Here is a 57,339-nt window from a genome sequence, read left to right on the forward strand (position 1 = left end):
GCCCGCAGCCAGTGGCTGCGGCCCGCCCACATCCGGGTCAGGCGAAGCGGGGGAGGACGTCCTTCTCCCAGGCGGCGAAGAACGCCTCCTGGCCCGGGCCGATCTGCTGGACGTAGACCTCGTCGAAGCCCGCGTCGACGTACTCCTGCACCGACTTCGCGTGCTCGTCGAGATCCGGGCCGAGCGGCAGCGGGGACGAGTCGATCGTCTCCTCGGTGATCAGCTCGGAGGCCTGCTCGAACAAGAGCGGCGTCGCCAGTTCCTGCGCGAGCTGGCCGGGCAGCTGCTCGTTGGGCCACAGCCGGTGCACGGTCTTCACGGCCGAGGCCCGGTCCGGGGCGTAACAGACCTTCATCCCGCCCTGGGCCGGGCCCTTCCCGCCGGCGTCGCGGTACGTCTTCACCAGCGACGCGTCCGGCTGGGTGGTGCAGAACCCGTCGCCGATCGCGGCGGCCAACTCGGCCGCCTGGGGGCCGAACGCCGACACGTAGATCGGCACCGGCTCCGACGGCAGTGTGTAGATCCGCGCGTTCTCCACCACGTAGTGCTCGCCGTGATGCGTGACGATCTTCCCGGTGTGCAGCTCACGGATGAGCGCGACGGCCTCCTCGAGCATGTCCTGGCGGACACCGGCCGGCGGCCACGCGTCGCCCAGGATGTGTTCGTTGAGGGCCTCGCCGGAGCCGACGCCGAGCACGAACCGGCCCTCCAGCTGCACCGCGGCCGTGGCGGCGGCCTGCGCGATGATCGCCGGGTGGATCCGGACCGTGGGGCAGGTGACCGCCGTGGTCACCGGCAGCGACACGGCCTCGGACAGCGCCCCGATGACCGACCAGACGAACGGGCTGTTGCCCTGCTCGCCGTTCCACGGGTGGAAGTGGTCGGAGATCCAGAGCCGGGTGAACCCGGCCTGCTCGGCGCGCCGGGCCTGGTCGACCAGCTCACGCGGGCCGAACTCTTCGCAGGACAGGAAGTATCCGATGCTCACCATGCCGCCCGGATGCCCAGGAATGACGGCTTGACACGTTCAAATTTAGCCGTTTGAAGGGGACTAATCGGGGCATCCGGCCGCCGTCAGTCACCAGTGAGGGCGAGGAGAAGCTACGGATGCCTGCCGAACGCCACCCCGACCAAGGCGCACCAAAGACGGTCAGCCCCACCGGACGCACCGAGCGTGAAGGGCTGCTCGGCGGGGATCCCCGCGCGCAAGCCGGGGACCACCTCACGACCGCGCAGGGACTGCGGCTGTCGGACACCGACCACTCGCTGAAGGCCGGTCGGCGCGGTCCGTCGCTGCTCGAGGACCACCACCTGCGCGAGAAGATCACGCACTTCGACCACGAGCGCATCCCGGAGCGGGTCGTGCACGCCCGGGGCGCGGCCGCGCACGGCACGTTCGTGTCGTACGGCAACGCCGCGTCGGCCACGAAGGCGAAGTTCCTCGCCGAGAAGGGCCAGGAGACCGACGTCTTCGTGCGGTTCTCGACCGTGCTGGGCTCCCGCGGCTCCGCGGACACGGTGCGCGACACCCGCGGGTTCGCGGTGAAGTTCTACACCGACGAGGGGAACTTCGACCTCGTCGGCAACAACATCCCGGTGTTCTTCATCCAGGACGCGATCAAGTTCCCGGACATCATCCACGCCGGGAAGCCGCACCCGGACCGCGAGATCCCGCAGGCCCAGTCGGCCCACGACACGTTCTGGGACTTCGTGTCGCTGCACACCGAGGCCACGCACCACGTCTTCTGGAACATGTCCGACCGGGGCATCCCGCGCTCCTACCGGACGATGGAGGGCTTCGGCGTCCACACGTTCCGCCTCCAGAACGCCGACGGCGACACGGTGCTCGCGAAGTTCCACTGGAAGCCCGTCGCCGGCGTGCACTCGCTGGTGTGGGAGGAGGCGCAGATCGCGGCCGGCGTCGACCCCGACTTCCACCGCCGGGACCTGGCCGACTCCATCGAGAACGGCGCGTTCCTCGAGTACGAGCTGGGCCTGCAGCTGTTCCCCGACACCGAGGACGAGACGTTCGAGGGCATCGACCTGCTCGACCCGACGAAGATCGTCCCCGAGGAGCTCGCGCCGGTGCAGCTCGTCGGCAAGCTGACGCTCGACCGGAACCCGACGAACTACTTCGCCGAGACCGAGCAGGTGGCGTTCCACCTCGGCAACCTCGTGCCGGGCATCCACGTCACCAACGACCCGCTGCTGCAGGGCCGGCTGTTCTCCTACGTGGACACGCAGCTCACCCGCCTGGGCGGGCCGAACTTCCCGCAGCTGCCGATCAACCGCCCGCACGTGCCGGTGAACGACAACCTGCGCGACGGCTTCCACCAGACCGCGGTGCACCGTGGGATCGCGCCGTACCTGCCGAACTCGATCGACGGGGGCGGCCCGTTCACCAGTGAGGACGGGTACGTCGAGATCCCCACCCGGGTCGACGGGCCGAAGGTCCGGGAGAACCCGGCCTCGTTCGACGACCACTTCAGCCAGGCGGCGCTGTTCTACCACTCGCTGACGCCGATCGAGCAGGTGCACATCACCGAGGCGTTCACGTTCGAGCTGGGCAAGTGCTACGAGCAGGCGATCAAGGAGCGCGAGCTCGAGGTGCTCGCGAAGATCGACACCGGGCTGTGCGAGGCGGTCGCGGCCGGGCTCGGGCTGCCCGCTCCGAAGGGTGAGCCCGTCGCGCACGGCGCGATCTCGCCGGCGCTGTCGCAGATCCCGGCCGAGCCGGGCCCGATCACCGGCCGGATCGTCGGCGTGGTGGCCGGTCCGGGCGCCGACGTCGACGGCATCGGGAAGCTGCGCAAGGCGCTCGAGGGCGCCGGCGCGGTGGTGCGGGTGATCGCGCCGCACGGCGGCAACCTCGGCCGGGAGATCGTCGAGCGGACGTTCCTCACCGCCCGTTCGATCGAGTTCGACGCGGTCGTCGTCGCCTCCGGGGTGGCCGAGACGCCGGACGCCGGGGACATCAAGGCCCGGATCCTGCTGCTCGAGGCGTACCGCCACGCCAAGGCGATCGGCGCCTGGGGCGACGGGGCGACGGTGCTCGCCGGTGCGGGCATCGCGCCGGGGCCGGGCGTGCTGCTCGGCGACGCCCCCGACAAGGAGTTCGTCGCGGGCCTGGTGACCGCGCTCGGGATGCACCGCGCCTGGGAGCGCGCCGACGCCGTGATGGCGTCGGAGGTTCCCCCGGCGTGAGTTCGTGGGGCGCTGCCCGCTCTAGGAGCGGGCAGCGCTCACCTCGAGCGCGATCTGGCGCTCTTCGTCGGTCTCGACGACCAGCACGGGGACGCCCTCGCGGGAGATCACGCCGTCCTCGGTCACCGGATCGGCCGTCACCGGCTGGATGCCGAGGATCGCGAGCTCCGCGCAGACCGCCGAACGGACCTCGGGCTGGTCCCAGCCGATCTCGCCGGTGAACACGAGCGCGTCCAGCCGGGGCAGCGACACCGCCATCGCTCCGATGGCCCGCCGCACCGCGTGGGCGTAGGCGTCCAGCGCCGCGGCCGCCACCGGGTCCGGGGACGCCACCAGCTCACGCGTGTCGGCCGACAACCCGCCCGACATGCCCAGCAGCCCGGACTCCTTCTCCAGCCCGTCGGCGAGCTCGTCGCGGGTCAGGCGCCCGTCGAGCAACCACAGCAGCAACCCGGGGTCCACCGCTCCCGACCGTTTGGTCATCGGGATCCCGTCCAGCGGTGTCATCCCCATCGTCGTGTCGACGCTGCGCCCACCGGCGACCGCGCACACCGACCCGCCGCCACCGAGGTGCGCGATCACCAGGTTCGGCGACGGCCGGTCCAGGATCGCCGCGGCCCGCCGGGACGCCCACGCGTACGACAGCCCGTGGAACCCGTACCGGTGCAACCCCCACCGCTCCCGCCACCGCGCCGGCAGCGGCAGCAGCGCCGCGGCCGGCGGCAACCCGGCGTGGAACCGGGTGTCGGGGCAGACGTAGTGCGGTACGTCGGGCAACTCGCGCCGGGCCGCGGCGAGCAGGGCCAGCGCGGGCGGGTCGTGCTGCGGCGCGAGATCCGCCACCCCGCTCAACGCGTCGGCGAGCGCGTCGTCGACGAGCGTGGGCACCGCGACCAGGCCGCCGCCGTGCACCAGCCGGTGCCCGACCGCGTCCGGCGGCGCGGGCAGCGTCTCGAGGAACGCGCGCAGCGCGTCCCCGGCCGTACCGGGGTCCACGTCGAGCGTCTCCGCCGCGAGTTCCTCCTCGCCGTCGACCAGCGCGATGCCGACGCTGTGCGAGCCTGCGGTGATCGCGAGCACCCGTGTCATGCCCGGGGTGCTACCCCCGGCAGCACCTCCACCAACCTCTTCACCAGCGTGTTCGGCGGGTTGACCCAGGTGCGCGCGGCGGGGGAGAGGCACCAGCGCCACCACTCGTCCAGGCGGCTCAGGTCGTCGGCGGGCAGGATCGCCGGCCAGCCGAGCGCCCGGGCCTGCGCGGTCACTTTCGCGCCGCCGTCGACCGGGTCCACGGCCAGCACCGGGACGCCCGCCTGCAGGCCGAGCACCAGGCCGTGCAGGCGGGTCGTGACGATCACGTCCAGGCGGTTCAGCACCGAACGCAACTGGCCGGGCGTGGCCGCCAGCCGCCAGTCGCGGGTGTCCAGCCGGGTGTCGAGCGGGAGACGGGCCACGTCGAGGCCGTGCAGCCAGCCGGTGAGCGCCTCGCTGACCTCCCGGTGCCGCCGCCGGACGCCGTACTCGTGCTGACCGTCGGTGAGGATCACACCGACTACGGGTACGGCGTCCGGCTCGGGCGCGGCCAACGCGAGGTCGGCCGCCGGCTCGCACCCGGTGGCGTCCCGGGGGAGCACGACGGAGAAGCCGGTCACGGCCGGGTCGGACGGGTCGAGCACCGAGACCCCGACCGCGATCCGGCGGCAGTGGGCGAAGCGTTCGTGCAGCTCGAGGAGCGGGGCCGGTGGGTCGCTGTGCAGCGGCCCGCAGGCGAACACGACCGTGTCGTAGTCGGCCGGCTCGACGTCGTCGAGGTGGAGCGCGCCCGGCCGGAACCCCGGCGACCAGACCACGTCGTACTCGCGGCCGAGCGTGTCCAGCGCGGCGGTGACGGCGTCGCCGGCGAGCACGTCCCCGGCCGTCGCCTCGCCGTGCAGGAAGCTGTACCAGCCGGCGACCAGCACCTTAGCCGACATAGGAGCGCGCTCCCGACGCACGCTGCGGCGCCTCCAGCGCACGCAACCCCCGCTCCACCCACTCCGGCGCCGGGCGCCGTTCGGCCAGCACCCAGGGCAGCCCCGCGGCGGCCTCCGCGAACGCCAGCAGCGACGTCCGGTCGCGCGGCACGGTCGTCGCGAGGAACGCGGTGCGCCGCGCGGCCGGGCCCAGCGGCCGCCGCAGCCAGGTGAACCAGAGCGTGTTGCGGATGCCGTGGCGCCGCCGCAGCGTCGCGTCGCGGGCCGGGGACGGCCGGTGGTGGATCGTCAGGTCCTCCGCGTACACCAGCCACCATCCGGCCGCGGCCAGGTCGACGGCGAGCAGCTCCTCCTCGCCGCCGAGCCACAGCCGCGACGAGAACCCGTCGGCGGCCCGGAACGGGTCGAGCCGCACGACGGTCGCGCCGGCCAGGAACGACCCGAGCGCCGGCCCCGGGAGCCAGTCCGGCCGCGGCACCGGCGAATCGCGCAGCTCGGCCACGATCGGGTCCTCGAACGGCTCCCGCCCGTCCGCGTGGACGAGGATCCGGGCGGTCACCGCCGCGACCAGCGGGTTGGCGTCGAGCAGGTCCGCGGCCCCGGCCAGCGACTTCGGCTCCCACCACGTGTCGTCGTCGCAGAACGCCAGGTAGGGCGTGGTGACCTCGCGCGCGGCCAGGTTCCGCCCGGTCGCGCCGAGGTTGCGCCCGGGCGCCAGCAGCCGGACGTCCGGGTGGCGTTCCCGTACCGCCGCGGCGGTGCCGTCGGTGGACGCGTTGTCCACCACGATCACCCGCGGCCGCTCCGGCAACGCCTCGAGCCGGGCGAGCGTGTGCAGCAGCTCGTCGCGTCGGTTGTGCGTGATCACCGCGACGGTGACCCGATCGTCGAACATGGATCTCTCTCCTCAGAGCAGCGTCAGATCGTTCTCGACGCGACCCGGAAGGCGTCGGCGGTTCCCCACGGCGGTCAGCAGCTTCGGCGCCGCGGCGGCGAGCACCCGCCGGGCCCCCGGATCGGTGCGTGCCGCCCGGGCCAGCGCCGCGGTGTCCGCGGCCACCACCGGCCAGGGCCGGCGCAGCCACGTGGTGAGCAGCGCGTTGCGGCGCAGCCGAATCGCGCGTCCGGGCCGCCCGCCGTCGTCGGGGTGGTGGTGCGCGACGACGTCGGCGCAGTACGCGACGCCCCACCCGGCGGCGGCGAGGTCGATCGCGAGCAGCGTCTCCTCGGCGCCGAAGTGCAGGATCTCGGAGAAGCCGCCGGTCTGCAGGAACGCGTTCCGGCGCACGACGCTCGCGCACGCCAGGAACCCCAGCACGGACGGCCCCGGCAGGTCCGCCGCGGTGCCGAGCGGCGAGGTGGCGAGCACCCGGTTGAGCGGGTCCTCGGTGTGCTCCGGCCCCACCAGCGTGCGTGCCGCGATCAACCCGAGCCGCGGGTTCCGCGCGAAGTGCCCCTCGGCGATCGGGAGCGCGTCCGGCGCCCACCAGGAGTCGTCGTCGCTGAACGCGACGTACGGCGTGGCGAGCATCCGGGCGCCCAGCGTGCGTGCGGGTGCGCCGTGGTTGCGGTGACCGCGCACCAGGCGCACGTCCGGGTGGTGGCGCCGCACGGCGTCCGCGGTGCCGTCGGCCGACGCGTTGTCGACCACGACGATCGGGGGCCGCTGCGGCAGCGCGGTCAGCACGCCGAGCGTGCGCAGCGTGCGTTCCCGCCGGTTGCGCGTGATCAGGACGATGCCGGTCGCGGTCACCGCGCGGCCCCGCTCAGCGCGGCTTCCGTCGGGATCCCGAGTGCCGCGAGCTCGGTGCGCACGTCGTCCACGCCGACGCGGAGCAGGCGGGCGTCCGGGGTGGTGCCGTGGGCGTCGCCGGGACGGAGCACGGCCGGGTCGTCGGGGCGCCAGAGCACCCGGTGCCGGAAGTCGGCCGGCGGACCCCAGAGCGCCGGGCTGACCGGCCCGAACAGCACGACCGACGGGGTGGCGACCGCACTGGCCAGGTGGGCGATCCCGGTGTCGCCCACCACCACCGCGCGGGCACCGGCGACGCGGGCGGCGAGTGCCGCGAACGGGACGTCCGCGTCGCCGCCGACCACTGTGGCCGGTGGGAGGCCGGCCCGGTCGGCGACGGCCGCGGCGAGGGCGCCTTCACCCCGGCCGGCGGTGATGACCACCGGGACGCCGGCCGCGGTGAGGGCCCTGGCCACGGCGGCGAACCGGTCGGCGGGCCAGCGGCGGGCGGCGGCGTCGGCGCCGGGGTGGATCAGCACCGCGCCCGGCCCCGGTGGGCGCACCACGTCGAGGCGGACGTCGTCGGGGTCGGCGCCGATGCCGTAAAACCGCAGCAGCCGGCACCAGCGGACCCGCTCGTGCTCGTCGTCGCGCCAGGTCGGCCCGTCGACCCAGCTGAGGATCCGGGCCGGGCCGAGCGCAGCCAGCAGGTCGTGGCTCAGCGGACCGTTGCCGTGCAGGTCCACCGCCACGTCCGGCGGGGGACCGTCCCAGTCGAGGTGGGACGGCACCTCCCGGCCCGGCGCCGTGGTCGGCAGCAGCCGGTCCACCGCGCCGGTGGCCGCCACGACGTCCGCGAACCGCGCGGGCGCCGCGAGCACGATCTCGTGCTCCGGACAGGCCCGCCGCAACCCGCGCAGCGCGGGCACCGCCGCCAGCAGGTCGCCGAGCCCCAGCGCGCGCAACACCAGCACCGTGCTCATCGGCCGGCTCCCGCGGTGGCCCGGTGGACCAGGTCGGTGGTGGAGTGCCCGTCGAGGTACGGCAGCACGACGGCCTCGCCGCCCCAGGAGCGCACGACCGCGGCCTCGGGCAGCGCGTCGACCGTGTAGTCGCCGCCCTTCACCCAGCGGTCCGGCCGCAGCGCCTCGAGCACCCGCTCCGGGGTGTCCTCGTCGAACACCACCACCGCGTCGACGCTGGCCAACCCGCCCAGCACCCGGGCGCGGTCGGCGGCGGTGTTGAGCGGGCGGCCCGGTCCTTTCAGGCGGGTCACCGAGGCGTCGGAGTTGAGGCAGACGATCAGGCAGTCCCCGGTGCGTCGGGCCGCTTCGAGCAGCCCCACGTGCCCGGCGTGCAGCAGGTCGAAGCATCCGCCGGTGGCCACGACCGTGCCGCCCCCGGCACGCACCGTCGCGGCGAGCGCCAGCGCCCCGTCCAGCCCGGCGGCGGAGCGGACCTCGGCGCCGGACGGTCCGGGCCACGCCGCCGCGCCGCCCGACTCCACGAACGCCGAGGCGGCCGCGACCGCCCGGGTGACGGCCTCCTCGGGCAGCGCCCCGTCGGCGAGCGCGACCACGACGGTCGCGGAGAAGCAGTCACCGGCGCCGCAGGGGTCGCCGGAGGCGGTGAACGGGGCCGGCACCAGCATCGGCGACGCCGACCCGCGGCTGAGCACCGCGCCCCGCGCCCCCATCGTGACGGCCACGTCGGAGGCCCCCCAGCGGGCCGCGAGCTCGGCGGCGTCCGCGCCGGCGGCCTCGGCGAGGTTGGGGGTGACCAGGCGGGTGCCCGGCGTCGGCTCCGGCCCGCGGGGGTGCGGGTCCCAGACGACCGGCGCGGTCCGCGGCGAGCGGGTGATCGCGTCGAGGGCCGGGCGGGCCACGTCGGCCACGCCCCGGCCGTAGTCGGCCACGAGGACGGCGGCGGCGCTGCGCAGCACCGCGTCGAGGTCGGTGTCGGGTGACGGCAGCGGGACCCCGTCGCCCCGGTCCACCCGCAGCAGCGGACGGCCGCCCGCCCGGACCCGGGTCTTGACCGGCAGGGCACCACGCAGCGGGAACTCCACCAGCCGCACCCGCCCGGCCAGCAACCCGCGCAGGGTGTCCGCGTCCGGTCCGGATCCGATCGCGGTGACCAGCACGACCTCCCGCTCGGTGCGCTCGGCCGCCAGGCACGCGGCGAGCGCGGCCCCGCCGGGCCGGGCGCGCTCGCCGGTGAGGTCCACCACGGGTACGGGCGCGTCCGGAGCGAGCCGGGTCGCGTCCCCGTCGAGATCCCGGTCGAGGAGCGCGTCCCCGACCACCACGATCGGCCCCGTCGCGCCGCTCATGCCGACAACCGGCGGGGCGTCAGGGACGCGTCGAAGGCCGCGCAGATCAAGTGCAGCGCGACCAGGTGCGCCTCCTGCACCGTCGCCGTGCGGTCGGCCTCCACGCACAGGGCCGCGTCCGCCGCGGCCGCCAGCGGGTTGGGGCGCGGCCCGGTCATCGCCCACACCGTGACCCCGAGGTCACGCGCGACCTCGGCGGCGCGGAGCAGGTTCCGGCTGGTGCCCGACGTCGACATCGTCACCAGGACGTCCCCGGGCCGGCCGTGCGCCGCCACCTGCCGCGCGAACAGCTCGTCGAACCCGTAGTCGTTGCCGATCGCGGTGAGGCTCGACGTCTCGGCGTGCAGCGAGATCGCCGAGTACGCCGGACGTTCCTCCTGGTAGCGGCCGACCAGCTCGGCGGTGAGGTGCTGGGCCTGGGCCGCGCTCCCGCCGTTGCCCGCGGCGAGCAGGCGCGACCCGGTCGGGAGTCGGTCGGCCAGCGTCGCGCCCCACGCGGTCAGCAGCGGCAGCTGGGTGGTGCGCAGCCGGACGAGCGTCTCCTCCAGCGCGACGCAGTGCGCGGCCGCGCCGTCGAGGCCCGGGTGACCGAAGCGGGCCGGCCGGTCGAGTTGAGAGGTCATCGAGCTGCTCCTGTGGGAGTGGCGGCCGGTCGCAGACGCCGGACCGTCGACGGGGGAAGGTGGCGCCGGGCGACCTCGCGGTAGGCGACCTCGGTGGCCGCCGCGACCCGGTCCCACCCGTAGCGGGACTCGGCGCGGCGCCGCCCGGCCGCCCCGAACTCGTCCCGGGTCGACGGCGCCTGGAGCAACGAGGTGACGGCGCGGGCGAGCGTCGCCGGGTCCTCCGGTGCGACCAGGTAGCCGGTGCGGCCGTCGGCGACCGTGTCGAGGTGGCCGCCGACCGCGCTGGCGACGACCGGACGGGCGCAAGCCATCGCTTCCAGCGGCACGATGCCGAACGGCTCGTAGCGCGGCGGGCAGAGCACGACGTCGGCGCTGCGGAACAGCGACGGCATCCGCGCGCGGTCGACGCCACCGAGCAGCACGAGCCGGTCGGCCACGCCGAGCGAGCGGGCCAGCGACAGGAGCCGCTGCGCCTCCGGTTCGGAGGCCAGCCGCTCGAACGGGGGCCCGCCGGCCAGCACCAGTTCGGCGTCGGGAATCGCGCGGAGGGCGCGCAGGGCGACGTCCGCGCCCTTGCGTGGCACCAGGCGGCCGACCTGGAGCAGCCGGGGCCGGTCGACCCGCGCCTCCACCGGACCGTCCGGCGTGAACAGCGAGGTGTCGACCCCGCAGGGCACCACCCGCACCCGGTCGGTCGGCACCCCCATCGCGCGCAGCTCCTGCACCTCGTCGGTGCAGGTCGCCACGATGCGCGCGACGCTGCGCCCGATCGTCCGCTCGGCGGAGACGCGCCCCGGCGGGCTGGTGTCGTCGGCGCCCTGGTGGCGCTGCTTCACCGAGCCCAGCGCGTGGAACGTCTGCAGCACCGGCACTCCCGGCCCGTCGAGTTGGCGCGCCCCGCCGAGCGAGGCCAGCCCCGACATCCAGAAGTGCGCGTGCACGACGTCCGGGCGTTCGGCCCGCCAGTAGGCGGCCAGCTCGTCGCCGAACGTCGTCATGAACGGCAGCAGGTCGTCCTTCGGCACCGCGCTCGGCGGTCCGGCGTCGACGTGGTGGACGGTCACGCCGGCGTCGAACGCGACAGTGGCCGGGAGGGCGGGATCGTCGCGCCGGGTGTGGACGGTCACCTCGTGCCCGCGCGCGGCGAGCGCGACCGCCAGGCTCGCCACGTGCACGTTCTGCCCGCCCGCGTCGACCTCGCCGAGGACCGCGAGCGGACTGGCGTGCTCGGAGACCAGCGAGATTCTCATGCGGCCACCTCGTCGAGAAGCACGTCCCAGTCGTCGAGGAATCGTTTGAGCCCGTACCGGTCGAGCGCGGCCTGCCGGGCGGCGGCGCCGTGGGCGGCGGCCAGGTCCGGGTCGTCGAGGTAGCGGCGCGCGGCGGCGGCCAGTTCGGCCGGGTCGGTGGAGATCACCCCGGCGCCCGGCGGGACGGCCCGGACGACCTCGGTGGTGGCCAGCGCGACCACCGGCATCCCCAGGTGCATGGCTTCGAGCAGCGACAGCCCCAGCGACGTCCACCGGATCGGGTGCACGTAGCAGCGGCGCGCGGCCATCGCGTCGTGCAGCTCGGACTGCGGCAGGTCGAACGTGCGCGCACCCGGCACGTCGAGCCGGTCGGCGCGCATGCCGAACACGTCCAGCGGCACGGCGTCGGCCAGCGTGGGCAGGAGGTCGGTGCCGGTCCACCGCCCGCGCCGCACCGGGTCGTTCACCACGACGGCGGCGCGGTCGACGGTCGGAGTCCAGCGGTGACCCGGGTCCGGGATGCCGTGTTCGATCACCACGGTCCGGCTCGCGCCGGAGTCCCAGAACAGGCGGTTGAAATGCGTCACGTGGACGATCGGCAGGCCGGCGTCGGCCAGCGGGTGCCGGGTCTCGGGGACACCGCCGGTGCCGGTGCCGTCCGTCCCGGGCGCGTTGTGCTCCAGGTAGACCGCGGGGACGTCGCGCCCGAGCCACTCGCGGGCCAGGGCGGCCTCGTGCGGACGCTGCAGCACCACCACGTCGACGTCGGCCTCGCGCAGTTCCGCGGGGGTCAGCTCGACGGCGGCGGAGGGCCAGTCCCAGGTGCGCGCCCGGCCGAGGCCGTCGGGCCCCCGGTCGGGCGTCACCGGCAGCAGGTAACGGTGCCGGCCGTGGACGAACGCGGTGGTCCACGAACCGTGCACGTGCCAGAGCAGGATGTTCACGCGATCACGCCCCGGTTGGTCAGAGGGGTGGTGGGCCGCTGCTCGACCCGGCTGAGAAGCGAGTCGACGGCGGTGACGACGTCCGCACCGCGTATCGACGAGAGACAGGGGTGGCCCGGTACCGGGCACGTCCGGGCGCGGGTGTCCGCGCACGGCGCCCGCTGGTCACCGAGCAGCACCGACGCGACGCCATACGGCGCCCAGCGCTCGGCCGGCACGACCGGCGCGAACAGCGAGACGACCGGCGTGCCGACCGCGGCCGCGAGGTGCGCCGGCCCGGTGTTGCCGGCCACGACCGCACCGGCACCGGCCAGGATGCCGGCGAGGCCGTGCAGCCCGGTGCGGCCACCGAGGTCCTCGGCGCCGGTGCGGCGGGCGATCGCCGCGGTCAGCGCGGTCTCGTCGGGACCGCCGGTGACGAGCACGCGGTGGTGTTCCCGGAGCGCGGCGGTGATCTCGACCGCGGTGTCGACGCCGGGCGCCCGCGCGGGCACCGCGGCGCCCGGGTGCACCACGACGTAGGGTTCGTCGCCGACCAGGTCACGCACGTCCGGTGGCGGGAGAACGGCCAGGCCACCGGGGTCGTCGGCGCGCGGCGCGTATCCCGCGTCGCGGGCGAGGTCGAGCGCGGCGTCGGCCTCGTGCCGGTGCGGCCCACGCTGGTGACGCAGGTCGAGCAGCGCCCCGGGGTAGTCGACGCTGTCGGCGCCGATCCAGCCGATCCCGGCCAGCCGCAGCACCAGCGCGGTCGGGAGCGGGCTCTGGTGGAAGCTGGTGAGGACCAGGGCGCGGTCGAGGTACTCCACGGCGAGCGTCTCGACGAGCGTCTCGACCTCGGCCGGACGCACCGGCGGGGGTTCGAGCCCCACCCAGGGCGCGTCCCAGACGATCACCCGGTCCACGCCGGGCAGCAGGCGCGCGGCCGCCGCACCCTGCGGTCCGCAGAGGAACGTGACGTGGCTCGAGGACGCGGCGACCGCGCGCACCGCCGGCCCGGCGAGGAGCACGTCGCCCGCGCTGTCCAGCCGGACCACGAGCGTCCTCATGCGACGGCCCGGGGGAGGAGCGACCGCACGGCCGCGAGCAGATCCGGCGCCACGACGGGGGCGGCCGCGACCTCCTCGGCCCTGGTCACCGCGGTCGGAACCAGGACACCGGCGGCTCCGGCGGCGGTGGCCGCCCCGACGTCGGCGCCGATGTCGCCGATCACCGCGGTCGCGGCCGGGGGCACGCCGAGCGCGTCGGTGGCCGCGAGCACCAGGCCCGGCGCCGGTTTCCGGCAGGCGCACCCGGCCGCCGGGGTGTGCGGGCAGAACACCCAGGCGTCGAAGCGTCCGAGCAGCTGCTCGATGCGGTCGGCGACGGCTTCGACCTGGGCGCGCGTCAACAGTCCCCGGCCGACGCCGGACTGGTTGCTGACGACGCCGACCGCGATGTGTCGGTCGCGCAGGACGTCGACGGCCTCCCGGGCGGTGGGCCGTAGCCGCACCCGGGCGGGGTCGCCGTTGTACGGGGGGTCGTCGACGGTCAGCGTGCCGTCGCGGTCGAAGAGCACGAGCCGGGGCGCGTCGCCGTCCGGACGCGGCCGGGTGCGCTCGGGGTTCAGGTACAGCCAGGCCTCCGGCGCGGACGCCGACGCCCCCACCGCCGCGATCAACGCGCCACCTCCACCCGGTCGGTGGCCGGTGCGGGGGCGGACCAGGGCTCCGGTCGGCGGTGACGCCACCGGCCGACCAGGTGGTGGGCCACGGCGGCGGGCGGAATGAGGACGCTGGTCGCGACCATCGTCGTGATCTCGCGGCGGGTGCGGGGGCCGGGAGCGATCCGGGCCGCCGCGAACTCGGCGGTTCCGGCCGCCCACACCGCCGCCGCGACCGCCGCGCCCCGGCGGTACCGCCCGGCCCGCCCCCTCGACGCGCCGGACCCACCTCCGCGGCGCGGGACGGCGGCGGCGGCGAGCGCGACGGCGGCGGTGCCGGCCGCGGTGACGACGGCGTGGCGGGGAAAACGGCCGCGCGGTGCCTCGGCGCGGTCCCACCAGGTCGGGCCGTGCAGCCGGGTCATGAGCACGTCGTCGGCGTTGCCGGCCTGGGCCCGCACCGAGGCGAGCGGCCCGTCCGGCCGCACCGGGTGCGTGGTGACCCGCTGCCCGACCACCAGCGACCACCCGGCGTCGCGTACCCGCAGCGCCAGGTCGGCGTCCTCCCGGAACGCGCGCCGGAACCGCTCGTCGAACCCGCCGGCCCCGGCGAGCGCCGCCACCCGGTACGCGATGTCGGCGGTGATCCACGCCGACTCGGCCAGCCCGGCCGTGTTGCGTTCCGCGTCGGTCGGCCGCCGCCCGCCCGGCATCGGCACCACGATCCGCCCCTGCACCGCCCCGACGCCTCCGTCGGCGGAGGCCAGGTCGGCCTCCAGCGCGGCGGCCCAGCCCGGCCCGGGGAGCACGTCGTCGTCGAGGAACACGACCCAGTCCGTGCGGACCGACCGCCAGCCCACGTTCCGCGCGGCCGCGGGCCCGTTCCCGCAGCCGTACTCCACCCGCACGTCGAGCCCCGGCGGCACCTCCACCGGCAGCGGCCCGCACTCGCGCAGCGGCCGATCGTCGACGAGCACGACCTCGACCGGCGACCGGACGCTACCGGCCAGCGCGTCGAGGCACGCGGACAACGTCGGGCGCCCGATCGTGGGGATGACCACGGACCAGGTCATCGGCCGTCCCCACGACCGAACACCGACCCTCGGCGAACGACGAACGGACCGAGCGCGAGCAGGTCGACCGGCGCCGACCCGAAACACTCCAGCGCGTCACGCGGATCGTCGACCATCGGCCGCCCGGCGGTGTTCAGGCTGGTGTTGACGACGACCGGCAGGCCGGTGCGCCGCTCGAACCCGCGCAGCATCGCGGCGACCAGCGGCTCGGCCGCGGCGTCCACGGTCTGGAGCCGCGCGGTGCCGTCCACGTGCACGACCGCCGGGATCCGGTTGCGCCACTCGGGCTTGGTGTCGTGCACGAACAGCATGTAGGGGCTGGGGAACGGGCCGCCGGTGAAGATCTCCGGCGCGCGGTCGGCCAGCACCATCGGCGCCACCGGGCGGAACTGCTCGCGGCCCTTGACGTCGTTGAGGCGCTCGAGGTTGCCCGAGTGACCCGGGTGGGCCAGCAGCGAGCGGTGCCCGAGCGCGCGCGGGCCGAACTCGGCGCGGCCCTGGAACCAGGCGACGATCTGGTTCTGGGCCAGCGCGGACGCCACCGCGTCGGCGACGTCGTCGGGCCGCTCGTAGGGCACGGCCGCGGTCTTGAGCCAGGCCTCGAGCTCGGCCTCCGACCAGCCGCGGCCCAGGTCGGCGCCGCCCATCGGGGCCGGGTCGTCGCCGTGCATCGCGGAGAGGTAGACGGCGGCGCCCAGCGCGGTTCCGGCGTCACCGGCGGCCGGCTGCACCCACACCCGGGAGAACGGTCCTTCCCGGACGATCCGGGAGTTGGCCACGCAGTTCAGCGCGGTGCCGCCGGCCATCGTGAGCAGCTCGTCGCCGGTCTGGCCGTGCAGCCAGCGCGCGAGGTCGAGCAGCACGTCCTCGAGCACGAGCTGGGCCGAGGCGGCGACGTCGGCGTGGGCCGGGCTCCAGGCCTCGTCGGCGCCGCGCGGCGGGCAGAACTCGGTCCAGTCGACGCCGGTCGTGCGGAACCCGCCGTCCTCCGTGGAGTACACCCGCCGACGCAGCTCGGCGGCCATCCGCGGCGAACCGTAGGAGGCCAGCGCCATCACCTTGTACTCGTCGGACGAGCGCAGGAAGCCGAGGTGGGCGGTCAGGTCCTCGTAGAACAGCCCGAGCGAGTGGGGCAGGCGCTGCGACGCGAGGGTCTGCAGCTCCGCGCCGACCCGACGCCCGGCCAGGTGCGACGTGGCCTCACCGCGGCCGTCGAGGACCAGCACCGAGCCGGTCGCGGAGTTCGGCGCGGCGTAGGCGGCGGACGCGGCGTGCGCGACGTGATGCCGGACAAACTGGACTTTGGCCGGGTCGAGGCCGGGCAGCGCCTCGGCCAGGAAGCCGGGCGCCTCGCGCGCGTACATCTGGCGCAGGTGGTCCCAGGGGTCGTGCAGCCCGAGCGACTCGGCGGGCTCGGCGAGCGCGGGGTCGTAGGCGTACCCGACCACGTCGACGTCGCTCGCCCGCAGGCCGGCCTGGGCCAGACACCACCGGGCGGCCTGCTCGGGCAGTTCCCAGGCCGAGAACGGCACCGGGCGCTTGCCGTGCTTGCGGCGGGAAAAACGCTCCTCCTCGGCGGCGGCGACCAGCGTGCCGTCGACGACGAGGCAGGCCGACGGATCGTGGAACAACGCGTTGATTCCGAGCACACGCATGCGAATGTCCCTTTCGGCGGCAGTCCTACGGAGCGCGGGAGCGTGGTCGCCGGAACGGTTTGACCGTGTGTAGTCACTACCGCCTCACACGGGGCCCGACGGCTCCCTGCGCACCGAGGGCTCTACCCCAGGGGCGGGAGATAAACGTCGGGTTCCGCGCGAGTGCTGTTGTTCAACTGTCAGGCCTGCGTGAGAACGTGGTAGCTCTCGGCTGCGTTCGGTAACTCTTATCGGGTGTTTCCGGAAAGGCCGAGCGCGGCCAGCAGCGTGTCGAACACCGCGGGCATGTCGACGGCGTCCGGTTCGAGCAGCCACTGGGTCTGCAGACCGTCCATCACCGCGATCAACGCAGTGGCGAGCATCACCGGGTCGCGGTCGGACGGCAGCTCCCCGGCATCCTGCGCTTCGCGCACGGCCCGGGCCATCAGCGCGCGCAGCTCCCGGTAGCGCTCGACGAACGGCTCGCGCGCGGGGTGACCCTCGGCGACGGCCTCGCCGGAGAGCGTCGCGTAGAGCCGCACCAGGCCCGGCACGGTCGTGTTGTGCCGCACCTGCCCGGCCATCCGGTCGAGCGCCTGACGGCCGGTCAGCGTCTCGTCGGCCGGGAACATCCGCGCGCCGTCCTCGGCGTCCCGCTCGGCCAGCACCTCGGCGAGCAACTGCTCCTTCGAGGTGAAGTGGTGCAGCAGACCGGCCTGGCTCAGACCGACGCGGTCGGCGATCTCCTTGAGCGAGCCGCCCCGGTAGCCGGAGTCGGCGAACACCCGCACCGCCTCGGACAGGATCTCGGCGCGTTTCGCCCGGCCCTTGGAGTAGCTGCCGCGCGGCCGGCGTCCCGTCCCGTTCGTCGTCACCAGCGCACGGTAACCCCTATGTTTGACGCTCCCGTCGGTCGAGACCTCGTGGAGGGGCGGTTCATGACCGAACTGTCGTCGCGTCCCCGGACGCCGCTGGCCGTGTTCGGCGCGACCATGCCGCTCGCCGGTTTCGGGCTCAACCTCGCGCTGCTGACGCCGGTCGTGGTGACGCTCGCGCTGAAGGTCGAGGCGGTCGCGCCGGACACCAAGGAACGCGACCTGGGTGTCGTGCTCGGCGTCGGGGCGTTCCTCGCGCTGGTCAGCAACCCGCTGTTCGGGCGGCTGTCGGACCGGACGACGTCGCGGCTGGGGATGCGGCGGCCGTGGCTCGTCCTGGGTGTCCTGGTCGGAGCGCTCGGGCTCGTCGTCGTGGCGCTGGCCGAGAGCGTGCTGCTCGTCGGCGTCGGCTGGTGCGTCGCGCAGATCGCCTACAACGCGGCGCTGGCGGCCCACTCGGCCACGCTGCCCGACCAGGTGCCGGTCGCCCGCCGCGGGGCGGTGAGCGGGCTGGTCGGCATCACGACGCTGGTGTCGATCGTGGCCGGAACGGTGCTCACCGCGGTGCTCCCCGGTGACCTGGCCCGGTTCGGCGTGCCCGCGCTGATCGCGGTCGTCCTCGTCGGCCTGTTCGCCGGTGTGCTGCGTGACCGGGTGACGCCGGAGCGTCAGCCGTTGCGGCTGTGGCGCAGTTTCTTCTTCGATCCGCGCCGCCACCCCGACTTCGGCTGGGCCTGGCTGACCCGCTTCACGTTCGTGTTCGCGGCCGCCACCGGCCTCACCTACCTGCCGTATTTCCTCTCCGAGCAGCTCGGCGTGCCCACCGCCGACGTGCCGGGGCGGGTCGCGGTCGCCACCGTGATCGCGATGGGCGCCACCGTGCTCACCAGCGTCGTCGGCGGTTTCGTCTCCGACCGCATCGGGCGCCGCAAGCCGTTCGTGATCGCGGCGGCGCTGATCGCGATGGTCGGCCTGATCGTCGTCGCGCTCTCGGGCTCGTTCACCCAGTTACTGGTCGGTGAGGTGATCCTCGGGCTGGGCACCGGCTGCTTCTACGCGGTGGACCTGGCGCTGATCACCGAGGTCCTCCCCGATCTCGACGACGCCGGCAAGGACCTCGGGGTCATCAACATGGCCAACGCGCTCCCGCAGTCGCTGGCGCCGGCGGTCGCGCCGGTGTTCATCACGATCGGGGGGTATCCGCTGCTGTTCCTGGCCGGTGCCGCCGTCGGGATCGTGGGCGCGCTGCTGGTCACCCGCATCCGGGGAGTCAGTTGAGCCGGGTCGGCTCAACTTCCGGGAATGAATCGGTCGGTGGCGTTGTCATCCCGCTGGACGGAGCGACCCGAGCGACGAGGAGCGGAAGGTGGCCACCACCACGAGCGACTACTACGAGGTGCTGGGCGTCGAGCGGTCGGCGGGCCCGGAGGACATCCAGCGCGCCTACCGCAAGCTGGCCCGCAAGTACCACCCGGACGTCAACTCCGATCCGGGCGCCGAGGACACCTTCAAGCGGGTGAACGAGGCCAACGAGGTGTTGTCCGACGCCGGCCTGCGTGCCCGCTACGACAAGTTCTCCCCCCAGTTCGGGGACGACTGGCGCAAGGTGCCGGAGGACTTCGAGCCGGGCGCGGCCGGATCACCGTTCGGCGGCGGCGCGGGTCCCGGAATGTACTTCTCACGCGGTGGCGCCGACTTCGAGGACCTGCTCGGTGGGCTGTTCGGCGGCGGTTCGGGGTTCTTCGGCGGGCGGCCCGCGGGCCCGGTGCCGGGGCCGGACGTCGAGGCCGAGATCGAGCTCTCGGTCGAGGACGCGTACGCCGGTGGGCGACGCAGCCTGACGATGCGTACCGCGACCGGCGTGCGCACGATCGACGTGAACATCCCGGCCGGCGTCGTGGACTCCCAGCGCATCCGGCTGGCCGGCCAGGGCGGCGACGGGTACGGCGAGGACGCGCCACGCGGCGACCTGTACCTGTACGTGCGTCTCGCGCCGCACCCGCGCTACCGGGTGAGCGGCCGCGACGTGACCGTGGAGCTGCCGGTGATGCCGTGGGAGGCGACGCTCGGCGCGACCGCGACGGTGGAGACGCCCGGCGGCCCGGTGGACGTGAAGGTGCCGGCCGGTTCGTCGTCCGGACGCCGCCTGCGCCTGCGTGGACGCGGCCTGCCGAACCCGCGCGGCTCGGCCGGTGACCTGTACGCCGAGGTGAAGATCGTCGCGCCGCAGCGCCTCACCGCCGACCAGCGCGCGGCCTGGGAGGCGTTGGCCGCCACCTACGCCACCACTGACGAGCCGGCCGCCTGACGTTCCCCGCCTGTCCACCGGTCGGTGGACAGGCGGGTTCAGTCCGGTGGTCGTCCCGGGGGAGCGGGCGGAACGGGACGCTCGATGCATGGCTGTCATCGAGGTATCCGAGCTCCGCAAGACCTACGGCGGGCGCCCCGCCGTCGACGGCATCGACCTGCGGGTCGAGTGCGGCGAAGTGTTCGGGCTGCTGGGCCCGAACGGCGCCGGGAAGACCACGACCGTCGAGATCCTGGAAGGGCACCGCCGGCGCGACGGCGGGAACGTCCGGGTGCTCGGCGAGGATCCGGGCACGGCCGGGCGGCGCTGGCGCGCACGGCTCGGCATCGTGCTGCAGAGCGTCACCGACGCCCCCGAACTCACGGTCCGCGAGATCGTGCGTCACGTCGCCGGGTACTACCCCGCGCCCCGCGACCCCGACGACGTGATCGCCCGGTGCGGCCTCGAGGCCAAGGCCGGCGCGAAGCTGCGTACCCTCTCCGGCGGCCAGCGCCGTCGCGTCGACGTCGCGCTCGGCATCGTCGGCGCCCCGGACCTGCTGTTCCTGGACGAGCCCACGACCGGCTTCGACCCGGAGGCCCGCCGGAGCTTCTGGGCGCTGATCCGCGGCCTGGCCGGCGACGGCACGACGATCGTGCTCACCAGCCACTACCTCGACGAGGTCGAGGCGCTGGCCGACCGCATCGCGGTGCTGGCCGGCGGCCGCGTCGTCGCCGCCGGCACCCCCGCCGACCTCGGCGGCCGGGACGGGCGGACCACCGTCACCTGGCGCGACGCCGACGGTCGGCACTCCGTCGCCACCGACGACCCGGCCCGCCTGCTGACGACGCTGGTGGACCCCACCGATCTGCGCGTCGAACGACGCAGCCTCGAAGACGTCTACCTCGACCTGATCGGAGAGGTCCGATGACCACCACGCTCGCCGCGCCGCTGCCCTCGACCCTGCGCATCGGACTGGCCCGGGGCGGGCTGGAGATCCGGCAGTTCTTCCGGGAGAAGGACGCGGTGATCTTCACGTTCACGCTGCCGGCGTTCCTCCTGCTGATGCTCGGCTTCATCTTCGACGAGCCGCTCGACGGCTTCCCCGGCACCACGGTCTCGCAGATCTTCGCGGCCAGCATGATCGCGTACGGCATCCTGTCGACGGCGTTCCTGAGCGTCGGCACCGGCATCGCGGCCGACCGCGAGGACGGCACGCTCAAGCGCCTGCACGGCACGCCGGTGACCGCCACCGCGTACCTGATCGGCAAGGTTCTGCTGGTCATGGTCACCACGGCGGCCGAGATCGCGCTGGTGCTCGGCGTCGGCGCGGTCGTGTTCGACCTGGAGCTGCCCACCGACGCCGGGCGCTGGGTGACGTTCGGCTGGCTGTTCGCGCTCTCGGTGATCGCGTGCACGCTGTTCGGGATCGCGGTCAGCGGGCTGGTGCGCTCGGCGAAGAGCGCGGCGGCGGTGCTCAACCTGCCGGTGCTCGCGCTGCAGTTCGTGTCGGGGATCTTCGTCGACATCGCGTCGCTTCCGGAGACCATGGTGAAGATCGCTTCGGTCTTCCCGGTGAAGTGGATGGGGCAGGGCTTCCGGTCGGTGTTCCTGCCGGACGAGCTGGCGGCGCAGGAGGTGGCGGGGCAGTGGGAGCACGGCCGGATCGCGCTCGTGCTGGGCGCCTGGTGCGTCGCCGGGCTGGTGCTGGCGCTGGCGACGTTCCGCTGGAACGACCGGCGGACCGCGTGAGCGTCGCTCCGGCGGCCACCGCCGCGACCGACGGGTCGCGGCGGTGGCTGTGGCCGTGGGACGCGTACGTGGCGGTGAGCGTGGTCGCGCTGATCGCGCTGGTGGCCTCGGGCAGCGAGGCCACGCCCACCCGTCGGGGACTCTCGATCGGGTGCCTCGTGCTGATCGGTCTGAGCTGGGCCGTGTTCGGCCGCCGGTTCGCCCGCGACGACGACGCCGCCGACACGCCCGACCACCCCGGCGCGTTGGTCTACGCCACCGGGGTCGTCGTCGTGTTCGGCGTGTCGGTGGCCTCCGACGGCATCTCGTCGTTCGCGCTGTTCGCGGTCTGCCCGATCGCGTTCCTCTGCCTGCGCCTGCGGTCGGCGCTGGTCGCGATCGCGGTCCTCAACCTCGCCCCGATCCCGATCAACGGCCTGCGTGAGGCCAGCCTCGACGCGGCCCGCGACACGGTCGGCATCGCCGTGCTCGGCCTGACCTTCACCGCGCTGATCGGGGCCTCGATCGTCAACATCGGCCGGCAGAGCGCCGAACGCGCCCACCTGATCGCCGAGCTCGAAGCCAGCCGGGCCGCGGTGGCGGCGCTGTCGCACCAGGCCGGGGTGGCCGCCGAGCGCGCCCGGCTGGCCGCGGACATCCACGACACCCTCGCTCAGGGCTTCACCAGCATCGTCACGCTGGTGCAGGCCGCGGAGAGCGAGCTGGACACCGACCGGGGCAGCGCCGACCGGCGGCTCGCGCTCGCGGTGCGCACGGCGCGGGAGAACCTCGCCGAGGCGCGGGCGATGGTCACCGTGCTCGCACCGGCCGACCTGCGGCCCGGCACACTCGTCGAGGTGATCGAGAAGCAGGTCGCCCGGCTGGCCGAGGAGACCGGCGCCGATGCCACCTGCGCCGTCGACGTCCCGCCGGGGCTGCCCACCCGGGTGGAGGTCGTGCTGGTGCGTGCGGTGCAGGAAGCGTTGACGAACGTACGCAAACACGCCGACGCCGCCAGCGTGAGCGTGGACCTGATCGCGCACGACGGCGCGGTGACGCTCACGATCGACGACGACGGCGCCGGGTTCGACCCCGGCGCCCAGCGGTCCGGCTACGGCCTGGCCGGCATGCGCAGCCGGGTCGAGCAGCTCGGCGGAACCCTGACGATCCGCTCGGCGCCCGGCGCCGGCACGACGGTGACCTGCGAGGTGCCCCGGTGATCACGGTGCTGCTGGTCGACGACCATCCGGTGGTCCGGGACGGCCTGCGGGGCATGCTCGACGCCGAACCCGACCTCGAGGTGGTGGGGGAGGCCGGCTCCGGTCCGGAGGCGGTGGTGCTGGCCCGGGCCCTGCGCCCGGACGTCGTCCTGATGGACCTGCGCATGCCCGGCGGGGACGGCGCGACCGCCACCGGACGCATCCGGGCCGAGGTGAGAACGGCCCACGTCGTGGTGCTGACGACGTACGACACCGACGCCGACATCCTGCGCGCGGTCGACGCCGGGGCCGCCGGCTACCTGCTCAAGGACGCCTCGCGGGCGGAGCTGACCGCCGCGGTACGGGCGGCCAGCCGGGGCGAGACCGTGCTCGCGCCGTCGGTGGCCGGGCGGCTGGTGCGTCAGGTGCGCCACCCCGCCGGACCGTCGTTGTCCGCGCGCGAGCTCGAGGTGCTGACGCTGGTCGGGCAGGGGCTGACGAACGGCGAGATCGGGAAACGGCTGCACATCAGCGAAGCGACCGTGAAGACGCACCTGCTGCGGACGTTCACCAAGCTCGACGTCTCCGACCGCACCGCGGCGGTCACCACGGCGATGGCGCGCGGCCTGCTGTAGACCTACGGTCGGGGCATGTGCCGGAACATCACTGAGCTCCGTGGCCTCCAGCCGCCCGCCACCGAGGACGAGATCACCGCGGCGGCGGCCCAGTTCATCCGGAAGGTCACCGGGATCGGCAAACCGAACCCGAGCGTCGCGCCCGCGATCGACGAGGCGGTGCAGCAGATCGCCGAGATCACCCGCGAGCTGCTGGCCCAGCTGCCCGCCCGCCGCGGCGAGCCCACCACCGTGCCACCGCTGCGCCGCCCGGAGGTGCGCGCCCGCCTCGGCCTGGGGCCACGGTAAGAAGTCCGCCTCCGCGCAGCGACACCGGCCGCGGGCCATCGCCGTGTTCCGCCGCTCAACCAGCCCTCACGGTCGTTCACCCGTCGGTCGCCTGTTGTTCAGGTGGCATTCAAATGTTGTTCACATATATTGCTGGTTCACTCGCCGAACCCTTCCACCCCGGAGAGATCGGCTGAACTCATGCAATTCCGCCTGCCCAGGAAACGGCGTTCGCGCGATGCGCCGGCTGAGCCGCCCCCGGTAACGACCGGTCCGCCGGTTGCCGATGACCAGGCCGGGCACTCGCTGCGGGCGCCGAGCAAGCTGCACGCTTTCAACCGGTACGAGATCAAGTATCTGGTACCGGTCGACGATCTGGCTGATCTGAGAGACGAATTCGCCACCCGAATGGACGCGGACGCCCACGGGGGAACCGCGGGATACGGCGTGTGGAGCGTCTATTACGACACCACGGATCTGCGGTTCTACTGGGAGAAGATCGAAGGATTGCGGTTCCGCCGCAAACTCCGGCTGCGTCATTACGGCGACCGGTCGCGGATCACCGACGACACGACCGTGTTCGTCGAGATCAAGCAGCGGGTCAACCGCGTCACCCAGAAGCGGCGGGTCGCGTTGCCCTACCGCCTGGCGCGCGAGCTGTGCGACCAGCGGGTCATGGTCGAGCACGACCCAGGTCAGCGTGCCTTCCTGGAGGAGGTGCTCGAGCTGATCTGCGGCCTCGATCTCCGTCCGGTCGCGATGACCGGCTACCACCGCGACGCGTTCCTCGGCCGCGACGCCGACGTGGGCCTGCGCGTGACCGTCGACTACCGGATCCGGGGCCGGGACCGCGACTTCCATCTGGGCGCGGACACCGAAAACCGGCTGATCGTTCCGCCGAAGCTCGCGATTCTCGAGGTCAAAGCGAATGAGCGGATCCCGTACTGGCTGACCGATCTGACCGCGCGCAACAACCTGCAGGTCGTTCGCGTCTCCAAGTACTGCCAGAGCGTCGAGGCGTACGGACGTGCGCCGCGCTCGATCTTCCATGTCACCGACGAGCCGTCGCTCGCTCTCACGAAGGCCGCCCACTAATGGACTTTACGTTCCAAGACCTCTCCGGCACGTTCAGCGTCGGCGACATCGCGGCGACGCTGTTGCTGGCCTTCGTACTGTCGACCGCGATCGGGTGGGTCTACCGATTCACTCACCGCAACATCTCCTACAGCCAGTCCTACGTGCAGACGCTGATCATTCTCGGGATGCTGATCTCGCTGATCATGCTCGTGGTCGGCTCGAACATCGCGCGAGCCTTCGCGCTGGTGGGCGCGTTGTCGGTGGTGCGGTTCCGGAACGCGATCAAGGAGACCCGCGACGTCGGGTTCATCTTCTTGGTGATGGCCGTCGGGATGGCCTGCGGAACCCGGTTCTACTCGCTGGCGATCATCTCGGCCGTGTCGATCAGCTTGATCATTCTTGTGATGTACCGCTTCAACTGGTTCGCGCTCAATGTCCAGCGGCAGGTCGTCAAGGTGCAGGTGCCGTCGGACGGCGGTGACTACACCGAAGCGCTGCAGGACGTGTTGCTGCGTCACACGTCGGAGTTCGAACTCGTCAGCATGGAGACGATCCGCGGCGGTGCGCTGACCGAGATCATGTACACGGTCCGGCTGAAGAAGGGCTCGTCGCCCGGCGATCTGATCGCCGGGCTGTCCGAGCGCACGGCCGGGCAGCGGGTCACGGTGCTGACCGGTTACGACCAGACGGACTTGTGATGGGTGTACGCCGGCGGGTGGTTCGTCGCATTCCGATTCGCGTGCGGCACTACTGGAAGCTGCTCGCGACGTGTGTCGCGTTCGTCGCCGTGCTCGGCCTGGTGTTCAGCACGACGTCGATCCACCCCTACGTGCTCAGCGCGAGCGACGAGAACGCCGACCAGGTCACCGACGACATCGCCGGGACGAAGGACCTGTTCGACTCGAGCATCTCGCACAGCATCTCGATCACATTCACCCGATCCGCGTACGACGACATGCTCGACGACTACTTCAAGGACGGGGAGAAGGACTTCCTCGAAGCGGACATCACGATCGACGGCACGACGATCGAGAGCGTCGGCATCCGGCTGAAGGGGAACTCGACGCTGTCCGGGCTGACGCGGAATGGGCAGACGGCGTCCCGCGGCGGGTTCGGTGGCGAGGACCGGGAGGGCCGCGGCGCCGGCCGCCTGACTTCGCCGCCGGCCAGCTGCCCGCCGGCCAGGCTCCGGGCGGCCAGGCTCCGGGCGGCCAGGCTCCGGGGGGCCAGCAGCAGGGTGGCCAGCAGCAGGGTGGGCAGATGCCGGGGGGCTTCGGCGGACGGTCGTCGCTGAAAGCCGAGGAACCCGAGAAACTGCCGTGGCTCATCCGGATCGACGAGTTCGTCGACGGCCGCCGCTACCAAGGACACCGCGACCTCGCGGTCCGTGTCTCCGGCATGGGCGGCGGATCGAGCGTGCTGAACGAGGCGGTCAGTCTCAACGTGCTCGCCACCGCGGGCGAGGTAGCGCAGAAGTACGCCTACACGAGCTTCACCGTCAACGGCCGGCCGACGACCGCCCGCCTGGTCGTCGAACATCCGGATGAGACGTTCACGGACCGCATCGGCGACGACGGCGTGCTCTACAAGTCGTTGGCGAGCAGCAGCTTCACCGACCAAGGCAACGACCAGACCGACTACCAGGACGACTTCCAACAGATCACCAAGAAGGGAAGCCAGGACCTCCAACCGGTCATCAACCTGATCCGCTGGGTCACGACCGCCTCCGATGAGGAGTTCACCGCGAAGCTCGGCGACTACGTCGACGTCGAGTCGTTGGCGAACTACGTCGCCGTGCAGAACCTGATCGCGAACTTCGACGACATGTCCGGACCGGGAAAGAACTACTACCTCTGGTACGACCTGACGACCAAGAAGTTCTCCGTCGTCGGCTGGGACTACAACCTCACGTTCAGCGGCAGCGCCACCACCGGCCCGCACGAATCGACCACCATGGGCGGCGGCAATTTCCCGCGGCAGGGCGGCCAGCAACAGGGCGGCCAGCAACAGGGCGGCCAGCGCGGTGGACCCGGCGGCGGCATCGGAGGCAACACGCTGAAGGAGCGCTTCCTGGCCGGCGCGGCGTTCACCGACGTCTACGAGAACGCCTACCGGGAGCTGTACCAGAAGATCTACGGCAGCGGCACGGCCCTCACCGCCCTCGACCAGATCACCACCGTCGTCGAGAACACGAAGGGAAGCGATGCCACCACCCTCGCCACCGAGAGCAACCAGCTCACGACGTTCCTCCAGGAACGCACGAAGAGCCTGGCGACCGACGAGGTGATCGCCCAGGGCTGACCCCTACTCGGCCCCGTTACGGGCCAGGGAACGGCTGATCACCAGGCGCTGGATCTGGTTGGTGCCCTCGAAGATCTGCATGATCTTGGCCTCGCGCATGTACCGCTCGACCGGGAAGTCCCGGGTGTAGCCGTACCCGCCGAGTACCTGGACGGCGTCGGTGGTGACCTTCATCGCGGCGTCGGTGGCGACGAGTTTGGCGACGCTGGCCGGGCGACCGTAGGGCCGGCCGGCGTCGCGGCGGCGGGCGGCGTCCAGGTAGGTGGCGCGGGCGGTGTCGACGGCCGCGGCCATGTCGGCCAGCAGGAACCCCAGGCCCTGGTGGTCGATGATCTTGCGGCCGAACGTCGTGCGCTCGTTGGCGTAGGCGACGGCCGTGTCCAGCGCGGCCTGGGCGAGGCCGGTGGCGCAGGCGGCGATGCCGAGCCGGCCGGAGTCCAGCGCGCTGAACGCGATCTGCAGCCCCTGGCCTTCGGTGCCCACCCGCCGCTCCGCGGGCAGGAACGCGCCGTCCCAGTACGCGGCCGTGGTGGGGATCGCGTGCAGCCCCATCTTCTCCTCGGGCGCGCCGAACGTGAGGCCCTCGACGGCCCCGGGCGCGTGGAAACACGTGATGCCGGCCGGGGCCCGCACGAACAGCGCGTAGAAGTCGGCCTTGCCGCCGTGGGTGATCCACGCCTTCTGCCCGGTCACCGCGTACCCGCCGTCGGCCGCGTCGGCCCGGCAGGTCAGCGCGGCCGCGTCCGAGCCGGCGTGCGGCTCGGAGAGGCTGTAACCGCCGACGAGCGAGCCGCCGAGCGCCTCCGGCAACCAGCGCTCCTGCTGCTCCCGGGAGCCGAACGTGGCCAGCGGGTAGCACGAGAGCCCGTGCACGCTGGTGGCCACCGCGACCGCCGCCCACCGCGCGGCCAGCTCCTCGAGGACCTGCAGGTAGACCTCGTAGGGCTGGCCACCGCCGCCGAACTCCTCCGGGTAGGGCAGGCCCAGCAGCCCGGCCGCGCCGAGCGTCGCGAACAGGCCGTCCGGGTAGGTCTCGGCGCGTTCGTGCGCGTCGACCCGCGGTGCCAGCTCCTTGTCGGCGATGTCCCGGGTGAGTTCGATCAGGTCGGCGGCCTCGGTGCTGGGGAGCAAACGATCGACGGGCATGGCTAACGGTACCATTAACGGTACTGTGGAACCGTCTTTGATAGCCGTGGTTAGATCTCGCGACGTGACCGTTCGCCGCGGTGCCGCCCGCCGCACCGAGCTGCTCGACGCGCTGGTCGAGCTGCTCCTGGCCGAGGGTTTCGCGTCGTTCACGCTCGACGACCTCGCCGCCCGGCTGCACTGCTCGAAGCGCACGCTGTACGCGCTGGCCGGCAGCAAGGAGCAGCTCGTGCGCGCGGCGGTGGTGCACTTCTTCCGCACCGCCACGGTGGCCGTGGAGCAGGCCACCGCGGACGTGCCCGATCCGGCCGGGCGCATCGCCGTGTACCTGTCGTCGGTGGCCGACGCGCTGCGCCCGGCGTCGGCCGCGTTCATCGACGACGTGGCCGCGTTCGCGCCGGCCGCGGAGATCTACGAGCGCAACACCCGGGCCGCCGCCGCACGGATCCGCGCGTTCGTCGACGAGGGCGTGGCCGCCGGTGCGTTCCGCGACGTGCACACCGGCTTCGTGGCCGACGTCGTCGCGTCGACGATGGTGCGCATCCAGCGCCGCGAGGTCGCCGCGGCCACCGGCCTCTCCGACGCCGAGGCCTACACCGAACTCGCGGCGCTGGTCACCACCGGCCTGCGCGTCACGGTGAGCGGTCAGTCGTAGGTCGGGACGCCGAAGCCGAGAGCGCGGTAGTGCCGCACGATGTCGGCCGGAGTCTCGCGGAGCCGGTACGACATGTAGAGGATCTCGGCGCGGGTGATCGGCCGATCTTGATAGATGCCGTCGTTGTTCGTCAGCGTTTCGATCAGAACGGCGTCGTTGCCGTCCACGACGTCGTCGTCCCGGTTCCCGCGGCGGTCGCTCACCGGGCAGCCGAGCTGGATCAGACGGTCGCGCACCCCGCGCGGTGCGAGCCGCAGATGAGCGGCGGCGGCGATGACATGCGAGGACGGCACCGGTCCTGGCGGAAGCCAGGGGCCATGCCCGTTCAGTTCGCCGCTCAGCACGAAAGCGTCGCGAGGGGTGACGGCAGGAGTGTCCGACGGAATTACCGCCAAGCGGAGGCCGACTGCGGCGAACGTCTCCGCGACGACTCTCGGCGGTTCCCGGAGGAACTCGGCAACACCGAGCACCTGAGGAAGCGAGACCTCAGTGGTGCGTGGATCCGCGGTGTCCGCGCCGAAGAACGCGACGGTCGCCATCGCACGCTCGGCCTCGGTCATCTCCCGGGTGGCCGGGACAGTGAAGCCCAGGCGGGTGTACCGCTCGACTATCTCGGCGACGTCGCAGCTGAACACGCACGCGGCGCGGAGGACGTGGGCCAGTGGGATCGTCGTGACGGTGAGCGGTTCCCAGGAGCCGCCTAATGTGCGGCTCAGCAGGGCCAGGTCGACTGCGTCCGGAGAGAGCTGGGAGTCGTACTCGTCGGGTACCGCGAACCCGAGCTCACGGTAGCGATGCGCAACGTCGGTTGCGCTGCGGTTGATCGCGCCGGCGACTGATAGCACGCGCCCGCGAGTGATCGGGCCGTCCGGGAGCCAAGGACCCTCCCGATCGATGGCCCAGCTGAGCCACATGAGGTCGACCAGCTCGACGTTCTCGCGCGGAGCGTCGTGCAGGTGGTCGATCGGCAGGCCGTGGTGCCCGGCCCAGGCCAGCACGGCGGCGGACCCACGGCCGGTGCGATACCCGGCCGCGAGCAGCGAGGCGCGGCTGGATGGCCGCGATTCCTCGCGAGTGCGGGCAGGCAGGTTCAACAGCTCCCCGATGACGCGGTCGTCGCCCGAGGCGAGCTCGTCATACTCCGGCGTCGCAGCGGAGAATCCGAACTCACGGAGCCTGCGGACGACCTCGCCCGGTGAGCGGCCGCTCGCGGCGGCGACCCGGTGGACGTGCGCGAGGCCGACGGGCTGGTCGTCCACCCATGGCGCAGCGAGATCGCCCACGCGGGAGATAAGCAACAGATCTGCCGTGCCTACGGCCGCGGAGTCCAGCCCGGCCGGATCGGCTACCGCGATCCCGAAGCCTCGGAGCGTCCGGGCGATGTCGCCCTCGTCCCGACCGAGGCGGATCGCGGCCGCCAACGCATGGGCGACGCCGACTTGGTCCGGTCCGTCGATCCAACCGGAGACGCCGCTCAACGTCTCGCTCACCAGAATGGCCGACTCGGCCGATGTGGGGAGCCCGTCGAGTGCCGGAACCGCGACACCGGCCGCCGCCCACCGGTCGGCCAGCGCCGTCGGGGTCGTGCCCTGCTGGTATGCGGCTCCGACGACACGGGAGGCGGAGGCTACCGAGCGCCAGCCGACCACGGCGTAATCCTCGGACGTGAGCGCCGCGAGAGTGCGCTCGCCGACACACCGGACGTCCGCGACGGTGAGACCGCCGGCCCGCAGGGACGCGGCGACCTCGGATGGCGCCCGGTCGAGGTCGTGCGCCATGGAGAACACTCGACCACGGCTGATCGGTGTCCCGGCGTGGCGCTCGCCCCGGGAACCGGCTGACGTGCCCGGCGACCGGTCCGTCGCCGACACACGAAGGCTGGAGGCGACCGCATATCCCATCTCCTGGAACTGCCGGACGACCTGAGCGAGCGGGAGGCCGAGCTCAAGCGCGGTGTCGGCCACGAACTCGATGGAGAGCGGTCTTTCCCGTAGCTTCCAACCCTCCGTTCCCAGCAGTTGGCCGTTCACGGACCGCAAGTCGAGTCGGTACTGATCGTGGCGTCCCACCACTTGGTAGCCGAGCGCGGCGAACCGCGCGGTGACTTCGTCGACCGACCGGCCCGTCCGGACGGCGGCGCGAACGACATGCGTCCAAGACACGGTCTCGCCCCACCACCACGAAGCCTGTCCGTCGAGATTGAGACTGCACAACGTGATGTCCCCCGGCGCAGGCGCCTCGCGACGGGTGCCGGTCCGGGGTGTCACCTCGATGCCGAGGTGCGTGACCCGATCGATCACGTGACGGGGATCGCGACCGAGTTGTTCGGCCACGACGAATACTTCGCCGATCGACACCTCGTCCGAGGTTATTGGGCTGTCGTCGTCGTGATAGCTGCGGAAGAGCCGCAAATCGTCCGCTGTTGGCTCATCGGCCCCGGGTGGAAAGCGGCGTGGTGTCGCCCCTCGTGCTTCCAGGCGTCGGACGAGATCGACTGTGGCGCGCTGACGGCTGCTGGACCACTCCAGGATCTTCGCCCGCCCCGGACGGCCCAGGCTCAACGCCGTCGCCCAATCTTCCCGGTAGATCCAAGCCGCGAGGCGTTTACCGTCACCGAGAATCAACTCGTCACCAGGCGCGGCAACGACGTGCGATGGGTCGGCTGGATCCAATCGGTCCTCCGTTGCCCGCCGCCACGTTGCTAAACGCTCGTAGACGATGAAATCGGGTACACGAGCATAAATCTCGGTAGTCTTCGGAAGCGGTCGGCCGACAGCTCGCACGATCTCGACATCCAGCGGGACGAGACCGACGTGGGCCACCGGTACCGAACGGTCGCCGGCGGCGGACCAGGTCCGGTCCGCCCGGATCAGCGCTTCGCAGACGACGTCGGCCGCCCGAGGAAACTCCTCGGCCAACTCGACCAACCACTCCGGCCGTACCCGGAACGCCCGCGCGGCAAGTAGAGCGGGGACCGCGCCCACGAGCAGTTCCTCGACGGCATCCGGATCAGTGAGTTCACGAATCTTGTTGCGGTCGACGGAGAGCTCCGGCACCAGGTCACCCGTCAAGTTGACGACGGCGCCCGGCCGATCCGCGCCGATCCAAAGGCCGTCGGCCAGCAGCGCACCGGTGCCGTCGCACCACCACACGGTGCCCCCGCCGTCGGCGATCGTCATGGTGCTGCGGTCCATGCGGCCGGTGATCGTGCCCGTGGCGCCGACCGGGGCCGACGGCGCGAGCTCTCCGGGGGTCCACCGGAGCTGCGACGACGCGTCACTGGCGGAGGTGGTGAACTCGGCGATCCAGAGGATTCCCTGGAGCACGTCGACGCAGGAAATCGGCGCCTCCCCGGGGCGTTCGGCCAGATACAGCCGGACGGTCGTCCCAGCTTGCTGTGACGGTGCGCCCTTTTCGAACCGGAACAACTGCCCCGGGCCGGTGATGGTGATGACCAGCGGCTCGCCGAAACTCCCGTCCGGGTTGAAGCGGCGCGTCGAGACCGTGATCTCGTCGGCGAGCATGAAGTAACTGAGCACGCCGATACCGAAGCGACTGATCGGCCGGAACTCGACGGGCGGATCGGCGACGGCCCACCGTGCCATCTCGTCGATGACCTCAGGTAGGTCGGTGGACCGTCGGCCCGCCTCCGCGAACACCTCCGCCAGTTCGGTCTGGCCCATTCCGACGCCGTTGTCTTCGCACTGAATGAACGGCCGTCCGCGGTCGTGCCCCTCGGTGAAGGTGATTGCGCCTTTCCAGGGGTCGTCGCTCTTGAGGAATTCCCGGCGTGCCCGGCGATGACGACACGCGTCGAGCGCATTCTGATAAAGCTCGCGGATCGCCAGTGCGCGGCTCTCGTACAGTTGCTCGCCCATGAGCAGTTCCTGCACCTCGTCTTCCGCGAGGCGGAAGCGGATGCCCGGAGGCACGTAGAGCGCGCGCTCGTCAACGACCCTCGCCGAGAGGCCGTCGGCGTTCGCATGGGTCGGGAGCCGGCCGAGCAGCGGGTATCGATCGCTGAATGTGTGCGCATGCGCGAGTGCGGCGCCGACCGCTTGGGTCTGCAGTTCGAGAGCCGAATGGACCGCCTGGTGCTGGCAGACCGCGATCAGTCTCCGGCCAGCGGTGCCGCTGCCGCCCCAGCGGGCCTCGCGAATTGTCTGGGCCAGGGCGTCCAGGTCGACGACATCGGCTTCCCGGCCCGGTGATCGCGCGCCGAGATGAACGACGATGTCGCCGGAGAGCGTGGCAACGTCGTTCGCCATCCGCTGGGCGACCGCGAGGAGCAGTCCGACCATCTCGTCACGAAGCCGCTGTTCGGTCGCCGTGGTGGCGCTGATCGTGCACTCGGCGTCCCCGGCGGCCGTCGCGCCGATCGCGCGTCCGGGTGGGAGGTGGAATCGCCGGATCACGCTCAAAAGCCGCTGTTCACTGAATACTTCGCGTGCGAGTGGATCGCCGCCGAGGTCGTCGAGCAGATCCGTCAGCCGACCTTCTCGGTAGGTTCGGGGCTCGCGCGCTGCCCACCGGTGCAGTAACCACCATCCGATGGCGTCAGCGATCTCGGGCTCGTGCTGCCGCCGCAGACGCTCGGCTCGCCGGACCAGGCGGTCGTGCTGTTTGAGAAAGCCGGGGAAGCCGTCCGACCCCCCGACCGGCGCGCGCGTCTCCAGGCGAATGCGGTCCGGTGACGCCGCGTCCGCGACCGTCCGCGCCCAGAACGTTTCGTAGACGAACGGCATCACGACGAACAGAGCGGCCTCGGCTGCGGACAGGCGGACCTCGCGTCCCCCGCGGGAGTGGGTCGCACGGACGAGAAAACTCACCAGGCCGGTCATCCGGCTGGCCAGCAGCGGATCCGTCCAGGGGTCATCGCCGAGGCGGCGGCCGCTACGCCGCCGATCGCGTGCCAGCGCCTCGACCAGTTCGTTCGTCGCCGCGTGAAGATCCTCATAACCGGGTTCGCTCTCGACGAACTTCCACACCGGATGCTCGTCGGCGAGGGCCCGCCAGGCTGCCGACAGCTCGTCCGGCGCGAGTTGCGACCGGGCCTGAGGAAGTAGCACGAACTGGTCGGGGTCGCCGGGAACCGAGACATGCAGGGCGGCTGGATCCGGTAGCCGGTTGCGGAGGGTCTTCTCAAGGGCGGCTGCCGTGGACGGCCGGGCTCTCCGGACCAGGGAGTCCCGGAAGGCTCCGAGTAGGGTCGCAGCTTTTGGACCCGTATGGGTGAAGTAGGCGATGCCGGGCCGGTCGGCCGGTCGGCCGGTCGGCTCGCCGGGCGGGTCGGCCAGTCGGAGGTCGGCGATCACCAGCACTCGATCGGCTCGACAATCGGGGATCCCGTCGGACCATTCGGCCGGTACCCACTGGGTGGACGGATCAGGGTCACCGGTCCAGGCATCAGCCGGAACGAGGTAGTTCCTTCCGTGCGCCCGACCACCGTGCCCCGCCAGAACGATCACGAGCGTCTGCCCCCGCTCCGCCTCGGCGAGAAACGTCAGAATGCGCCGTCGAATCGTGCTCGGAGTCAACAGGGCGTCGTCCTGGTCGGAGAGCTGGTAGCCCGCCTGCTCCAGAGCCGCCGCGAGCTCACTGGACGCCGTTCTCAGCTCACCGAGGGAGGACAACCCGGTGTCCTGGTACTCGTCGATGCTCAGGATCAGCGCTCGGTACCGGCCGGACGGTTGGACGGCCCGCCCGCCGGGAAACGGGACGGTGGACGTTTGGGGGGATATCGGATTCCGGCCCGTGATCGCGCCGTGCACGGCGTCGCGGAGCAGGCGAAGAGCCCTGCTCTCCTCGTTCACGTGGAACAGATCGGTGCGGACGATCGGCCCCAGTACACCGTCGACCGGGCAGTCTTCGACGCGGAGCAGAATGAGTTTCCGGTCCGTCGCGCCCAGGTTGGCCGAGAGCGCGGCGTGCCATTCCAGCGAGCAATAGGCGGATGCGAAATACGCCGAGGAGAGGAGAGCGATCATGTGCCTCGAGCGGCGTAGGGCGTCGTCGACGTTCCCCGGCCAACTCGTCGCGTCCGGGAAGTCCCGCCGCTGGTAGAGGACACGGTTGCCCGCGGCCTCGAGGTGTTTGGCGACCCAGTTCGCCCACGCCACGTCGCCGCTCGAGTACGACAGGAAGAAGTCCACTTCATAGTCGCGCGGTCCCCCCACGGTCACCCGAGAATGATGGCAGAGTCGCTCACCGTGTTCAGCGATGCGTGGAAGTTCGCACCGGACGGGCGCCCGGGCCACCCGGACGGGGGATCCCGGGCGCGTCGCGTCAGCGGGCCAGCAGGTCGCGGATCGCCTTGATCACCTCGGCCGGTGCCTCCTCGGCCATGAAGTGCCCGGCCGAGGAGAGCCGGTGGTCCAGGTCGCCGGCCCAGGTGCGCCAGATCGCGGCGGCGTCGAAGCCGAGCGCGGCGCCCCAGTCCTGCTGGAGCACGGTCACCGGCATCCGCAGCCGGTTGCCCGCGGCCTTGTCGGCGCTGTCGTGCTCGATGTCGATCGTCGCGGTGGCGCGGTAGTCGGCCACGATCGAGGGGACCGCGTTGCGGGAGGCGCGCAGGTACTCGGCCCGCACGTCGGCGGGGATGGCGTCCGGGTCGCGCGCCCAGGCGTCGAGGAACGAGCCGAAGAACTCGTCGGGCACGGCGCCGATCATCTTCTCCGGCAGGTCGGCCGGTTGCGCCATCAGGAACAGGTGGTAGCCCACCGCCGCGCGGACGCCGTGCAGCACGTCCCAGCTCTCCAGCGTCGGGAGGACGTCGAGCGAGGCCAGGTGCGTGATCGTGTCCGGGTGGTCCAGACCGGCGCGGATCGCGACCAGCGCGCCGCGGTCGTGCCCGGCGAGCGCGAACCGGTCGTGCCCCAGCGCTGTCGCGAGCGCGACGACGTCCGCGGCCATCGTCCGCTTCGAGTAGCCCTCGGCGGGTTTGTCGCTCTCGCCGTAGCCGCGCAGGTCGGGCACGATCACCGTGTGGTCGGCGGCCAGGTCGGCGGCCACGTGCCGCCACATCAGGTGGGTCTGCGGGAAGCCGTGCAGCAGGACGATCGGGGAGCCGGTGCCCGCCGTGGCGACGTTCAACGCCACCCCGTCGGCCGTGGGAACCCGCTGGTAGTCGAATCCGTGGATGTGCATGCCGACCACCGTGCCCCGGGTGGGTCAGCGCCCGATCAGCGCCGACTGAGTAGGGTTCCGGTGTGCTGCGGTTCGGTGTGCTGGGTCCGCTCGTGGCGCTGGACTCCTCCGGCCCGCTGGACGTGAAAGGCCCACGTCACCGGGCGGTGCTGGCTCGTCTGCTGCTGGCCCGGGGCCGCATGGTCTCGGTGGACCAGCTGATCGACGACCTGTGGGGCGGCGCCGCACCCGGCGGAGCCGTCGGCGCGGTCCAGACGTTCGTGGCGGCGCTGCGCCGGGCGTTGGAGCCCGAACGGGCGCCCCGGGCACCCGCGCGTGTGCTCGTGACGTCCGGGCCCGGCTACGCGCTGCGGGTCGACCCCGACGCCGTGGACGCGCTGCGGTTCGAACGCGCGGTGACCGGGAGCCGGGAGCTGCCCCCGGCGGAGGCGCTCAGGTCGCTGGACTCGGCGCTCGCGGAGTGGCGTGGGCCGGCCTACGCGGACTTCGCCGACGCGCACTGGGCCCGCGGGGAAGCCACCCGCCTCGACGAACTGCGGTTGCTGGCGGTGGAGCGCCGGGCCGACGCGCTGCTCGGGCTCGATCGCGCGGCGGAGGCGGTGCCGGACCTGGAAGCGCAGGTGGACGCGTACCCGGGTCGCGAAGGGGCCTGGCGTCTGTACGCGCTCGCGCTCTACCGGGCGGGGCGCCAGAGCGACGCGCTCGCCGCCCTCCGCCGCGCCCGCCGGCTGCTGGCCGAGCAGGCCGGCCTGGACCCGGGCCCCGACCTCCGGCGCCTGGAGGCCGACATCCGGTCCCAGTCCGCTTCACTGCACCTCCGCCTCCCGACCGCGCTCCGGGCCCCGGAAGCACCCGCCGAGGGCCCGCCGGCCGCCGAACGCGGCCCCGAACCGCCGGCCGCCGAACGCGGCCCCGAACCGCCGGCCGCCGAACGCGGCCCCGAACCGCCGGCCGCCGAACGCGGCCCCGAACCACCGGCCGCGAACCACGGCGCGCCGTCGTCGGCCGTTCCGACCGGCTCGGGGAGCGGGCTGGTCGGGCGGGTGGCGGAGAGCGCCCGGCTGGCGGCCGTCGCCGCCGACGTGCGGACCCGGGGACTGCTGCGCCTCGTGCTCGTGTCCGGTGAGGCCGGTGCCGGCAAGTCCGCACTGGTCAGCGCGTTCGCGGCCGGGTTGGCGGCCGACGGGTGGGCGACGGCCTGGGGCGCCAACCCCGACGACTCCGCCCGGCCCGACCTCTGGGCCTGGACCCAGCTCCTCGACGCCCTGCCCGGTCCGCCCCCGCCCCCGGGGCTCTCGCGCTTCGAGCGGCACCGCGCCGTCGCCGCCCGGCTGGAGAGCGTCGCACGCACGGCGCCGCTGCTGATCGTCGTCGACGACGTGCAGTGGGCCGGAACCGAGACGCTGGCGTTGCTCGCCGCGGTCGTCACCGAACCACCGGCCGGGCCGATGCTGGCGGTGGCCACGTACCGCTCGACCGACGTGCCGCCTGCGCTCACCGAGATGCTCGCCCGGGTGGCGCGCACCGAACCGGACCGGCTCTACCTCGGTGGCCTCCCCGCGGCCGAGGTCCCCGCGCTGGTGCGCGCCACGATCGGCGCCGACGTCGACGCCGCCACCGCCGCCACGATCCACCGCCGCACCGGCGGAAACCCGTTCTTCGTCCGCGAACTGGCCCGGCTGGTGGCGGCCGACGGCGACCTGGCCGCGGTTCCGCCGGGGGTCCGCGACGTGGTGCGTTACCGGGTCGCCGGGCTGCCGGATCCGGCCCAGGTCGTGCTGCGCCGGGCCGCGGTACTCGGGCCGGACCTCGATCCCGCCCTGCACACCGTGCTCGCCGGCGACGCGGACACCGTCCTGGACGCGGTGGACGCGGCCACCGCCGCCGGGTTCCTGGTCGAACGCGGTCCGCGCCGGTTCACGTTCGCCCACGCGCTGGTCCGCGACGCGCTGGCCGGCGACGTGTCGGCTGCCCGTCGCGCGAGCTGGCACGCCGCCGCGGCGTCCGCGCTGGAGACGCTCCGCCCGGACGACGTGGAGGCGCTCGCCACCCACTACCTCCTCGCCGACGACCCGGCCACCGCCGAGCGCACCGGCCACTACGCCCGCGGCGCCGCCGAACGCGCCGAGCGACGCGCCGCCCCCGCCGACGCCCTCCGCTACTGGAACGCCGCCCTGACCGCCTTCGACCAGCAACACGGCGCAGCCGCGCCCGACCACCACACCGGCTCAACCGCGCGGACCACGAACGACCACCGGCCCAGCGCAGCCGTCCGCACCCGCCTGGACCTGGTCATGGGCGTCGTCAGAGCGCTCGCCCTGACCGGACGACTCGCGGAGGCGCGCGCCCGCCGGGCCGAGGCCGTCGCGCTCGCCGAGTCGATCGGCGACCCGGTCCTCACCGCCCACGTGATCGGCGCCTTCGACACCCCGGCGCTCTGGCCCGACGCCGACGACCCGGCGCTGGCACGCCACCTCGCGCAGGTCACCGAACGCACGCTCACCGAGCTGCCCGCCGACCGGGTCGCCGACCGCAGCCGCCTGCTCGCGACGCTCGCGCTGGAACTGCGCAGCGCCGGGGGAGCCCGTGCCGCCGAGGCCGCCCGCGAGGCCGAACGTCTCGCCCGGGAACTCGGCGACCCCGGCGTGCTGGCCTTCGCGCTCAACGCCCGGTTCATGCACTCGTTCGGCCGCGCCGGGCTGGCCGCCGAGCGGGCCCGCATCGGCACCGAACTGGTCGAGCTCTCCGCACCGGCCGAACTGCGGACGTTCGAGATCCTCGGCCACCTCGTCCTGCTGCAGGCGCGGTCGGCGCTGGCCGACCTCACCGCCGCCGACGAGCACGCGCGGATCGTCGACCGGCTCGGCGAGCGGTACCAGTCCCCGCTGGTCAGCGTCTTCACCGACTGGTACCGGGCGATGCGCGCGTCGCTCGACGGCCGCACCGCCGACGCCGCGGCCGCGTACCGCGTCGCCGCGGCCCACCTCGGCGGCCCCGACCTGCGCGGCCTGGACCGCGGCATCGCGCCGTTCGCCCGCTTCTGCGAGGCCGTCCGCCGCGGCGGGCCGCTCGCCGGGTTCGCGTCCGACGACTTCGGCGCGTTCGAACCCTGGGTGCGCCCGCTGCTCGGCGGACCGGACGCGGGCGGGACGTCGGAGGTCCCGGAGTCGCCCCGGGACCTCCTGTTCGAGGCACGCACCTGCCTGCACGCGCTGCACGCCCTGCGCACCGGCGACCGCGAGCGCCGCGACGCGCTCTACGACGTGCTGCTCCCGGCGCGCGACGAGCTGGCCGGCGCGGGCAGCGGCATGCTCACGCTGGCGCCGGTCGCGCACTACCTGGGCGAGCTGGCCGCGGCCCTGGACCGGCCGGACGAGGCCGCCGGCCACCACCGCCACGCGGCCCGCGTCCGCGCGCGTGCGGGCCTGCCTCAGCGGTAGCGGAAGCCGTCGAAGAAGCGGCGGAACACCCCACCGGGGCGGGGCAGCGGCGCGGCCTGCGGCGGGGCGGTGGCCATCCGGCGGGCGATCGGCTGGTCGTAGTCGGTGCGGACGATCGCGTCGATCGTCTGCTCCTCGTCGAAGTACTCCGACCCCTCGATCGTCGGCACGAACCCGACCAGCACCCCGTTGCGCATCACCTGGGCCTCGAGACCCGCGGTGCCGTCCGAGTCCCAGATCGCCTGGCGCTTCTCCGACAGGTTCACGCCCACCCCGAACTGGTAGACGCTCACTTTGGCCGGGTACGCGTCGACGCCCCGGTCGCGGAGGGCGTCGACGACCCGGCGTGCTCGATTCTCGTCCAACGTGCTCCCCATGAACCCCGGTACAGATCCCTACGATCATGCCCGGCACTAGCCAAGATTCCGCTGTGAGGACACTTTCGGTCAATTTTCGAGGTCGAGGAAACCGGTGCGGTAGGCCCAGACCACCGCCTGCGTGCGGTCGCGGACGCCGAGCTTGGTCAGCACCCGCTTCACGTGCGTCCGCACGGTTTCGACGGAGACGCTCAACGCCGCCGCGATCTCCGCGTTCGACCAGCCCTCGGCGAGCGCGCGGAGCACGTCGACCTCGCGTTCGGTGAGCGGATCGGGCAGCGCGAGCCGGTGCCGTTCGGGGGCGCGCCGCCCGGCCAGCGTGGTGAGCAGCCGGCGCGTGACCTCGGGGGCGACGAGCGCGTCACCGGCGTGCACGACCCGGATCCCGGCCACGAGCTGCTCGGGGCTCGACCGTTTGAGCAGGAAGCCGTCGGCTCCGGCGGCGAGCGCGTCCTCGACGACCTGATCGAGGTCGAACGTCGTCAGCACGAGCACCCGCGGCCGCGGTTCCGGTCCGGTGACGATCCGGCGGGTGGCCCAGATCCCGTCCCGGCCCGGCATGCGCACGTCCATCAGGACGACGTCGGGGCGGTGCCGCCGGGCCGCCGCCACCGCCTCGGTGCCGGTCGCGGCCTCGCCGGCGACTTCCAGGTCGGACTCGGCTTCCAGCAGCACCCGCAGCCCGGTACGCACCAGCACGTCGTCGTCGGCGAGCAGGACGCGGATCATGCGGCGCGCAGCGTGGCCAGCACCCGGAACCCGCCCTCGACCGGGCCGGCGTCGAGGGTGCCGCCCTCCAGGCGGGCGCGTTCACGCATGCCGACCAGGCCACGGCCGGGTGGCGCCGGGACCAGGCCGCCGGCCTCGTTGAACACCAGGACGCGGACCCGGTCGCCGTCGGGCGTCACCGAGACCCGGATCCGCCCCGACGCGGTGTGCCGGACCGCGTTGGTCAGCGCCTCCTGGACGATCCGGTACAGCGCCCGGCCGGCGCTCGGCCCCAGCTCCACCGGCTCGAGCTCCACCGTCACCTCGCGCCCCACCGCACGCACCCGCTCGGCGAGCTCGGCCAGCCCGTCGAGCCCTCTCGGCCCGAGAGCGTCGTCGGCCGCGTCGTCGTCCGGATGCAGGACACGCAGGACCTGGTCCAGCTCGCCGAGCGCCTCCCGGCCCGTCGTCTCGATCGTGCCGAGCGCGTCGCGGGCGAACTCCGGACGCTCCGCGAACACGCGCCGGGCGACGCCGGCCTGCAGCACGATCACGTTCACCGCGTGGCCGAGCGCGTCGTGCAGCTCACCGGCCAGCCGGGTGCGCTCGTCGAGCCGCGCCCGGTCGAGCGCGAGTGCCCGCTCCCGCTCCTCGGCGAGCGCACGGGAGCGCGACGCGGCCACGGCGGCGCGACGACTGCGTGTCGCCTCACCGGCCACGGCCGCGAGCAGGCCGATGATCGCGACGTCAGCGAGCGCCGACGCGTCACCGGAGCCGCGGGTGAACACCGCGTACCCGGTCACCGCGGCCACGCAGGCGGCCGTCCCGACCAGCCGCGGACGCCGCCCGCCGGCCGCGAAACAGGTGTAGAGCGCGATCCACGGCGGCCACTGCACGACGCCGACGTCGAACCCGGCGAGCACGTACCCGACGAGCAGCGCGGAGGTCACCACGACGACCACCTCGGGCGCGGCCCGCCGAGCCACCAGCGTCAGCGCCGACACCGCGACCAGCGCCACGCCGAGCACGCCGGGCGCCCGGAACGGCGGCTCGGCCGGCACGACCGCGGTCAGCACCCCCGACCCGACGGCCAGCCCCACCGCCAGCGCGACGTCGACCCGAGCACGGAACACGGGACCAGTCTGACCGCCCGGCGCGGCGTTGACGTCACCCGTGCGGGTCATCCCCGGTTCACCCGCGAAGGGCTCGTGACCACCCGGCCCGGGACCCGATGCTCACCGCATGACGATGACGGCTCCCCGAATCCGACGTGCCGCCGCCGGGTGGTGGCTCGGCCTGTCCGCGCTCGCCATCGCGGTGTTCGCGCCGCTGCCCTATCTGACGACCCCGCTCGCCGAGCTCGCCGCGGACGACGCCGGCCTCGCGGCCAACTACGTCGACCGCCCGGCCGTCGTCCAGGTGTTCTTCTACCTGCACGTGGTGAGCGGCGGAACCGCGCTGCTGCTCTCCCCGGTGCAGCTCTCGGCCCTCCTCCGGCGCCGGGTGCCCGCGGTGCACCGCGTCGTCGGGCGGGTCACGTTCGCGGCGATCGGAGTCGGCGGGGTCGCGGGCGCGGTGCTCGCGCCGTTCAACGAGGCCGGCCCGGTCGGCACGGCCGGGTTCGGGCTGCTCGCGCTGGCCTGGCTCGGCTGCGCGGGTGCGGCCTACTCGGCGATCCGCCGCCGCGACGTCGCCGCCCACCGCCGCTGGGCGATCCGGACGTTCGCGCTCACCTACGCCGGGGTGATGCTCCGGCTCTGGCTCGGCGTGCTGATCGTCGCCGGTTCGGGCCTGGCCGGCCTCGACGACGCCGACGCGTTCGCGCTGGCCTACCCGGCCGCCGCGTTCCTCTGCTGGGTGCCGAACCTGCTCCTCGCCGAGTGGCTGCTGCGCCGCCGGCACCCGCTCAGCCCACGGACGTAGCCAGCTCCACCCGGTCGCGCCCGTTGCGCTTCGCCGCGTAGAGCGCGAGGTCGGCCGCCTCGAGCAGGGCGTCGGCGTCGACCGGGGGGTGGCCGCAGGAGACGCCGGCGGAGAAGCTGACCCGCACCGTGCTCCCGGCCACCTCCAGCGTGGTTCCGGCGACGACCGTCCGCAGCCGGTCGACGCGGGCGTGCGCGGCGTCGCTGGTGAGGCCGGGCAGCAGCAGCACGAACTCCTCGCCGCCGTAGCGGGCCAGCACGTCGCCCTGGCGCACCCCGGACGCGAGCAGGTGCGCCACCGCGACCAGGACCCGGTCGCCGGCGGCGTGTCCGTAGCGGTCGTTGACCTGCTTGAAGTGATCGACGTCGATGAGCGCGACGCTCAGCGGCCCGGTGTGCTCGCGCTCGGCGTCGGCCAGGACGCTCATCAGGTGCCGCCGGTTGTGCAGGCCGGTCAACGCGTCACGCACCGCCTGCTCGGCCAGGTCGGCGCGGAGCCGCTCGATCGTCGTGATCTGCTCCCGCAGCTGCTCGTTCGCCGCCTCCAGCGCCCGGTGCTGGAGGCGGTACGCGGTGACGTCCCGGGCGATCATCACCCAGCCGGCGAACGAGCCGGTGCGGTCGTGGATGACCCTGGTGCGGATCTCCAGGTCGAGACCGAGGCGCTCGGACTCGAAGACGAAGTCGGTGTCCGCCGGCTCGAGCAGCGGGAACGACGGGTCGATCGAGTCCACCGCCACGCCGATCGGGTCGTCGACCCACGGCGCGGAGCCGATGATCAGCTGCCTGCCGACCTCGTTGGCGTCGGCGACGAAGCCGTCCCGGTCGATGACCACGACCCCGTCGGCGAGCGCGTCGATGAGCTGGGCGCGGGCGATCGGGAGCCACTCGATCGAGCGCCGGGTGAGCGCGCCGTACGCGAGCACCGAGCTGATCACCGTGCCGATCAGCGTGACGTCGTTGTTGTGCAGCACGCCGACCGCGACCAGGTTCACGACGATCGGTGGTAACGCGATCAGCGCCAGCCAGGCGGCGACCCGGCGGGTGAACGCCGACCGGCGGTACGCGTACCGCAGCGCCCGGTACGCGCAGGTGAGCGTCAGCGCGTAGCAGTAGAGGAAGTGGACCGTGTACCCGGGCCCGAAGACCGGCTGCCAGGAGCCGTCGGCGGCCCGCTCGACGCCGTCGTAGAACACGCCGGTGGCCAGCGCGACGACCACCAGCAGCGGTTCGACCGCGAGCAGGACCACCACGAGGCGACGCGGACGCCACCGGCGCCCGGCGACCACCTCGGTGAGCCCGAGGTACCCCACGACGATCAGGACGTGCCCGGCGATGCCGACCGTGGCCAGCGCCAGGGTCAGCGACTTCGCGCCCAGGGCGGCGTTGAGCGCGGCCGCCACCGACCAGCCGGCGATACCGGCGGTCGCGACGGCCAGCGGGGTGCCGGCCGGGATCCGCGCCCGGTTGCCGAACGCGAGGGCGGCGGTGACGGCACCGGCGAGCGCGCTGACCGAGAACGTGACGGTGAGGAGCACACCCCCCATCGGCCCGTCCTCCCTCTCGCTCCGCCGCACCGTGCGTCACGCCGGGCGCGAAGGGCACCACAGTAGCTAACTCACCGAAGGGCTGGCTGCACTCTGTGCGAAGTACCGGGCTTTTCGGAGTAGTCCTCGGATTGGCCGCCCAGGCGGGCCAGCGCCCGTTCGGCCTCGAGTCCGCGCTGGCGCAGCGCGTCGATGCTGCGCCGGATCGCGTCGCTGCCGTCGGCGGTGCGGATGGCCAGGTCCTTCACCTCGGACGCGACGATCGCGAACCCGCGCCCGGCCGCACCGGCGCGTGCGGCCTCGACCGAGGCGTTGAGCGCCAGCAGCTTGGTCTGTTCGGTGACGCTGTTCAACAGCTTCACGAACGCCTCGATCTCGGCGCTCGCCTCGACCACCGCGCGGATCGCGTCGGCGGACTGCCGTAGCGCGTCGCCCGTTGCCTGCTCCGTGTGCACTGCTCTGCTCCTCCGTTCGCCGGCCCACTGGTACCGGTCGGCCGACGAGGTGGTCGGCTGAGCGGATGTCGCGCAGATCACGTGATGCTCGTGGGAAATCTGGGGCGAATGAGTCCGTAACTGGGCTGAACAGGGAGGCGTCGCGCTGCGTGTACGGCATGGGGGCACCGCACGAGCCGAAGAAGGTGGCCATGCCTGACGTCGTCTACGCGCTCTACGGCGATCCCGGGACCCGGGTCGACCGGCGACCACGCTGGGTGGTGTGCGCCGACCAGCTGCCGGCGGCACTGGCCGCGCTGCACCAGTGTGGACTGTGCGAGCTCGAGGTCCGCACCGGCGACGGACGTCCGCTCGCGCCCGCCGATCTCGCCACGCGCTACGTCGGGACCGATGAGTTCTGCGGTTTCCACGTGTTCGAGGCCGCGGTGACGTTCGACGGCCGGGAACTCGTCCGTACCCGGTACGCGGTGCCGGACTGCGCGTGTACCGCGATGCCGCACCGGCTGGCCGGTACACCGGCCTGATCTCGGAATCGATTCGTTATCTTTTTCGCAGAATTCTGGTTGCGGTGCGTGTTGAGTTGAACGTCTCCTGTGATCGGCACGGGGAGGAGACGCGCGACGATGCGACCGGCAAAGTTTGTGACCGTCGGGGTTCTGGCTGTGGCACTCGCGGCGGCGGGCTGCACGAAGAACACCGGGAACGCCAACAACGACGACAACGACCAGGAAGCCGCGACCCAGTCCGCGGTGCTGGCGGAGAATTCCGACGGCCCCGCACCCGACGTCCCCGGCGCGAAGCCGGGTGGCACCGTCACGATCTACACCAGCGGTGACTTCGAGCACCTGGATCCACAGCAGAACTACGTGGTGCCGTCGCAGACGGTCGGCTCCAACCTGCTCTACCGCTCGTTACTGCAGTACCGGGAGAACGGCGACGGGAAACTGGAGCTCGTCGGTGACCTCACCACGAACACCGGTGAGGAGTCCAACGGCGGCAAGACCTGGAAGTTCACGCTGAAGGACGGCCTGAAGTACGAGGACGGCACCGCGATCACCGCGAACGACGTCGCGTACGGCATCGCCCGCTCGTTCAGCCCCGACCTGCCCAACGGCCCGCACTACATCCAGCAGTGGCTGGTCGGCAGCGGTGACTACAACGCGAAGTACAAGGGCCCGTACGACGGCGGGGCGAAGATCCCGCCGGGGGTCGAGGTGCCGGACGCGAAGACGATCATCTTCAACTTCCCGACGCCGCACGCCGACGCGCCGTTCGCGATGGCCCTGCCGACGACCACCCCGGTGCCGCCGTCGAAGGACACCAAGGTGCAGTACGACAACCGGCCGTTCTCGTCCGGGCCGTACAAGATCCAGGAGTACCGCCGCGGCCAGCAGATGACGCTGGTGCGCAATACGAACTGGGACGCGAAGACCGACCCGATCCGCCACCAGTTCCCGGAGAAGTACGTCATCGACTTCACCCGCACCGCGGAGCAGGCCAGCGAGCTGCTCCTCGCCGACGGCGGCGCGGCCCGGTCCGGGCTGTCGTTCCAGGACCTGCAGATCCCGGCCAGCGTCTACCCGAAGGTGATCGCGGACGCGGACGCGAAGAAGCGGATCCTCACCGGCACGACGCAGTTCGTCTGGATGTTCGACTTCAACCTGCAGCGGGTGAAGGACGTCAACGTCCGCAAGGCGTTCAACTACGCGCTCGACCGCGAGGGCCTGCTGAAGGTGTGGGGTTCGTACTCCGGTGACCCCGCGACGACGATCCTGTCGCCGACGACGTCCGGGTACGAGGCGTACAACCAGTACGACGGCGGGAAGAACGGAGACCCGGCGAAGGCCAAGGAGGTGCTCGGCAACAAGCGGGTGCCGCTCACCTACGCCTACCGCAACACCGAGCGCAACCAGGCCGTGGCCGCGTTCCTGCGCAGCAGCATGAAAGAGGCCGGGTTCGACCTGACGATCCAGCCGGTGGACGAGGACCAGTACTACACGGTGCTCGGCGCGAAGGACAACCAGTTCGACGTCTACATGCAGGGCTGGGGTTCGGACTGGCCCGGCGGCGCGGCGATCATCCCGCCGCTGTTCGACGGGCGCGCGATCACGCCGACCGGCAACCAGAACATCACGTACCTGAACGACGACCAGGTCAACAAGGAGATGGACGAGATCCTCGCGCTCAGCGACCTCACCGAGGCGAGCAAGCGGTGGGCGAAGCTGGACAAGGACATGATGACGCGGATCGTGCCGATCGCCCCGGCGATCTACGACAAGCAGACGACGATGTACGGCTCGAAGATCGGCGGCATCTACCTGAGCGCGCCGTACGGGAACTCGGGCCTGAACAACCTGTTCGTGAAGTGACCCGCTGGTTCCGCCGCCGGGACGTCAGCCGACGTCCCGGCGGCGGAAGCCGGCCACCCCGGCGCCCACCAGCACCGCCGCCGCGGCGGTCAGCCCGAACAGCGGTGCCACCCGCAGCGAGCCGCCCGGCAGCTTCGGGACGTGGGCGAACGGCGAGACGTCGATCAGCCACTGGCTCACGCCCAGCAGGGCTCCCAGCTCCAGCGCGACGAAGCAGGCGATCAACCCGCCCCAGGTCAGCACGCTCCACCGCGGCACCAGCCCGAACAGCGCCGCGCCGACGCCGGCCAGCACCCACGCCGCCGGGGTCTGCACCAGCGCGGCTCCCAGCAGGCGGGGCACCTGCCCGCCGACGTCCGCCGTTTCCAGGCCGTAGGTCAACCCACCGGCCAGCCCGGCGACCGCCAGCAGCAGCGGCGTCCCGAGCACCGCGAACGCCAGGTGCCCCAGCAGCCACCGCACCCGCCCGACCGGCGTCGCCAGCAGCGGTTCGACGCGCTGCGACGCCTCCTCGCTGCGCAGCCGGAGCGTCGCCTGCACGGTGTAGGCCGCGATCGTCAGCCCCATGATGCCGAACACCGCCGCGAGGTACGAGTCGACGATCCCGGCGGAACCACCGAGCCGCGCCAGCACGTCGGTGAGCTCCTGATTGGACCCGAGCGAGTCGGAGAGCCCGTTCGCCGAGCCACCGAGCACCGCACCGGCGAACACCATCGCGACGATCCAGCCGAACAGCACCCCGCGCTGCAGACGCCAGGCGAGCGCGAACGGCGAGCCCAGCGAACCCGCCTCCGGCGCCGGCCGTTCCGGCACCAGGCTCGCGCCGACGTCACGGCGCGCGACGAGCACGTAGGCCAGGACTCCGAGCCCGGCGGCGACCACCAGCGACAGCACCGGCGCCCACCAGCGCTCGTCCGCGAACGCGCGGGTGCGCATCGCCCAGCCGAGCGGGGACGCCCAGCTCAGCCCCGTCGGCCCGGTGTCGCCGAGCGCACGCGCCAGATAGGCCGCGCCCAGCACACCGGCGGCGATCCCGGTCGCGGAGCGCCCGGCGCCGACCAGCTGCGCGGCGACCGCCGCGACCCCGGCGAACAGCAACCCGGTGACGGTGGTGGCCAGCCCGAACGCGACCGAGCCCGCGACCGGCAGCCCGGTCGCCGCGAGGAACACCGCGACCAGCGCACCGGCGACGACGTCCGCGATCGACGCCACCAGCAGCGCCGCGGTGAGCGGCGCGTACCGGCCGGTCGCGGCCGACCCGACCAGCTCCAGCCGGCCGGTCTCCTCCTCGGTGCGGGTGTGCCGCACCACGGTCAGCAGGCTCATGAGCGCGACCAGCACGAACTCGGTCGCGCCGATCTTCCAGGCGGTGAGGCCGCCGAGCGTGACCGAGAACAGCGGCCCGTTGATCGCCTCCAGCGCCGGATTGGCGAGGATGCCGCTGACGTCGGAGATGTCGGCGTCGGTGGGGTAGAGGTCCTGGTACTGCGCCGCGGTGGCGGCGGGCATCACCGCGAGCACGAGGACCCAGATCGGCAGGCGCACCCGGTCGAGGCGCAGGCCCAGGCGCAGCAGGGTGGCGGTCCCGGCGAACATCAGGCCACCGCCTCGTAGTGGGAGAGGAACAGCTCCTCCAGCGTCGGCGGCCGGCTCTCCAGGCTGCGGATGCCGATTCCGGCCAGTTGACGCATCACGTGGTCGAGGTCGGCGTTGTCCACGGTGAACGTGACGCGGTCGCCGTGGACCACCAGGTCGTGCACCCGGTCGAGGTGGGCGGGCCCGGCCAGCTCGGCCCGGACCGACGTCCGGGACAGGTGACGCAGCTCGGTGAGGGTTCCGCTCTCCACGGCCCGGCCGTCGCGGATGATCGTCACGCGGTCGGCGAGCGCCTCCACCTCGGACAGGATGTGGCTGGAGAGCAGCACGGTGCGGCCCTCGGCCGCGACGAACTCGGCGACCGACGCGCGGAACACCTCCTCCATCAACGGGTCGAGGCCGGACGTCGGCTCGTCGAGGATCAGCAGCTCGGCCTCGGAGGCGAACGCGGCGACCAGCGCGACCTTCTGCCGGTTGCCCTTGGAGTAGGCGCGGCCCTTCTTGCGCGGGTCGAGCTGGAACCGTTCGAGCAGCTCGGCGCGGCGCTTCCGGTCGATGCCGCCGCGGAGCCGGCCGAGCAGGTCGACGATCTCGCCGCCGGAGAGGTTCGGCCACAGCGTGACGTCGCCGGGGACGTAGGCGAGGCGCCGGTGCAGGTCGGTGGCGTCCTTCCACGGGTCGCCGCCGAGGAGGCGCGCGGTGCCGCCGTCGGAGCGCGCCAAGCCCAGCAGGATGCGGATCGTGGTGGTCTTCCCGGCGCCGTTCGGGCCGAGGAAGCCGTGCACCTCACCGGTGCGGACGGAGAGATCGAGCCCGTCGAGGGCTCGGGTGGGCCCGAAGTTCTTCAGTAGACCGGAAACCGAGATGGTGTCGGTCATCGTGCTTCTCCTTATGGAGGTTCCGGGTAGAGGGCGGCTCGTGCCTGTTCGGCGAGTTCGGTGCTGATCAGCGCGTGCGAGTAGATGTCGAGCATCGCCAGCGCGACGCGCCGGTCGCCGTCGGCGGAGAGAACGTCGATGCCGAGCACGCGGGAGAGGTGCTCGTGCAGCAACGGGACGCCGAGCACCATCGCGGTGTACAGCGCGCCGCGGGTGCGGTGATCGGTGCGGGGCCGGTCGGTGCGGGTCTCGTCCGCGGCGGCGATCCACTGGGTCGTCATCGCGGCCATCTGGTCGAACATGGTCGCCACCGTGGGCGAACCGTCGAGCAGCCCGCGGGCCAGGTAGCGCTGGAACGGGCGGAGTGCTTCGCGGTCGACCGTCGACGCGAAGTCGCCGGTCCGGCTGGCTTCCGAGACCTCGTCGTTGGCCCGGCGGATCTCGTCCATCACGTAGGCGTCCACGGCGTCCCGCAGCGCCTCCTTGGATCCGAAGTGGTGGCGGAGCAGGCCGGGGGAGACCCCGGCCTCGGCCGCGATGCTGCGGATCGTCGCTTTCTGGAACCCGACCTCGGCGAACTGCGCCAGCGCGGCCTGCCGGATGCGTGCGCGTGCGGTGAGGTCGTCGGGGTCGGGCACTGCTGGCCTCTCGTCGGCTATACGTCTGTGTAGTCGACTGTACGCTTGTCTAGGGGTTCACGACAGAGCGCGCCGGGACTTCTCCGCCGCCGTGGACGGCGAGGTCCGCGCCGTTGACGTAGGAGGCCAGGTCACTGGCGAGGAACAAGCAGGCGTTCGCGACGTCGGCGGGCTCGGCCAGGCGACCGGCCGGGATCAGGCTCGCGGTCTGCTCGGTGTACCGCTCCGACTCGGTGCGGATCAGCCCGGCCGTGATGTGGTTGACCCGCACGGCCGGCCCCCACTCCAGCGCCAGCGCCTTGGTGAGCGTCAGCAGACCGGCCTTCGCCGCGGAGTAGGCCGCGGTTCCCGGCTGCGGGTCGGTGGCCGACACACTGCCGATGTTGACGATCGACCCGCCGCCCTCCTGGGCACGCATCACGTCGTAGGCCAGCTGGGACAGCGTGAACGGCGCGAGCAGGTTGAGGGCCACGATCTTCTCGACGAAGCGCGGCGAGACGGTCGCGGCCTCGGCGTCCGGTGAGCCGCCGGCGTTGTTCACCAGGACGTCCAGCCGGCCGAAGCGCTCCACGGTGGTGTCCACCAGGGCCTGGCACGACGCCGGGTCACGCACGTCGGCCGGCACGAAGAGGCCGGGTGCCGGGTCGGACGGTTCGTTCCGGGCACACACCACGACGTCCGCGCCGGCCTGCTCGAACGTCGCGGCGATGACCCGTCCGATGCCCTTCGTCCCGCCGGTGACCAGCACGGTCCGTCCGGTGAAGTCCAGCGCCGCCATACCCGCTCCTTCGCGTCGGTGTGGCGGCGACCCTACGGCGCCCCCACCCGCGCCGGGGCGGCTTTGCCCGGGCCGGGCCGCGCTACGACGCGACCGACAGGCGGCGCACCGGGCCGGCGGCTTCGCGGGCGCGGATCATCGCGGCGTCGGCGTCCCCGACGATCTCGTCGATCGAGGCGCCGGTGCCCGGAGCACGCAGGGCCACCCCGATCGACCCGCCGACGGTCACGCGGTGCCCGTCCGCCGTGATCGGTTCACGCAACGCGCTGATCAGACGCTCGGCGGCCGCGGTGGCCGCGTCGGCGTCCCGGACCCCACCGAGCACCAGCCCGAACTCGGCGACGTCGAGCCGCACGGCGAGGTCACCGGGGCCGACCATGCCGCGCAGGCGGTCGGCCACCGCGCACAGGACGTCGTTCCCGGCCCGGGGCCCGAGCGCGTCGGTGATCTGGCCGAACCGGTCGAGGTCGAGCCGCAGGAACGCGGTGAACGCGTCGGACGGACCGTCGTGCAGCGCGGCCGCGAGACGCTGGCGCAGCAGCTCCCGGTTGGCCAGGCCGGTCAGCGGGTCGTGGTAGGCCCGGTGCAGCAGTTCCTCGGTGAGCGCGAGCCCGGCCAGGCTCGCCGCGACCTGGCTGCTCCAGGAGCACACCGCCGCGCGCACCTCCGGGGTGAGCGGCGCGTTCGCCGACACCGACAGCGCGCCGACGTCCCGCCCGCCGGCACGCAGCCGGATGACCAGGACGCCACCCCGGCGGGGCGCGAGGTCGGACTCCGGCCGCTCCAGGTAGATCGCCTCACCCCGGCGCAGCGCCGCGACCAGGTGCTCGGGCAGTTCGTCGAACTCCACGACCCGGCCGATCGCGCTGGCGGTCCGTTCCCCGGCCGTGGCCACGATCTCGTGCCGCAGGTCGTGGCCGATGCCGAGCATCACCCGGACGCCCTTCGCGCCGGCGCTGCGCGCGATCGCCGCCGTCGTCTCGACCGCGGTGCTCTGCACGACGTCCCGGTCGCCGCTCGCCGCGAGCCTGGCCGCGCCCTCGGCGACTGCGCGCTCCCGCTCGAGAGCCTGGTCGCGTAGTGCTCGGCCAGGTCGCTGAACGCGCATCGTTGCCCCCGCAGGCGTCCGGGTACGTTACGCCGCAGGATCGGCGGCTAGCGCCCGGAACTGAGGTTTTGTGCGTTCACGGGGTGGGGGTTCCCGCTCGCCGCAGCAGCGTCTCGGCGTGGCGCAGCACCGGCGAGTCGACCATCCGGCCCTCGAAGCGGAACACCCCGCGTTCGACGCGGGCGGCCTCGAGCACCCGCCGGGCCCACGCGACGTCCTCCGGCGGCGGTGCGTACGCCGCGCGGATCACCGGCACCTGGCTCGGGTGGATCGCGACCGTGCCGTCGAAGCCGGTCGCCACCGCGTCCTCGGCCTCGGCGCGCTGGCCGTCGAGGTCGGCGATGTCCAGGTGGACGGTGTCGAGCGCGAGCCGCCCGAAGGCCTTCGCGGCCAGCAGGGTGCTGGAGCGCACCTGCTGGTGCACGTGCCGGAACCGGCCGTCCGCGTGCCGGGCCGAGCTTCCGCCCAGCGCCGCGGTGAGGTCCTCCGGGCCCCACATGAGGCCGATCGTGTTCTCGGCCGCGGCGAGGTCGGCGGCGGCCAGCGCGCCGCGGGGTGACTCGAGGAGCGCGACCACGTCGAACGGCCGGAGCGCGAGGACCTGCGTCGCCGACTCGGCCTTCGGCAGCATCACCCGCCGGTACGGGGTGTTCTTCAGCGCGGCGAGATCGTCGGTGGGGTCGCCGGCGTTCACGCGCACGACCGTGCGCTCGGGGTCGAGCGTCGTCCCGGCGAGCGCGCGCCGGGCCCCGTCCTTGTCGGCCGGCGCGACGGCGTCCTCCAGGTCGAGGATCACCACGTCCGCGGCGGCCGCGGCCTTGCCGTAACGGTCCGGGCGGTCGGCCGGGCAGAACAGCCACGCCGGCCCCGCCGGAGTCCACTCGCTCACGTCCGCTCGCCTTCCTTCTCGTCGGCGGCCGGCGCGTCGGCGGCCGCAACGTCGGCCTCGACCCGGGCCAGCACCTGGCCGACGCTGACCCGGTCACCGAGCGCCACGGCCAGGCGCAACGTGCCGTCGGCCGGAGCGGTGAGGACGTGCTCCATCTTCATCGCCTCGACGACGACGACCGGTGCGCCGGCCGTGACCGGGTCGCCGTCGGCGGCGTGCACGGCGATGATCGCGCCGGGCATCGGGCTGCTCAGCTCGGCCGTGGCCTCGGCCGAGGCGTCGGGCCGGGCCGGGCGCGGACCCAGCCGCCGGACCGCGGCCGCCACGCCCCCGGCCGCGGTGATCCAGGTGGTGTCGCCGTCGGCCGCGACCCGGTAGCGCCGTCGCTCCCCGCCGAGGCCCAGCGCCAGCGCGGTCCGGTCGTTCCGCGCGACCACGGTGCGCGGTTCACCGCCGTCCACCACGACCGCGCCGTCGTCCGGCGTCCCGGTCAGCCGGACCTCGACCGTGCGCTCACCCACGCGCCACCGGGTGACCGTCGCCGCCGGCGCGCCGAGCCGCCACCCCGACGGCTGCGTCCACGGGTCGTCGCCCGCCGCGTCCCACGCCGCGAGCCACCGGGCGACGGCCGCCGCCACGACCGTCTCGTCGTCCGGTGCGGCCGGGGCGAACCCGGGCAGCCGGCGATCGAGCAGGCCGGTGTCGAGCCGCCCGGCCGCCACGTCGGGGTCGGCCAGCAGGAAACGCAGGAACTCGACGTTCGTCGTCACGCCGAGCACGGTGGTCGCGGCGAGCGCGGCGTCCAGACGCTGGAGCGCGGTGGCCCGGTCGGGTCCGGACGCGATGACCTTGGCCAGCATCGGGTCGTAATCGCTGCTCACCGTGGTGCCGAGTCTCAACCCCGAGTCGACCCTCACCCCCTCGCCGTCCGGTTCGGCCAGGTCGAGGACGCGGCCACCGGTCGGCAGGAACCCCAGCCCGGGGTCCTCGGCGTACACCCTGGCCTCGATCGAGTGCCCGGTGAGCACGACGTCGTCCTGGGTGAACGGCAGCGGCTCCCCGGCCCCGACACGCAGCTGCAGCTCGACCAGGTCCAGGCCGGTGACCTCCTCGGTCACCGGGTGCTCGACCTGCAGGCGGGTGTTCATCTCCATGAAGAAGAACTCGTCCGGACGCTCGTCGGAGACCAGGAACTCCACCGTGCCGACACCGACGTAGTCGACGCTGCGCGCGGTGGCCACCGCAGCCGCCCCGATCGTGGCCCGGCCGGCGGCGTCCAGCAGCGGCGAGGGCGCCTCCTCGATCACCTTCTGGTGGCGGCGCTGGAGGCTGCACTCCCGCTCGCCCAGGTGGACGACGTGCCCGTGCTGGTCGGCGAGCACCTGCACCTCGATGTGGCGCGGCCGGGCCACGAACCGCTCCAGGAACAGCGTGTCGTCGCCGAAACTGGCCCTGGCCTCGCGGCGCGCGGTGACCAGCGCGCCCGGCAGCCCGGCGGCGTCGTCGACGCGGTGCATGCCTTTCCCGCCGCCGCCCGCGGACGGCTTGACCAGCACCGGGAACCCGATGCCCGGCGCCGCGGCGACCAACTCGTCGTCGGTCAGCCCGGGCCGGGCGATGCCCGGGACCACCGGCACGCCGAACTGCGCGACCGCGTTCTTCGCCGCGATCTTGTCGCCCATCACCTCGATCGCTTTCGGCGGTGGGCCGAGGAAGACGATCCCGGCGTCGGCGAGCGCGGCCGCGAACTCCGCGTTCTCGGCCAGGAACCCGTAGCCGGGGTGGACGGCCTCGGCACCGGTCCGCTTCGCCGCGGCCACGATCGCGGCGATGTCCAGGTAGGCGCGGGCCGGGCCGAGGGCGACCGCGGTGTCCGCCTCGACGACGTGCCGCGCGTCGGCGTCGACATCGGTGTGCACGGCCACCGAACGGACGCCGAGACGGCGCAACGTACGGATCACCCGGACGGCGATCTCGCCGCGGTTGGCCACCAACACGGTGCGGAACATGCTCACATCCGGAAGATGCCGTAGGAAACGGGGGCCAGCGGCGCCCGGGAGCAGACGCCCAGCGCGAGGCCGAGGACGTCCCGGGTGCGCGCCGGGTCGATCACGCCGTCGTCCCAGAGGCGGGCCGTGGCGTAGTACGGGTTGCCCTGCGTCTCGTACTGGGCGCGGATCTCGTCCGGGTCCACGGTGCCGACGGTGCCGAGCACCTGCGCGGCCTGCTCGCCGCCCATCACCGAGATCCGGGCGTTGGGCCAGAGGAACAGGAACCGGGGCGAGTAGGCCCGCCCGCACATCGCGTAGTTCCCGGCACCGAACGAGCCCCCGATCACGACCGTGAGCTTCGGTACCCGCGCGCAGGCCACCGCGGTGACCATCTTCGCGCCGTGCTTGGCGATGCCGCCGGCCTCGTACTCGCGCCCCACCATGAACCCGGTGATGTTCTGCAGGAACACCAGCGGGATGCCGCGCTGGTCGCAGAGCTCGATGAAGTGCGCGCCCTTGAGCGCGGACTCCGCGAACAGCACCCCGTTGTTCGCGACGATGCCCACCGGGTGCCCGTGCAGGTGCGCGAACCCGGTGACCAGCGTCGGGCCGTAGCGGGCCTTGAACTCGGCGAACTCGCCGCCGTCGACGAGCGTCTCGATCACCGCGTGCACGTCGTAGGGGATGCGCGGATCGGTGGGGACGATGTCGTAGAGGCTCTTCTGGTCCTTCGCCGGTCGTGTCGCGCGGCGCTCCCACGGAGACGGGCTCGGCGCGGCCAGCGTGCCGACGATGCCGCGGACGATGCGCAGCGCGTCGGTGTCGTCGTCGGCCAGGTGGTCGACGACGCCGGACGTCCGGGCGTGCAGCTCGCCGCCGCCCAGGTCCTCAGGCCGCACCACTTCGCCGGTCGCGGCCTTCACCAGCGGCGGGCCGCCGAGGAAGATCGTGCCCTGTTCACGCACGATCACGGTCTCGTCGGCCATCGCCGGCACGTACGCACCGCCGGCCGTGCAGGACCCGAGCACCGCGGCGATCTGCGGGATGCCCCGGGACGAGAGCGTCGCCTGGTTGTAGAAGATCCGGCCGAAGTGTTCGCGGTCGGGGAACACCTCGTCCTGCCGGGGGAGGAACGCACCGCCGGAGTCGACCAGGTAGACGCACGGCAGGTGGTTGTCGAGCGCGATCTCCTGGGCGCGGAGGTGCTTCTTCACGGTCATCGGGTAGTACGTGCCGCCCTTGACCGTCGCGTCGTTGGCGACGACGACGCACTCGCGCCCCGAGACCCGCCCGACGCCGGTGATCAGCCCGGCGCCCGGCGACTCGTCGCCGTAGAGGCCGTTCGCGGCCAGCGGGGAGAGCTCGAGGAACGGGCTGCCCGGATCGAGCAGGGTGTCGACGCGGTCACGGGGGAGCAGCTTGCCCCGCTCGACGTGGCGCGTGCGCGCCCGTTCCGAGCCGCCCCGCGCGGTGGTGGCGAGCTTCCCGTGCAGCTCGGCGACCAGTTCCTGATGTGCTGCCGTCATGGACCGCCTCGCTGGAACTCAGTTAATCGCGACTAACTGAGTTAGACCGTAGCGGGTTTCTCACGCGAGTTGAAGCGGCTGCAGCAATCGGTGCGGTTCGCGCAGCGCGACGCTGACCCGGTCGCTGCGCGGGAACGTGGTGCCCGGGCCCGGTTCCACCTGGGTGTCGGCCGCCTCCACGGTCCGGCCGCAGGCGTCGCAGCGGACGAACCCGGCGAGGAGGCCGCCGCAGTCGAGGTGGCGGAAGACACGCAGCGACCGGGGTGAGTCCAGGTGCCGGTTGCCCCAGGCGGTGAGCTGGAACAGCACCGGCCACAGTTCGACGCCGGCGTCGGTGAGCACGTACTCGTCCCGCGGCGGCGACTCCTGGTAGCGCTGCTTGGCCAGCACGCCGGCGGTGACGAGCGTGTCGAGCCGGTCGGCCAGCACGGCGCGTGGTGCGTCGAGGTGCGCGAGAAAGTCCCCGAACCGGCGCACGCCGTAGAAGGCGTCGCGGATCACCAGCAGCGTCCAGCGTTCGCCGAGGATCTCCAGCGTGCGGGCGAACGTGCAGTTCTGGCCCGAGTAGTCCTTACCGAGTCCCACGGTTTGATCCTAGCGCGCCGGTTCGTTCACTGAACTGTGCTGCTCCTTACGGTTCATTCATTGAACTGACTCGGGTACTGTCGCGCTCGTGACTGGAACCTCGGAACCGATGACGCGCGAGCGGACGGTGCTCGCGGTGGTGTGCGCCGCGACCCTGCTCACGCTGGCCGACTACACCGCGCCGGCGGTGGTGCTCCCGACGCTCGCCGCCGAGCTGCACGCGACCGCGACCGCCCAGGTCTGGGTGCTCAACGGCATCACGTTCGGGCTCGCCGTGCTGCTGCTCCCGGCCGGGAGCGTCGCCGACGACTACGGCCGACGCCGGGTGTTCGTGGGTGGCGTGGCCGGGCTCTCGCTCGCGATGGCGGCGAGCGCGCTCGCCCCGACCGCCTGGGTCTTCGTCGGCGCGCGGGTCGTGCAGGGTGTCGCCGGCGCGGCCGTCCTCGCCGCCGGTCTGGGCCTGGTGGCCGACGCGTTCCCGCCCGGGCCGCACCGCATCCGGGCGGCGGCCACCTGGGGGTCGATGATCGGGTTGGGCATCGCGGTCGGCCCGCTGCTCGCGGTGGCCGGTGGACACGTCGGCGACTGGCGGACGTTCTACTGGGGCGCGGCGGTCGTCGGGCTCGTGCTGGCGGTGGCCTCGCGGCCGGTGCTGCGCGAGTCGCGGGCCGAGCGGCCGCGGCCGATCGACTGGCCCGGCGTCGTCCTGCTGGGCGCGGCGCTGGCGGCGTTGCTGGTCGGGGCCACCAACGGGCGCACCGGCTGGCTGCGGACCGCGACCGTGCTGCCGATCGTCCTCGCGCTGG

50 protein-coding genes (1 of these 50 only partly in view) are annotated in these 57,339 nt (G+C 73.0%); 18 read left to right on the forward strand and 32 right to left on the reverse strand.

Annotated elements, in window-relative coordinates; translation table 11 throughout:
- Positions 1-37: 37 nt before the first annotated feature.
- The gene (locus tag ABD437_RS03350) at positions 38-991 is read right to left on the reverse strand and encodes a TIGR03557 family F420-dependent LLM class oxidoreductase (protein WP_344647237.1); all 954 of its coding nucleotides are present in this window, start codon (positions 989-991) and stop codon (positions 38-40) included.
- A 116-nt stretch (positions 992-1,107) separates the two neighbouring features.
- Here ABD437_RS03350 and ABD437_RS03355 point away from each other — a divergent pair, with 116 nt between their 5' ends.
- Positions 1,108-3,204: a catalase gene (locus ABD437_RS03355; RefSeq protein ID WP_344647238.1), complete on the forward strand. Its 2,097-nt coding sequence runs from the start codon at positions 1,108-1,110 to the stop codon at positions 3,202-3,204.
- 21 nt (positions 3,205-3,225) lie between these two features.
- Here ABD437_RS03355 and ABD437_RS03360 read toward each other — a convergent pair whose 3' ends face one another.
- From ABD437_RS03360 to ABD437_RS03425, 14 genes are all read right to left on the reverse strand, one after another.
- Positions 3,226-4,293, reverse strand: a complete 1,068-nt coding sequence (locus ABD437_RS03360; protein WP_344647239.1) for an acetate kinase — start codon at positions 4,291-4,293, stop codon at positions 3,226-3,228.
- Complete coding sequence (locus ABD437_RS03365) at positions 4,290-5,177, reverse strand: polysaccharide pyruvyl transferase family protein (RefSeq protein ID WP_344647240.1); 888 nt, start codon at positions 5,175-5,177, stop codon at positions 4,290-4,292. The genes ABD437_RS03360 and ABD437_RS03365 overlap by 4 nt, the downstream gene beginning before the upstream one ends.
- Positions 5,167-6,072 (reverse strand): glycosyltransferase family 2 protein, encoded by a 906-nt coding sequence (locus tag ABD437_RS03370; RefSeq protein ID WP_344647241.1) that lies wholly within the window; start codon positions 6,070-6,072, stop codon positions 5,167-5,169. The genes ABD437_RS03365 and ABD437_RS03370 overlap by 11 nt, the downstream gene beginning before the upstream one ends.
- 12 nt (positions 6,073-6,084) lie before the next feature.
- Positions 6,085-6,930 carry a glycosyltransferase family 2 protein gene (locus ABD437_RS03375; RefSeq protein WP_344647242.1) on the reverse strand — a complete coding sequence of 282 codons (846 nt, stop codon included), beginning with the start codon at positions 6,928-6,930 and terminating at the stop codon, positions 6,085-6,087.
- Positions 6,927-7,892 (reverse strand): glycosyltransferase family 9 protein, encoded by a 966-nt coding sequence (locus tag ABD437_RS03380; RefSeq protein WP_344647243.1) that lies wholly within the window; start codon positions 7,890-7,892, stop codon positions 6,927-6,929. The genes ABD437_RS03375 and ABD437_RS03380 overlap by 4 nt, the downstream gene beginning before the upstream one ends.
- Positions 7,889-9,241, reverse strand: a complete 1,353-nt coding sequence (gene rfaE2 / locus ABD437_RS03385; protein WP_344647244.1) for a D-glycero-beta-D-manno-heptose 1-phosphate adenylyltransferase — start codon at positions 9,239-9,241, stop codon at positions 7,889-7,891. The genes ABD437_RS03380 and rfaE2 overlap by 4 nt, the downstream gene beginning before the upstream one ends.
- Positions 9,238-9,864: a D-sedoheptulose-7-phosphate isomerase gene (locus ABD437_RS03390; RefSeq protein ID WP_344647245.1), complete on the reverse strand. Its 627-nt coding sequence runs from the start codon at positions 9,862-9,864 to the stop codon at positions 9,238-9,240. The genes rfaE2 and ABD437_RS03390 overlap by 4 nt, the downstream gene beginning before the upstream one ends.
- Entirely contained in the window at positions 9,861-11,117 is a 1,257-nt protein-coding gene (locus ABD437_RS03395) for a glycosyltransferase (RefSeq protein WP_344647246.1), read from the reverse strand. The genes ABD437_RS03390 and ABD437_RS03395 overlap by 4 nt, the downstream gene beginning before the upstream one ends.
- On the reverse strand, positions 11,114-12,061 hold the full coding sequence (locus ABD437_RS03400) for a glycosyltransferase (protein WP_344647247.1): 948 nt from the start codon (positions 12,059-12,061) through the stop codon (positions 11,114-11,116). Before ABD437_RS03400 ends, ABD437_RS03395 begins: the two co-directional genes overlap by 4 nt.
- The gene (locus ABD437_RS03405) at positions 12,058-13,107 is read right to left on the reverse strand and encodes a glycosyltransferase family 9 protein (RefSeq protein ID WP_344647248.1); all 1,050 of its coding nucleotides are present in this window, start codon (positions 13,105-13,107) and stop codon (positions 12,058-12,060) included. The genes ABD437_RS03400 and ABD437_RS03405 overlap by 4 nt, the downstream gene beginning before the upstream one ends.
- A complete protein-coding gene (locus ABD437_RS03410) occupies positions 13,104-13,718 on the reverse strand; it encodes a D-glycero-alpha-D-manno-heptose-1,7-bisphosphate 7-phosphatase (protein ID WP_344647249.1) in 615 nt (204 codons plus the stop codon). The genes ABD437_RS03405 and ABD437_RS03410 overlap by 4 nt, the downstream gene beginning before the upstream one ends.
- On the reverse strand, positions 13,715-14,773 hold the full coding sequence (locus ABD437_RS03415) for a glycosyltransferase family 2 protein (protein WP_344647250.1): 1,059 nt from the start codon (positions 14,771-14,773) through the stop codon (positions 13,715-13,717). The genes ABD437_RS03410 and ABD437_RS03415 overlap by 4 nt, the downstream gene beginning before the upstream one ends.
- Positions 14,770-16,428 (reverse strand): carbamoyltransferase family protein, encoded by a 1,659-nt coding sequence (locus ABD437_RS03420; RefSeq protein WP_344647251.1) that lies wholly within the window; start codon positions 16,426-16,428, stop codon positions 14,770-14,772. The genes ABD437_RS03415 and ABD437_RS03420 overlap by 4 nt, the downstream gene beginning before the upstream one ends.
- Before the next feature lie 227 nt (positions 16,429-16,655).
- Positions 16,656-17,282, reverse strand: coding sequence for a TetR/AcrR family transcriptional regulator (locus ABD437_RS03425; RefSeq protein WP_344647252.1), 627 nt, complete (start codon positions 17,280-17,282; stop codon positions 16,656-16,658).
- A 63-nt stretch (positions 17,283-17,345) separates the two neighbouring features.
- Here ABD437_RS03425 and ABD437_RS03430 point away from each other — a divergent pair, with 63 nt between their 5' ends.
- From ABD437_RS03430 to ABD437_RS03480, 11 genes are all read left to right on the forward strand, one after another.
- On the forward strand, positions 17,346-18,560 hold the full coding sequence (locus tag ABD437_RS03430; protein ID WP_344647253.1) for an MFS transporter: 1,215 nt from the start codon (positions 17,346-17,348) through the stop codon (positions 18,558-18,560).
- Positions 18,561-18,648: 88 nt separating this feature from the next.
- Positions 18,649-19,590 (forward strand): DnaJ C-terminal domain-containing protein, encoded by a 942-nt coding sequence (locus tag ABD437_RS03435; protein WP_344647254.1) that lies wholly within the window; start codon positions 18,649-18,651, stop codon positions 19,588-19,590.
- Positions 19,591-19,678: 88 nt separating this feature from the next.
- Entirely contained in the window at positions 19,679-20,500 is an 822-nt protein-coding gene (locus ABD437_RS03440) for an ABC transporter ATP-binding protein (RefSeq protein WP_344647255.1), read from the forward strand.
- Positions 20,497-21,321, forward strand: a complete 825-nt coding sequence (locus ABD437_RS03445; protein ID WP_344647256.1) for an ABC transporter permease — start codon at positions 20,497-20,499, stop codon at positions 21,319-21,321. Before ABD437_RS03440 ends, ABD437_RS03445 begins: the two co-directional genes overlap by 4 nt.
- Positions 21,318-22,520 (forward strand): sensor histidine kinase, encoded by a 1,203-nt coding sequence (locus tag ABD437_RS03450; protein ID WP_344647257.1) that lies wholly within the window; start codon positions 21,318-21,320, stop codon positions 22,518-22,520. The genes ABD437_RS03445 and ABD437_RS03450 overlap by 4 nt, the downstream gene beginning before the upstream one ends.
- A complete protein-coding gene (locus ABD437_RS03455; RefSeq protein ID WP_344647258.1) occupies positions 22,517-23,134 on the forward strand; it encodes a response regulator in 618 nt (205 codons plus the stop codon). Before ABD437_RS03450 ends, ABD437_RS03455 begins: the two co-directional genes overlap by 4 nt.
- 15 nt (positions 23,135-23,149) lie before the next feature.
- Positions 23,150-23,422: a DUF2277 domain-containing protein gene (locus ABD437_RS03460; RefSeq protein WP_344647259.1), complete on the forward strand. Its 273-nt coding sequence runs from the start codon at positions 23,150-23,152 to the stop codon at positions 23,420-23,422.
- Between the two features lie 180 nt (positions 23,423-23,602).
- A complete protein-coding gene (locus ABD437_RS03465) occupies positions 23,603-24,496 on the forward strand; it encodes a polyphosphate polymerase domain-containing protein (RefSeq protein WP_425558084.1) in 894 nt (297 codons plus the stop codon).
- Positions 24,496-25,176 (forward strand): DUF4956 domain-containing protein, encoded by a 681-nt coding sequence (locus tag ABD437_RS03470; protein WP_344647261.1) that lies wholly within the window; start codon positions 24,496-24,498, stop codon positions 25,174-25,176. Before ABD437_RS03465 ends, ABD437_RS03470 begins: the two co-directional genes overlap by 1 nt.
- A gap of 41 nt (positions 25,177-25,217) precedes the next feature.
- Entirely contained in the window at positions 25,218-25,772 is a 555-nt protein-coding gene (locus tag ABD437_RS03475; RefSeq protein ID WP_344647262.1) for a hypothetical protein, read from the forward strand.
- Positions 25,739-26,779, forward strand: coding sequence for a CotH kinase family protein (locus ABD437_RS03480; RefSeq protein WP_344647263.1), 1,041 nt, complete (start codon positions 25,739-25,741; stop codon positions 26,777-26,779). The genes ABD437_RS03475 and ABD437_RS03480 overlap by 34 nt, the downstream gene beginning before the upstream one ends.
- A gap of 3 nt (positions 26,780-26,782) precedes the next feature.
- Here the strand turns inward: ABD437_RS03480 and ABD437_RS03485 are convergent, their stop codons facing one another.
- Entirely contained in the window at positions 26,783-27,925 is a 1,143-nt protein-coding gene (locus ABD437_RS03485) for an acyl-CoA dehydrogenase family protein (protein WP_344647264.1), read from the reverse strand.
- A 64-nt stretch (positions 27,926-27,989) separates the two neighbouring features.
- Here ABD437_RS03485 and ABD437_RS03490 point away from each other — a divergent pair, with 64 nt between their 5' ends.
- A complete protein-coding gene (locus tag ABD437_RS03490) occupies positions 27,990-28,580 on the forward strand; it encodes a TetR/AcrR family transcriptional regulator (protein ID WP_344647265.1) in 591 nt (196 codons plus the stop codon).
- Here the strand turns inward: ABD437_RS03490 and ABD437_RS03495 are convergent.
- Entirely contained in the window at positions 28,571-34,762 is a 6,192-nt protein-coding gene (locus ABD437_RS03495) for a wHTH domain-containing protein (protein WP_344647266.1), read from the reverse strand. The two genes, ABD437_RS03490 and ABD437_RS03495, sit on opposite strands and share 10 nt — an antisense overlap.
- A gap of 103 nt (positions 34,763-34,865) precedes the next feature.
- Complete coding sequence (locus ABD437_RS03500; RefSeq protein WP_344647267.1) at positions 34,866-35,726, reverse strand: alpha/beta fold hydrolase; 861 nt, start codon at positions 35,724-35,726, stop codon at positions 34,866-34,868.
- A gap of 65 nt (positions 35,727-35,791) precedes the next feature.
- Here ABD437_RS03500 and ABD437_RS03505 point away from each other — a divergent pair, with 65 nt between their 5' ends.
- Positions 35,792-39,166, forward strand: coding sequence for an ATP-binding protein (locus ABD437_RS03505; RefSeq protein WP_425558085.1), 3,375 nt, complete (start codon positions 35,792-35,794; stop codon positions 39,164-39,166).
- Here ABD437_RS03505 and ABD437_RS03510 read toward each other — a convergent pair.
- The 3 genes from ABD437_RS03510 to ABD437_RS03520 all read right to left on the reverse strand — a co-directional run bounded on the left by ABD437_RS03510 (position 39,157) and on the right by ABD437_RS03520 (position 41,384).
- The gene (locus ABD437_RS03510) at positions 39,157-39,543 is read right to left on the reverse strand and encodes a hypothetical protein (protein ID WP_344647269.1); all 387 of its coding nucleotides are present in this window, start codon (positions 39,541-39,543) and stop codon (positions 39,157-39,159) included. The genes ABD437_RS03505 and ABD437_RS03510 overlap by 10 nt on opposite strands.
- A gap of 69 nt (positions 39,544-39,612) precedes the next feature.
- A complete protein-coding gene (locus tag ABD437_RS03515; protein WP_344647270.1) occupies positions 39,613-40,272 on the reverse strand; it encodes a response regulator in 660 nt (219 codons plus the stop codon).
- Complete coding sequence (locus tag ABD437_RS03520) at positions 40,269-41,384, reverse strand: sensor histidine kinase (protein ID WP_344647271.1); 1,116 nt, start codon at positions 41,382-41,384, stop codon at positions 40,269-40,271. The genes ABD437_RS03515 and ABD437_RS03520 overlap by 4 nt, the downstream gene beginning before the upstream one ends.
- Positions 41,385-41,493: 109 nt before the next feature.
- On the opposite strand from ABD437_RS03520, the gene ABD437_RS03525 reads away from it, so the two are divergent.
- Positions 41,494-42,174: a DUF2306 domain-containing protein gene (locus tag ABD437_RS03525; protein WP_344647272.1), complete on the forward strand. Its 681-nt coding sequence runs from the start codon at positions 41,494-41,496 to the stop codon at positions 42,172-42,174.
- On the opposite strand, the gene ABD437_RS03530 is transcribed toward ABD437_RS03525, so the two are convergent.
- Positions 42,158-43,720: a histidine kinase N-terminal 7TM domain-containing diguanylate cyclase gene (locus ABD437_RS03530; protein ID WP_344647273.1), complete on the reverse strand. Its 1,563-nt coding sequence runs from the start codon at positions 43,718-43,720 to the stop codon at positions 42,158-42,160. The two genes, ABD437_RS03525 and ABD437_RS03530, sit on opposite strands and share 17 nt — an antisense overlap.
- Positions 43,721-43,791: 71 nt before the next feature.
- On the reverse strand, positions 43,792-44,175 hold the full coding sequence (locus tag ABD437_RS03535; RefSeq protein ID WP_344647274.1) for a methyl-accepting chemotaxis protein: 384 nt from the start codon (positions 44,173-44,175) through the stop codon (positions 43,792-43,794).
- A 191-nt stretch (positions 44,176-44,366) separates the two neighbouring features.
- Between ABD437_RS03535 and ABD437_RS03540 the strand changes: the two genes are divergently transcribed.
- Together ABD437_RS03540 and ABD437_RS03545 are read left to right on the forward strand one after the other, a co-directional pair.
- Positions 44,367-44,699, forward strand: a complete 333-nt coding sequence (locus tag ABD437_RS03540; RefSeq protein ID WP_344647275.1) for a hypothetical protein — start codon at positions 44,367-44,369, stop codon at positions 44,697-44,699.
- A 138-nt stretch (positions 44,700-44,837) separates the two neighbouring features.
- The gene (locus ABD437_RS03545) at positions 44,838-46,544 is read left to right on the forward strand and encodes an ABC transporter substrate-binding protein (RefSeq protein WP_344647276.1); all 1,707 of its coding nucleotides are present in this window, start codon (positions 44,838-44,840) and stop codon (positions 46,542-46,544) included.
- 24 nt (positions 46,545-46,568) lie between these two features.
- Here the strand turns inward: ABD437_RS03545 and ABD437_RS03550 are convergent, their stop codons facing one another.
- The 9 genes from ABD437_RS03550 to ABD437_RS03590 form a co-directional block, all read right to left on the reverse strand.
- Positions 46,569-48,140, reverse strand: coding sequence for an ABC transporter permease (locus ABD437_RS03550; protein WP_344647277.1), 1,572 nt, complete (start codon positions 48,138-48,140; stop codon positions 46,569-46,571).
- Positions 48,140-49,018 carry an ABC transporter ATP-binding protein gene (locus tag ABD437_RS03555; RefSeq protein WP_344647278.1) on the reverse strand — a complete coding sequence of 293 codons (879 nt, stop codon included), beginning with the start codon at positions 49,016-49,018 and terminating at the stop codon, positions 48,140-48,142. The genes ABD437_RS03550 and ABD437_RS03555 overlap by 1 nt, the downstream gene beginning before the upstream one ends.
- Positions 49,019-49,029: 11 nt before the next feature.
- Positions 49,030-49,656, reverse strand: a complete 627-nt coding sequence (locus ABD437_RS03560) for a TetR/AcrR family transcriptional regulator (RefSeq protein WP_344647279.1) — start codon at positions 49,654-49,656, stop codon at positions 49,030-49,032.
- A 49-nt stretch (positions 49,657-49,705) separates the two neighbouring features.
- The gene (locus ABD437_RS03565; protein ID WP_344647280.1) at positions 49,706-50,434 is read right to left on the reverse strand and encodes an SDR family oxidoreductase; all 729 of its coding nucleotides are present in this window, start codon (positions 50,432-50,434) and stop codon (positions 49,706-49,708) included.
- Positions 50,435-50,516: 82 nt separating this feature from the next.
- Positions 50,517-51,542: a diguanylate cyclase domain-containing protein gene (locus tag ABD437_RS03570; protein ID WP_344647281.1), complete on the reverse strand. Its 1,026-nt coding sequence runs from the start codon at positions 51,540-51,542 to the stop codon at positions 50,517-50,519.
- Between the two features lie 76 nt (positions 51,543-51,618).
- Positions 51,619-52,431, reverse strand: a complete 813-nt coding sequence (locus ABD437_RS03575) for an HpcH/HpaI aldolase/citrate lyase family protein (RefSeq protein ID WP_344647282.1) — start codon at positions 52,429-52,431, stop codon at positions 51,619-51,621.
- Entirely contained in the window at positions 52,428-54,440 is a 2,013-nt protein-coding gene (locus ABD437_RS03580) for an acetyl/propionyl/methylcrotonyl-CoA carboxylase subunit alpha (RefSeq protein WP_344647283.1), read from the reverse strand. Before ABD437_RS03580 ends, ABD437_RS03575 begins: the two co-directional genes overlap by 4 nt.
- 2 nt (positions 54,441-54,442) lie before the next feature.
- A complete protein-coding gene (locus tag ABD437_RS03585; protein ID WP_344647284.1) occupies positions 54,443-55,948 on the reverse strand; it encodes a carboxyl transferase domain-containing protein in 1,506 nt (501 codons plus the stop codon).
- 60 nt (positions 55,949-56,008) lie between these two features.
- Positions 56,009-56,533 (reverse strand): winged helix-turn-helix transcriptional regulator, encoded by a 525-nt coding sequence (locus ABD437_RS03590; RefSeq protein ID WP_344647285.1) that lies wholly within the window; start codon positions 56,531-56,533, stop codon positions 56,009-56,011.
- Positions 56,534-56,621: 88 nt separating this feature from the next.
- Between ABD437_RS03590 and ABD437_RS03595 the strand changes: the two genes are divergently transcribed.
- A protein-coding gene (locus ABD437_RS03595; RefSeq protein ID WP_344647286.1) for an MFS transporter crosses the window boundary here: on the forward strand, positions 56,622-57,339 show its 5' portion. It continues 638 nt past the right edge of the window; only the first 718 of its 1,356 coding nucleotides appear in the window; its start codon is at positions 56,622-56,624; its stop codon lies off the right edge, out of view.

The organism is Cryptosporangium japonicum (assembly GCF_039524755.1).
Taxonomy (GTDB): domain Bacteria; phylum Actinomycetota; class Actinomycetes; order Mycobacteriales; family Cryptosporangiaceae; genus Cryptosporangium; species Cryptosporangium japonicum.

What these genes read in the sequence shown, in the direction of transcription:
- ABD437_RS03350 (WP_344647237.1), bottom strand. Translation starts at nt 991, where the DNA reads ATGGTGAGCATCGGATACTTCCTGTCCTGCGAAGAGTTCGGCCCGCGT.
- ABD437_RS03355 (WP_344647238.1), top strand. Translation starts at nt 1,108, where the DNA reads ATGCCTGCCGAACGCCACCCCGACCAAGGCGCACCAAAGACGGTCAGC.
- ABD437_RS03360 (WP_344647239.1), bottom strand. Translation starts at nt 4,293, where the DNA reads ATGACACGGGTGCTCGCGATCACCGCAGGCTCGCACAGCGTCGGCATC.
- ABD437_RS03365 (WP_344647240.1), bottom strand. Translation starts at nt 5,177, where the DNA reads ATGTCGGCTAAGGTGCTGGTCGCCGGCTGGTACAGCTTCCTGCACGGC.
- ABD437_RS03370 (WP_344647241.1), bottom strand. Translation starts at nt 6,072, where the DNA reads ATGTTCGACGATCGGGTCACCGTCGCGGTGATCACGCACAACCGACGC.
- ABD437_RS03380 (WP_344647243.1), bottom strand. Translation starts at nt 7,892, where the DNA reads ATGAGCACGGTGCTGGTGTTGCGCGCGCTGGGGCTCGGCGACCTGCTG.
- rfaE2 (WP_344647244.1), bottom strand. Translation starts at nt 9,241, where the DNA reads ATGAGCGGCGCGACGGGGCCGATCGTGGTGGTCGGGGACGCGCTCCTC.
- ABD437_RS03390 (WP_344647245.1), bottom strand. Translation starts at nt 9,864, where the DNA reads ATGACCTCTCAACTCGACCGGCCGGCCCGCTTCGGTCACCCGGGCCTC.
- ABD437_RS03395 (WP_344647246.1), bottom strand. Translation starts at nt 11,117, where the DNA reads ATGAGAATCTCGCTGGTCTCCGAGCACGCCAGTCCGCTCGCGGTCCTC.
- ABD437_RS03405 (WP_344647248.1), bottom strand. Translation starts at nt 13,107, where the DNA reads ATGAGGACGCTCGTGGTCCGGCTGGACAGCGCGGGCGACGTGCTCCTC.
- ABD437_RS03415 (WP_344647250.1), bottom strand. Translation starts at nt 14,773, where the DNA reads ATGACCTGGTCCGTGGTCATCCCCACGATCGGGCGCCCGACGTTGTCC.
- ABD437_RS03420 (WP_344647251.1), bottom strand. Translation starts at nt 16,428, where the DNA reads ATGCGTGTGCTCGGAATCAACGCGTTGTTCCACGATCCGTCGGCCTGC.
- ABD437_RS03430 (WP_344647253.1), top strand. Translation starts at nt 17,346, where the DNA reads ATGACCGAACTGTCGTCGCGTCCCCGGACGCCGCTGGCCGTGTTCGGC.
- ABD437_RS03440 (WP_344647255.1), top strand. Translation starts at nt 19,679, where the DNA reads ATGGCTGTCATCGAGGTATCCGAGCTCCGCAAGACCTACGGCGGGCGC.
- ABD437_RS03445 (WP_344647256.1), top strand. Translation starts at nt 20,497, where the DNA reads ATGACCACCACGCTCGCCGCGCCGCTGCCCTCGACCCTGCGCATCGGA.
- ABD437_RS03460 (WP_344647259.1), top strand. Translation starts at nt 23,150, where the DNA reads ATGTGCCGGAACATCACTGAGCTCCGTGGCCTCCAGCCGCCCGCCACC.
- ABD437_RS03465 (WP_425558084.1), top strand. Translation starts at nt 23,603, where the DNA reads ATGCAATTCCGCCTGCCCAGGAAACGGCGTTCGCGCGATGCGCCGGCT.
- ABD437_RS03470 (WP_344647261.1), top strand. Translation starts at nt 24,496, where the DNA reads ATGGACTTTACGTTCCAAGACCTCTCCGGCACGTTCAGCGTCGGCGAC.
- ABD437_RS03480 (WP_344647263.1), top strand. Translation starts at nt 25,739, where the DNA reads ATGCCGGGGGGCTTCGGCGGACGGTCGTCGCTGAAAGCCGAGGAACCC.
- ABD437_RS03485 (WP_344647264.1), bottom strand. Translation starts at nt 27,925, where the DNA reads ATGCCCGTCGATCGTTTGCTCCCCAGCACCGAGGCCGCCGACCTGATC.
- ABD437_RS03500 (WP_344647267.1), bottom strand. Translation starts at nt 35,726, where the DNA reads ATGCACATCCACGGATTCGACTACCAGCGGGTTCCCACGGCCGACGGG.
- ABD437_RS03510 (WP_344647269.1), bottom strand. Translation starts at nt 39,543, where the DNA reads ATGGGGAGCACGTTGGACGAGAATCGAGCACGCCGGGTCGTCGACGCC.
- ABD437_RS03515 (WP_344647270.1), bottom strand. Translation starts at nt 40,272, where the DNA reads ATGATCCGCGTCCTGCTCGCCGACGACGACGTGCTGGTGCGTACCGGG.
- ABD437_RS03525 (WP_344647272.1), top strand. Translation starts at nt 41,494, where the DNA reads ATGACGATGACGGCTCCCCGAATCCGACGTGCCGCCGCCGGGTGGTGG.
- ABD437_RS03530 (WP_344647273.1), bottom strand. Translation starts at nt 43,720, where the DNA reads ATGGGGGGTGTGCTCCTCACCGTCACGTTCTCGGTCAGCGCGCTCGCC.
- ABD437_RS03540 (WP_344647275.1), top strand. Translation starts at nt 44,367, where the DNA reads ATGCCTGACGTCGTCTACGCGCTCTACGGCGATCCCGGGACCCGGGTC.
- ABD437_RS03550 (WP_344647277.1), bottom strand. Translation starts at nt 48,140, where the DNA reads ATGTTCGCCGGGACCGCCACCCTGCTGCGCCTGGGCCTGCGCCTCGAC.
- ABD437_RS03555 (WP_344647278.1), bottom strand. Translation starts at nt 49,018, where the DNA reads ATGACCGACACCATCTCGGTTTCCGGTCTACTGAAGAACTTCGGGCCC.
- ABD437_RS03565 (WP_344647280.1), bottom strand. Translation starts at nt 50,434, where the DNA reads ATGGCGGCGCTGGACTTCACCGGACGGACCGTGCTGGTCACCGGCGGG.
- ABD437_RS03570 (WP_344647281.1), bottom strand. Translation starts at nt 51,542, where the DNA reads ATGCGCGTTCAGCGACCTGGCCGAGCACTACGCGACCAGGCTCTCGAG.
- ABD437_RS03580 (WP_344647283.1), bottom strand. Translation starts at nt 54,440, where the DNA reads ATGTTCCGCACCGTGTTGGTGGCCAACCGCGGCGAGATCGCCGTCCGG.
- ABD437_RS03585 (WP_344647284.1), bottom strand. Translation starts at nt 55,948, where the DNA reads ATGACGGCAGCACATCAGGAACTGGTCGCCGAGCTGCACGGGAAGCTC.